Consider the following 52,580-nt stretch of genomic DNA (forward strand, 5'->3'; position numbering starts at 1 on the left):
GCACTGATCAACCTTGGGGGACGCGATGCTCGCAGGCTTGGCACGGGGGTCCGGGTGCGGCATGCCGGGGTTGGTCAGTGGCCGGGGTACGGATCGCCAGGCCATCACAAATGAGGATCGCCGGTCGGCGCAGGCGGGGCCGCTGGCTGGGGCGGCAATTGTGATGGGCTGGGCGTCCGGGCATACGCCGAAGGGTCGCGCCCGCCAGAGGTGGCGAGCGCGGCCCGAGACGGATGGTGCGGTTAGAGCTTGCGGCGGGTTCGGAGGTAGTCGCCGACTACTGCGGCGCCCAGGCCGTCCACGTCTGGCGCGAGCACTCGACCACCGCTTCGGCGAGCAAGCAGATCGACGAAGGCGTTCAGCCGGGGGTCGTCGCCCAGGCGGAATACCGTCAGCGTCGCGCCTAGCTTGGCTAGGCGGTCGACCTCGAAGATGGTCTTGCGGAGCGTGGCCGGCTCCGGCGGGTACGAGAACTCCGCCGTACCGTCCGGCTCCAAGTGCGCGGTCGGCTCGCCGTCGGTGACCATCAGGACGACCGGTTGGGCGTCGGGATGACGACGGAGGTGACGCCCGGCGAGTAGCAACGCATGATGCGCGTTCGTGCCTTGCTCCCACGTACCTTCGAGACCGATCAGCTGCGGCAATTCGACGACTCCGGCGTACCGCCCGAAGGTGATCAGCTGCAGCGCGTCGTTCCGATAACGCGTTGAGATCAGCTGGTGCAACGCGAGCGCCGTCCGCTTCATCGGCAGCCAGCGGTTCTCCTGCACCATCGACCACGACGTGTCGACCAACAGCGCCACCGCGGCCCGCGCCCGGTGCTCGGTCTCGGCGATCTCCACATCCGCGACATCCAGCCGCACGGAACCACGGCCGATTCCAGCAGTCCGCAGTACGGCGTTCCGCACGGTCCGCGACACATCCCACGACTGCGTATCGCCGAACTGCCAAGGCCGCGTCGACCCACTCAGCTCACCAGCAGCACCAGCATTAGCCGCGTCCCGCTCACCCGACCCCCGCGAAGATCGCAGTACGTCGGCCAAGGCCGTCTGACCCAACTGTCGCAACGCCTTCGGCGACAACTGCAGTGAGCCATCCGGCGCCCGCTCCAGCAGCCCCTGGTCGCGCAACTGCCGCTCAAGCTCGCTCAACCGCCGAGCATCAACCGTCGCCTCATCACCGAGTTGCCGAGTCAGCGCCTCCAGGTCGATGTCCTCCAACCGTGCCCCCGGATACGACTGCGCCAACTGCTCAGCCAACGCATCCAGCTCAGCCAGATCCGACATCGCCCGAGCACCCTCGGCCAGACCGAGCGGATCATCACCGCTCATCCGCGCCGACCCAGACCAGTCCTCACCCGGCCGCAACGACTGCAGCTGCGAATCCAACTGCGCAAGCTGCTGCGCCAACTGCGGATTCCCGAACGCCTGTTGCGACAGCTCAGCAAGCTCTGCCCGCTGCTCCGGCGTCATCGAATTCATCATCCGTTGCGCCGCAGCCGCCCGAGCAGCCAGTACGTCGATCAGCTCCTCGACCGTCCGGGGATTCTCCGGAAAGAACTCCCCGTGCTTGGCCATGAACTCTGAGAACAACGAAGGCACATCAGGCCGCCCCTGCGCATGCGCAGCCAGCAACCCGTTCAGATCCCCGAGCATCTCGTTGATCCGCTCAACGTCCTCCGGCGTCGTCTGCTGCAACGCATCCTTCAGACCCTCGAACCGCGAACCGAGCAACTCCCGCCCGAGCAGTTCGCGAATCTCCTCGAACTTCTGCCGGCCCTCCGCGGACTGCCAGTCGTACGACGCCAGCTCCCGTACGGCGGCCGCCGTACCGGAAGGCAGTGCGTCCAACTGCACCTCGCGGAACCGCGCATCGTCAGAAGGGTTCGGGAACAGCTCGCGGCGTTCCGCCTCCAACGCTTCATCCAGCAACCGCTGGACATCGCGCAGAGTCCCATCCAGGTTGTGCCGCCGCTGAATCTCCCGGCGGCGCTCCCACAACCGCCGGGTCAGATCATCGAGGCCCTGCGTCCGCTCGGTACCGCGCCGGAGCAATTCCTCCAGCGCGGACCGCGGCGAGGACCCGTTCATCACATCGCGCCCGATCTCGTCGAGCGCGTCCCGAAGATCCACCGGCGGCGCCAGTGGATCCGGCCCGTCGTGCCAGGGCCCGTAGGACCAGCCTTCCGGGATGGTCATCAGACGCCGTACACCGTGTTGTCGTCGTCGGCGTCCTTGGCCACTCGCTTGGACAAATAGAGAGCCTCCAACGCGAGCTCGACCGCCGCCGCAATCCGGCCCGGCGACTCGTCGGCGTGTACCCCGGCCCGGGCCGCGACATCGTGCAGTACCGGAAGCTCTGGCAACGCAGCGAGCACGTCCTTGCCCGGCACTCGCTCACCGGTGACGACAAGGTTGCCCTCAGCAACAGCATTGGCGAGCGGCGTCAGGTCGAGACCGGCAAACCGCTCCCGCGCCGTGTCGGCGACCGAGCGACGCAGCAGGTACTCGAGCAGCTCGACCTCGCGCCCCTCCTCCCCCGGCTCGAACTCCAGCTTGCCCCGCAGTACGGCGGGCACCGCGTCGAGGTCGACCGGCCGAGCAACCGCCGGCTCCTCGCCGGTGATCGCACTCCGCCGCAACGCAGCCGCCGCAATCGTCTCCGCCGCCGCCACCGCGAACCTGGCAGAAACACCCGAGCGCTGGTCAATCGCGGGCGACTCCCGCAGATGCCGGACGAACCGCGCCAGCACCTCCAGCAGCGGCTCCCCGACCTCGGCCGTGAGGTCGGCCTCCTGCCGGATCACGTCGATCTCGGACTCAATGTCGAGCGGGTAGTGCGTCCGCACCTCCGCGCCGAACCGGTCCTTGAGCGGCGTGATGATCCGGCCGCGGTTGGTGTAGTCCTCCGGGTTGGCCGTTGCCACCAGCAACACGTCCAGCGGCAGCCGCAGCGTGTACCCACGGACCTGGATGTCGCGCTCTTCCATCACATTCAGCAACGCGACCTGGATGCGCTCGGCAAGGTCCGGCAGTTCGTTGATCGCCACGATCCCGCGGTGCGCCCGCGGAACCAGCCCGAAGTGAATGGTCTCCGGGTCGCCGAGACTGCGGCCCTCGGCAACCTTCACCGGGTCCACATCGCCGATCAGGTCCCCGACAGACGTGTCCGGGGTCGCCAGCTTCTCGGCGTACCGGAGACTGCGGTGCAGCCAAGCGACCGGCAGCTCGTCACCGAGCTCGGCCGCGCGGCGGATCGAGGCAGGGGTGATCGGCTCAAGCGGATGTTCGGGGAGCTCGGCGCCCTCGATCACGGGGGTCCACTCGTCGAGGAGCCCCACCATGGTGCGCAGCAGCCGGGTCTTGCCCTGGCCGCGCTCACCCAGCAGGACGACGTCGTGCCCCGCGATCAGAGCACGCTCCAGTTGCGGAATCACCGTCCGGGAGAATCCGACGATGCCGGGCCAGGGATCGCGCCCGGCCCGGAGTTCTTTGAGGAGGTTGTCACGAAGCTCGGCCTTGACTGACCGAGGCAGATAGCCGGCGGCCCGAAGGTCACCAGCCGTACGAGGAAGTTCAGCGGGTGCACTGGTCACGACACGACGTTAGCTCGCTCACCCCAAAAGTCGAGGCGTAATTCGGCCCGAGGTCAGAACGTGAGACTCCTTGAACGTCATCGGCACCCACGGATGCCGCGGGGAGTCACGGAGGACGAAGTGGTTGCCGTCGGCAGGTTCAGTGAGATGCAGCTCGAACTCGGTGACCGGATTCTCGGCAAACGCGAGCCGGTCCCCCGTCGCCTGATACTGCGCCCAGAGCCGACCATCACGCCGTACGACGTCAAGTCGCACTGAGGCGCGTTCGTACCGGCCGACGTGGCGGTCGTCGGAGGGCTGGTCGATCGGTTGCGGTGGGGTCGGGTGCGCAGCGCCGGTGAGCTCGGTGAAGACCTCGGTGGCGAGCGGTTCGAAGAGCGCGTTGCCGTTGCCGGAGTTGGTGAGCAGGCAGACGATGACGTCAGCTTCCGGATCGACCCGGAGGTAGGCGAGCTGCGAGATCGTGGCGCCGTCGTGGCCGAAGAGCTTGTGACCGCCCCAGTCGTACAAACGCCAGGTCAGGCCGACGTCGAACCCACCCGAGCCGCCGGTGTCGATGCCCTGCGGATCGCGCATGGCAACGTAGCGAGCGGCGAGGTGCTCGCGAGCAAAGGTGATCAGGTCGGCGGCAGTGGATGCGATTGTGCCGGCCGGGCCGATGCTGCGCGGAAGCTGCCAGGTATGCACCGGTACGCCGTCGATGTCGCGGTGACCGACGGCGGCCCGGTGCAGGATCGCCTCTTCGGGCAGTGTCACGGTCTTGGTCAGACCGAGCGGGTCGATTAGGCGGGCGCGAAGGGATTCGTCCCAGCCGCGGTCGTCGAGCACCTCGATGAGGCGGCCGAGCAGGACGAAACCGGCGTTGCAGTACGAGTACGCCGTACCGGGTTCGAAGAGGAGTTCCACGCCGGCGAGAAGGGCGACGTACCGCTCGACACAGTCGTCGCCACGGCCGGTGTCGGTGAAGACGTCGCCGTCGATGCCACTGGTGTGGGTGAGCAGGTGCCGGACGGTGATCCGCTGGTCGATCGGTGCTTCCGGCAACAACTTCACGACGGGGTCGTCGAGGCCGAGACGGTTCTCCTCGGCGAGCTGGACGATCATCGTCGCGGTCCACGCCTTGCTGATCGACCCGAGATGGAAGATCGAGTCGGCGGTCGTCTCGACACCGGTCGCGACGTTCAGGACGCCGTACGGCGTGATCGTCAGCTCGCCGTCGGCCCAGATCCCGAGCACCGCGCCAGGCACCGCGGCCGCTTCCGCCAACTCACTCAACCGCATCGACCAGTCAGGCATGCCGCCAATCTACTTCGCGACCTGGTCCAGCAACGTGCGGATGTCCTGAAGCGCAGTGTCCTCGTCGAGGCCCTGCTCGATCAGGATCTTCGTGGCCTTGCCGCCGGTGTCGCGGTAGAACGCGAGCAGCAGGTGCTCAGTGCCGACGTAGTTGTGACCGAGCGTCAACGCCGACGCCACCGCGCCTTGAAGGACATGCGTAGCACTCCGCGTGTACGCCGGGTCTTCCGGAGTGATCGGTTTCGCCGGCGCCTTTCCCGCGCTCGGACTGGCGAGCTCGACCGCCTTGTACAGCTTCTGCTCGGTGAGACCGCGGCCGATCAGCACCTGACTCGCCAGCGCCGAGGGCTGCGTGAAGAACGCGAGCAGGATGTCCTCGGCCCCGACAAAGTGCAGGTTCCGTCCGTTCGCGACATCGACCGCGGCCCGTACGACGTTCGCCGTACGGGGTGTGAAGCGGTCGAAAGTCTTGGCGCCGAAGGCATCCGCGAACCGCTTGTGCGCGGCCTGCTTGCTCACCCCGAGCACTGCACTGATCTCGACCCACGACTTCCCCGCGCCGCGCGCCCGGTCGACGAAGAACCCGAGCGCCGCATCACCGGTGCTGGTCAGTTCACTGATGGTCGAGGCCGCTTCGCCCAGCTGAACGAGCTCGTCGTCGCTACCGGCGTCGTCCTTGATGGTGTTGATGAGTTGCTGCAAATCCGGTCCAGGAGTCATGCGTCAACCTTAGGTTGACGACCCGTGTTGCGTCAACCCTGGGTTGACGATTAGCAGCTATGCCGCACGTACTCCGTCAGCGACCACCCGGTCCGCCCGTCGGGCAACCGCACATGCACCCAGGTCTCCCCGTCCCGCTGCTTGATCGGCGTCAACCGATCCCCCCGATAGACAGTCGCCACCACGGCTTTGCTCCGCGGCGCATCCCGCACCGTCGCATCCTGAGCACAAACCGTCAGCTCCTCAGTCGCCGACCGCTCTTGCATAAGCACCGCGGCTATCCCAATCCCCAACACGGCAACACCAGCCGCCGCCACCCCCACAAGCCGTCCCCGACCCCACGACCGGCGGCGAATTGCGGCGACCCCGTCCTTTGTCACCTCAGCTCCACGCAAGGCGGCAGCGAAGGCAGCGGCGGTTGGGTAGCGGTCGGCCGGATCCTTCGCCATGGCTCGGCGGATGACTTCGTCGTACTGGTCGTTGCCACTCAGCGGCGGCGGGAGCATGGCCACTGCGTAGGCGAGTTCGGGCAGCGTCCGCCGTTCATACGGACGGCGTCCGGTCAGCAAGGCATAGAGCGTTCCACCAAGTGCGTAGACATCGGTGGCCGGCACCACGGGATCGCCGCGCCATTGCTCAGGCGCCATGTAGGCAACGGTTCCTGCCATCGACCCCAGCGACGGACCCGACGGCGTACCGCTGTGCAACCAGGCATCGCCACTCAGATCCAGCCCAGTAGTCGACTCCAGACTCGCCAACTGCCGAGCGACCCCGAAATCAGCGACCATCGGACGACCGTCATCCAGGATGATGTTCGCCGGCTTGAGATCCCGATGGATCACCCCAGCACAGTGAACGGCATCCACCGCGTCGGCGACCTCGGCCAGCAGCTCGACAGCGCGCTCCGGAGTTAACGGACCCTCAGAGTCCAGTAATTGCTGGAGATCCGGCCCGCTGAGCCGGTCCATCACCAGCCAGGCCTGGTCGCGTTCACCGCCGACCTCGTGCACGCGCACAACCCCCGGGTGCACAACGGATTCGGCCAGCCGGGCCTCACGGCGCAGCCGGTCACGGTACTGCGGGTCGACCAGCTCCGGATGCACGACTTTGACCGCGACAGACCCCCCATCGGCCAGCCGGACCCCCGCGTACACCACCCCTGTCGCACCCGCACCCAGCGGCTCCGCCAGGCGGTAGCCAGGTACTTCGACGATCACGGCACGCACACTAACCCGCACTGTCTGCTTCCGGAAGGGATTCTGCTGCCAGGTCGACGAGGGGTTCGAGTTGTGCCACCTCAGCAAGCACTTTCCGCCGAAATCTGTGCAAATTGCCGGGGTCCGGCGCGCGCAACGGCGACAACAGTTGCCGTACGGCGCGCCCCAGCGGATCGTCGGCCGCATCCTCGACGATCGGCAGCAGCTCGCGCGCTTCGGCCAGCGACTGGCTGAGCAGCTTCAGCCGGATCGGCTCCTCGAGCAGCAACGCGGCCACCCGGAGCATCCGCCGACCAGCCTTCAACGCCAACTCGGGACTGATCGGCTGCGCCGGCGAATCCCGCTGCGACCGGACCACGGCGATCCAGGGCTCGATCGTCGTACCCCGCCAGATCGGCCCGGACGACAACTCACCGTCAGGTTCGGGGATCCCGTGACTGCGGCGGCGGCGCCAGGCCGTGACGAGCTGCCGGTTCAGGCCGAGTGCGTCCGCGATCTCGGCGATGCCGTAGAAAGCCTTGCGTTCCGCCCGAGCGCCCATCGGCTCACTGTATCCACTGATGACAGGCATTGCCATCTTGGGCGACACGTTTTACCGTCATCTCAGCTGACAACTCCATGGAGGTTCTGATGACAAGGAAGTCCGCCCCCTTCCTGCTCACCGCAATGGCCGTGACCGGCGCCGTACTGGCTGCCGGCACCCAGGCCGCGGTGGCGGTCGAGGTCCCCGAGCACGCGGTGATCACGTGCCAGGACGCGACGATGTACGAGAACTACAACTTCGCCCTCCCCGGCCCGGTGAACAAGCTGCGCGTTCTCGAGCAGGGCAACAAGGTCGGCCACAGCCGCGGCAAGCACCCGGTCTACAACGGCTGGGCCTCGATCCAGGACTTCGGCCCGAACGACTGGGGCTTCGTCCGCTATGAGTGCCTCGGCGGATGGGGTTCCTGGTGAACGCGCGTCGGGTGTTCCGCGGTACCGCGCTGGCCGGTGCCCTGCTGATCGCCGGTGCCGGACTGACCGCCGTACCGGCAAATGCCGCCAACGGCCGTGTCGGCGTCCGCGAGACCGTCTGCGCCGCCGACCTCGAGTTGCGCACGAAGCCCTTCGGCGCCCGGATGGGCACCCTGCACAAACCGCAGACGTTCCTGGTCAAGCAGATCAGCGGCGAGTGGGTCTTCGGCTTCGCCTACGGCGACATCAACCACGACGGCTGGGTCCAAGACGGCTGGTTCTGCTGATGAGGCGTCTCCTTGCTGCCCTCGTCGTCGCCGGCCTCTGCGTTCTGGCCTCGCCTGCCTATGCCGTCAACCAGTACGTCACCAAAGGGAATGTCACCAAGCCGGCCGCCTGCAACAACTTCGGGATCATGCCCGCCGGTGGCTGGCTGGCCAACAAGTCGTGCGGATACGTCATGGGGACGGCGGTCGCCGGTACCCGCTTCGACGTCCACACGACCACGCCGAACAACTTCCACTTCGGCCGCTGGCGCGCGGGCGACGGCTCGAATTTCTGTGCCTTCCTCGTCCCCGGCGCCCTCAACACCTCGAGCTCGACCCCGGTCGCCGCCAGTTGCAGCGACGACACCAGCGCCCGTCTGTCCCACCGCCGTTCGTTCGGCCGCGACTTCGACGCCGCCCCGCACACCGGCAACGGCGCGATCATCGTCCGCATCAACCCGTCGGCCTGCACCGGCTACTACAACTACTTCGTCGACAGCGACTACGCCTCCGGACGTCTCCACGACCCCGTCGGCTTCGCCCTCCCCACCACCGGCGGCTACCGCTACTCCACCAACGACCGCGGCGCCTCAATGATCCGCGTCGACGCCCTCGGCGAAACCATCTGGCTCTTCGTAGCCCGCTCCTGCATCGCCGCCCAACTCCCCGCCACCCTCAACAACGACAACGACTGACCCTCCGAACGACAGGACGTATACGTCTACTACCCCGCCACCGGGAGCCACCGCCCCGAGCCCCCGCGGCCGGATCAGACCTATACGTCCTGTCCTTGGGAAGCAGTCGGCAACGACATGAGGTAGTCCCTTCCGATCGCCCCGGGCCCACCATGCCCGGCGTGGGGAGTCGGTCGCGGGCGGACCACCTCATGTTCTTGGCTACGGTTTCCCCATGCAGCCGCTTCCTGACATCATCGGCCCCGCACTCAGGGTTCTGTTCTGTGGGATCAATCCCGGGTTGATGTCCGCCGAGACCGGGCATCACTTTGCCCGGCCGGGCAACAGGTTCTGGCCGGCGCTGCACTTGAGCGGCTTCACGCCTCGGCAGCTGAAACCTGCGGAGCAGAGCGAGTTGCTGAGCTGGCGGTTGGGGATCACCAATGTGGTCGAGCGGCCGTCGGCGAAGGCCGGAGAGCTGAGCCGGGCCGAGTTGGTAGCGGGCGGTGAGCGGCTCGTCGAGCGGGTGCTCAAGCACCAGCCCGAGTGGCTGGCGGTCGTCGGGGTGACGGCCTACCGGGATGCATTCGGCGAGCGTCACGCGCAGATGGGGCTTCAGGAGAGACGGATCGGGTCCACTCGGGTCTGGATCCTGCCGAACCCGAGTGGACTCAACGCGCACTACACCTTGCCGAAGCTCGCTGCGGCGTTCGCCGAGCTTGAGCACGTCAGTTGAGGGCCGTTTTCAGCGTGGAGATCGCGTCCCTCCCCCATTGGCTCCGTCATTAGGCAGGATGGCCTTATGCGTGCCAAGGACCTGCTGCGTGCCATCGACAACCTCCCGTACGGCGAACGCCAGCGCCGCGTCATCGCCGACGCGCGCGCCTTGAGCGCGACCGACCTGCAGTCCTTGCTCGGCGAACTCGCGACCGGTACGCCGTTCGAACGCACCCTCGGCCTGACCGTCGCGGAAGCAACCCGCGATGTCGCGTACGTGACGCGCCTCCTCAACGACCCGATCCCGACCGTCCAGTCCCGCGCTCTCGCCGCGGTCGGCAACGGCGTCCCGGTCTCCGACGACGACCTCCGCATCCTGTACGACGACGCTCCCGCGACTCTCCGCGGTCAACTCCTGCAGGTGGTCCGCAAGACCGGCCGTACCCTGCTCGCCACCCGCCTGATCGACGAGCACCGCGAACGCTGGGGCGACCAAGCCGCAGCTTCCCTCCTCATCGCCACCGACGACGAGACGGTCGAACGTCTCCTCCCGGATCTCGCCTACTGCCTCAGCAGCGGCGAATGGCGACGGCTGGGTGCGAAGCGTCCAAAGCCGGTCTACGACTACGCGCTGCGCACGCTTCCGACCGGCCCGGACCGGGACGAGTGGTGGCAAGGCCCAGCCTTCGGTATCACCGGCCTGCTCGACCACGATCCGCAGCGAGCCACGAACCTTCTGATCCGCGCTCTTCCCGACGATCAGTTGCCAACGGCAATCATTGGTGTCCTGGGTCGGCTGATCGACATCGATCCGCTCTTCGTCGAGCTGCTCCTGGAGCCCGAGCGAGCGCCCATCCTCCACCGAGTCCTCACTCCGGCCGTCCGCCGCCGGCTCAACCGGTACGCCGACGACGACCTGATCGCCCTCGGCGAACTGATGTGGCCGGACCCCACCAACCTGCTCGAAGACCTGCCACCAAGCCGCCGCGCAGCCATCTTCACGGGCATCACCAAGTCCGTCGACCTGAGTCAGGTTGTCCTCCCCGTCTGGCTCCTCGACGTCCTCCCACAACAACTGCGGTTCGAGCAGGCACGCCGCATGCTCACCCTCCGCGCCGTCGCCGACAGCGACAGCCAGCGTCGGGAGACGGCCGGCTTCCTCCCATACGACGAGGCGTTCGCCCTGCTCGAGCCCGACATCAACCGGCCAGATGCTAACGACCGCGCCGACGTCTACCGCGCGGTGATCTACGCCGCGGGCAGATCGCGTCAAGCGGCCGCGATCGAGAGTGCGCTCGCGTGGTCGACCCGCGTCCGCAACGACCGCGACTCCGTTCGGCAGAGCGTGGTCCAGGCCATCAACGAACTGCCACCTTCGACGCTGACCGACCAGTTGACCGGCTCCCTTCAGACCCTGCTGACCAGTGCTCTGGAAGCCCGCGACACCGGCTGGTCCACTCGCGACGCGCTTGGCGACATCGCGCTGACCGCGATTACACAAGGGGCCGCACGCAGCCAGCTCGCGCTGCTCGAATGGGGTCTCCAGGCCCACGCCCGCATCACCGAGAACCAAGGCACGTTCATGCTCTACGGCGTGATCGACGGCCTGCCCCGCGGCCAAGAGCTGGCCGTGTACGACGTACTCCGCAAGTACATCGACGACGCCGTAGCCCGCAATGAATTCCGGCTGCCGTTCGCAGTCGCCCGTGCCTTCGACGACCGCGGCTGGACGATCGAGCATCTGCAGGACGCACTGGAGAAGGGCGTCTGGTCCAACCAGGAATACACCGTCGGCGAGGCCTGCGAACTCTGGTTGTGGCGACGCGACACCCGCGCCGAACGAGTCGAACAGATCATCAACCGCGATCTCGGCATGGCCCAATGGCTGCACGTCTGGGGTGCCGTCACCGAACTGCGAACCGACCTCCTCGACGTCGTCCTCGCCGAACCGCAGCGCATCCACCGCTTCGACCGAGACCACCCGAACTGGGAGGTTCCCGACCGAGCCTTCCGTGCCTGGCTTCCCCGCCAGCACGCCCGGTACGCCGAACTGGTGGCGGAGGCAGCCGGCGACGAGCGCATGCCTGAGTCGGCGCGCGCGGCCGCCGTCGCCACACTCGGCTGCATTCCAGAAGCGGGCCGAGCCGCGCTCGAACCGTTCCTCCAGCACGACAACGTCTTGCTCCAAGAGGCCGCGCTGAGCGCGCTCGCCTGGACCGACTCCCCACAAGAAGCCTTGCCGACCCTGCTCTCGCACGCCAACGACGATCGGGCCCGAGTCGCTCTGTACGCCGCCAGCCGGGCGGCACGGTTCGTCCGGCCGAGCATCTTGCCGGGGCTGCTGCATCCGATCCTCGTCGGCGACGGCGCGAAGGTGACCGCGCGCAAGGAGGCCGCGCGCCTGCTCGGCTCACTCCGCGCGCCGGGGGCGAGCGCCGTACTGGCTGATGCTTGGGCTGAGGCACATCGGGATGTCCGAGCCGCGATCACCAGCGCCGCCTCGCTCTACCTGCTGCACGAGCCCGCGAGCTGGGCGTTGCTGCAGGAGGCGGTCCACGACAGCGAGGCCACCGCGATCGCACTCACGCATCGACCGGCGTACGGGCTGGCCACGAAGTACCGGGCGCGGTACGCCGAACTGGTGGTGGCGGTCACCAACCGGCCCGAGACCGAGGCTGTGCGCAGCGCCCTGCTCGCGCTGCCGCGGTGGGCACCGTGGAGTCCTTCGGTGGCGCCCGTCTGCGCCGGCTTCATCTCCGACCTGAACTCCAAGGTCTGGAGTGAGGCGACCACCTCACTGATCGCAGTCGTCGCCGCCGACCCGAGCCTCGGGCTCGACGAACTGCAGGCGGCCGTCCGGCTGCTGGTTCGGGCTGAGAACGACCCGGGCCTGCCGAACGCGCTGCCGCACCGCGATCATCCAGCGCGGCAGCGCCTGACCGCGCTTGGTGCGCGACTGATCCGGGCCCTGCACGGAAAGCCGGTCGAGGTTCGACAGACGCTCAAGGTCATTGCGGCCGAGCTCGACAGCCCAGAGTTGCTCGACCTCCGGCTCGATCTGTTGGTCCAGGGAATCGCCTGGGACCAGCTCGCGACCGAGCTCCCCGATTTGGTCGAGGCGGTCGCCGGGCGGCCGATCGTTGCCTACAACACAGCAACCAGGCTCGGCAGCCGACTCAACCGGTACGACGTTCAATGGACGCCGGACCAACTTGAGTCGACCGCTCGTGCGCTGGCGCAATCGCCGGAGTTGATGGCCGGGCTGCTGGCCTGGGCGATCATTGCGGAGGCCGGGCGGCGGTCGGGGTGGGCGCAGGGATGGCGGGAACTGCTGGTTGCCCTGCGCAACCACCCGCAGGCTGACGTGCGGCAGGCGGCGCTGGAAACGGTGACCGCGAACGAGAGCTGAAGTCAGCTGCCCTCGGCCTCGCGTTGGGCTCGCTTGCGTCGTTTACCTTCGTGCATGGCGACGACGCGCGCGATCGGGATCGCCCGGCCCTCCTCCAGCAGGTCCTCCGGCAACGACTGCGGTTCCGGCAGCTGGCTGGCCCACCGATCGACCCCGCTCAGCAGCTCGACCGCGGTCTTCACGGTGAAGTCGCGCGGACTCACCCGGTCGAGGTCGTCCCACCCGACCGGGAACGAAACCGGCGTACCGGGCCTGATCCGCGGACTGTAGGCGGCAACCAGCGTCGCTCCACCCGCCCTCGTCGAGTCCACGAAGACCTTCCCGTACCGGTCCTCCTTGATGTAGGCCGTCGTCGCTACCTCGGGGTCGATCCGCTCAGCCCGCGCCGCGATCGCCCGCGTCGCGGCGGCCGCATCGTCGACCGCCACCGTGGCGTCGATCGGCACGATGACGTGCACACCCTTGGCGCCGCTCGTCTTGACCGCCCCGTTCAGCCCCGCGTCAGCCAACGCCTGCCGCACCAGGAACGCCCCCTGCACCGCTTTGGCGAACGTGTCATCGCCTTCCGGCGGATCGAGATCCAGCACGAGGTGCGTCATCCGATGGTCCAGCATCAACGCCGGGTGATACTCGACCGCCCGCTGATTCGCGAACCACAGCAACGTCCGCCGGTCGTCGCACAACGCATACGAGATCTCCCGCTTGGACGCCTCCGCCCAAACCTGCGTTCTCCGCACCCATTCCGGCGTGTATTTCGGCAGATTCTTCTGCATGAACGCCGGCTGCCCCGGCCGAATCCGAACCACCGACAACGGCCGCTCCCGCAACCCCGGCAGCATCCACTCCCGCACAGCGTCGAGGTACTCGACCAGATCCCGCTTGGTCGCCTCCGCCCCATCGAACAACGGCTGATCCAGGTTGGTCAGATCAACGCCGTCCCGCGTCTCATCCACCTTGCTCGCCATCCCCCGACCCTAACCCCGCCACCGGCTCGGAAGGTGTACACAAGGACTGTTAGTAGTAGCCGAGCACGGGACAGCCGCCGCTCAGCGGCCGCTCGTATTTCCCCTGAACATGCACCTCTAACAGTCGGTGTGTACGCCCTGGCGTCACGTGAGGAGCTGGAGAAGGGCATCGAGGACGATCTGGTCCTCGCCTGGTTGGAGGGTTTGAGGGTTGAGGGCGATCTCGTCGTCGCCGACGCGGTAGATGCCGACGGCGATTCGGGGGGCGCCGTTCCAGAGGGCGTCAATCACGCGTTGGCGATCCGGCACGCGGACTACGCAGCGGCCGTGGGGTTGGCCGGCCTCGCTTGGGTAACCCCGGTACGCCGTGACGCCGGGGAGACCCTTGAGCCCGTCGACCCAAAGTTCGACCGAGCGTTCGTAGCCGGCGATGATGGCGTCCTCGTCCTGGTCAAGCGTCCACTCGACCGCAGCGAGGATGCCGGCGAGTTCTTCCTTGCCCACCTTCATCCCGCGACCGATCTGCTGATTGGGCGATGCATGCTGGAGGCAACGGTCCACCAACCACCGCCGGCCGAGCACAAGCCCGGTGGTCTGTGGTCCGCGCAGCCCCTTGCCGCCGCTGACGATCACCGCATCCGCACCAACCTCAGCCGTGAAATGCCACAGCGTCGACACCGGCGGAATCTGCGCAGCCGCATCCACAATGACCGGCACGCCGGCCGCTCCCGCGATCTGAACCACGTCCTCGATCGGCAACGCGCCGGCCGCGTAGTGAGCGCCCGCAAACCAGAGCACGCACGCAGGCCGTCGTACCAGCGCGGCCTCCAACTCGTCCGCGCTAGGGCCGATCTCGACCACCCGGGCCCCGATGAGGCGGGCGGAGTAGTCGTAGCCGTTGCGCTGGGAGGCAAACATGACCACCTCAGCCTCAACCGGGAACGACTGCGCCGGCTCACCAATACACGACGCAACGACCAACGTGATGGCGGCCGCGGCGCCGGCAGTCACGCAGGCGGCTTCGTTGCGAGTGAGCACGGCAAGCCGCTCACCGACCTCTTCGTAGAGTGAAGGCAGATCGACAAACCCACCGGCCGCCTCGACCATCGCCGCGATGACCGGCGGCGGCATCAGCGAGCCGCCGAGCACGGTGACCGTCGCGTTCGCGTTGATGATCTTCATCGGACGAACTTCGACATCGCCGGTACGCCGAGCTGTCCGGCCAGCCAGGCGTCGTAGAAGTCAGCGTCCGTCCCGTCGAAATGAGTCACCTCGTAGGACTCGCCGGCCGGCAACGCCTCCATCAGCGGCGCGTACCAATCGACGTCCTCGACACCGATCAGTGTCCGGGCCGCAACGGATCGCGCATGCCGGATGGGGTCGAAGTACGAAAGCGTGTGTTCCAGAGCTTCGGCTGCGGAGCCGGTGCGGAGATGGTCGTTGAGTTCCTCGAGTGGGTAGTGACTGGATCTCAACCGCGCCTCCATCGCCCGATACAGCACCATGTCCGACACCCGCACTGCGCTCACCGACGGTCGCCGCGCCGCGGTCAGGATCGCCAACTCGTTGCCCACGGCAGCGACCCGATCGACCTGGGCCAACCCCGACAAGAACTCGGCCGCCCGTAAACAGTCCGCCACGATTCCCCGGTAGACATAGGTCGCCGGATCGTCGATCCCCAATGTCAGCAACCCCGGATACGCCGCCTGAAAGGACTGATCCGACAACCGCTGGCCACGGTGCATCAACGTCAGAACGACGTACCGCGAACGGTCGTTGAGGTGCGCCATGTTGTTGACGCTGCCATAGCGCGGCACCTGCAGCAGCCCTGGGAACGGGCCCTCCCCAGCCGGGATGCTGAGGGAGCCGAAGATCCGGTGTGGACCGACGCTGGTGAGGCGGACGGTGAAGCTGGTTGCTTCCGCGGTCGTGCGGGCCGGGACCGGTTCGAGCACCGGCCGCGCCGCAACACCGGCCAGCTCGTCATCAACAGCATTCCAATACGAAGCGAAGTCCACGTCAGATCACCGGCTTCAAATGGTCAGCCAAGCTGAGATGTTCTGCAAGGAAGGCCTCAACGACCCGCATCACCCCAGGCAGCCCGGCATGATGCGCGCAGTGCTCGTACGTCCGCAGCGTCTTCGGACACGTCAGCACCCGATGCAGCGCAAACCCGGTCTCCGGCGGACAGACATCATCCTCAAGCCCGAGATAGATGAACGTCGGCGCCTTCACCGCAGGCGCGAAATTCAGCCCGTCGTAGTACGCAACCGTCTCCCGCACCCGATCCACATCCTTCGGATGCAGCCGCAGGTACTCGTTGATCTCCTCATACGGATACGACCGCGTCAGGGTCGGCGCATCCATGATCCCGCACAGGTACGGCGCTCCACACGCGACCGCCTTGATCACGTCCGGCCGCAAAGCCGCCGTACTGATCCCGAGCCCGCCGCCCTGGCTAGACCCCGCCAGCCCAATCCGCGAACCGTCGACCTCAGGGCGTTCCAGCAGTAGGTCAACTGCGCGCACCACATCGAGGTAAAACCCGCGATACCCGTACGTGTGGTGGTCCACGATGTTGTTCGTCAGCAGCCCCGGATACCCCGGGTTGAACACCGCGTTCGACCGCAGCTTCCCGCGCGGCGCGACCGCGAGCGCGGCATACCCGAGCTCGGCCCACTCCTTCGGAATCGTCGGCTCCGAGATATACCCCGGGATCGTCACCAGCCCCGGGTACGGCGCCGTGCCATCCCGCGGAACGGCGTACCAGCCGGCCACCCGCAGCCCACCGAAACTCACATACGAAACGTCATAGACAACAACCGTCGAGGTCGACAACGTCGGCATCTCGGTCAGCACCGGATCCAGCCCGTACGACGCGCAGTCGGCCAACCCCGCCGCCCAGAACTCGTCGAAGTCGGCCGGCCGGTCGACGGTGATCGTCGCGGTCGACGGATCTCTCACGCGACCGCCTCCTGTCGCGGCGCTTGCAGGGCAGCGCCGTCGGAGGCCGCGAACAAGTGCAGCCGCTGCGGATTGAACCCGACGTACACCGGCGCATCATGCCCAAGGCGGAACGGCGTCGGCACCCGAGCCTTGACCAGCTCCCCTTCGATCCGCACCGTGACCAGTACGTCGGGCCCGAGCGGCTCCGAGACGAATACTCGCCCCTGGCGGTATCCGGCAACCGGGGTCGGCGACAACGACACGTCCTCCGGGCGAACCCCGAGCACCACCTCAGCGTCGGCGGGTTGGTCGCCGTACAGGGTGATCTCTTGCGTGAGTGCGTCGCTGCGGAACATCCGCACGCCATCGACATCGGCGAGCCGGCCGCTGACGAAGTTCATCGGCGGTGAGCCCATGAACGACGCGACGAACCGGTTCGCCGGCCGCTCGTAGATCTCCTCCGGTGTCGCGCACTGCTGGATGATGCCGTCGCGCATCACCGCGATCCGGTCGGACATTGTCATCGCCTCGACCTGATCGTGCGTCACGTAAATGAACGTCCGCGCCACATCAACATGCAGCCGCTTGATCTCCGCACGCATCAGTACCCGGAGCTGCGCATCCAAGTTCGACAGCGGCTCATCCAGCAGATAGGCCCCCGCGTCGCGCACGATCGCCCGGCCGAGTGCGACCCGCTGCCGCTGCCCACCGGACAACTCACGCGGCTTCCGATCGAGCAGATCCTCGATATCGAGCGTCCGCGCAGCCTGCAGCACCTGCTCATCGATCGTTGCCTTGGGCACCCGCATCATCTTCAGCGCGAACCCGATGTTCTGCCGCACCGTCTTGTGCGGATAGAGCGCATAGCTCTGGAACACCATCGCGACATCGCGCTTGTTCGCCGGCAACCAGCTGACCGGCTTCCCGTCGAAGTAGACGTTGCCGCTGTTCGCGCGCTCCAGCCCACAGATCATCCGCAGCGTCGTCGACTTCCCACAGCCCGACGGACCGACCAGCGTCAGGAACTCCTGGTCCCGGATCGTCAGGTTCAGATCGTCGACGACCAGCTTGCTGCCGAACGACTTGGTGATGCCTTCGAGTCGTACCTCTGCCATCGTCTCAGCCCTTCACAGATCCGGCGGCCATTCCCTGAACCAGCTTTCGCTGGAAGAGAAGCGCCAGTACGAGTGGTGGGACGACCGCGAGCACTCCGGCTGCGGCCATCACGGTGAACTGCGTGTTGAAGTCGGTGGCGAAGTTCGCCGCCACCACCGGAATCGTCTTCGCGGCCTTGGTACTGGTCAGGAACAGCGCGAACATGAACTCGTTCCACGCCGTCATGAACGCGAACACCGCCGCCGCCACCAGCCCCGGCGCCGCGACCGGCAGGAACACCGACCACATCGTCCGGAACCAGCCGCACCGATCCACCCGAGCCGCTTCCTCGAGCTCCCGCGGTACCGACCGGAAGAAGTCCTTGAGGATCCAGATCGTGATCGGCAACGCGAACGTCGTGTACGACAGGATCAGCGCCAGATACGTATCGAGCAGCCCGAACTGCCGCATCAGCAGGTAGAACGGGATGATGATCGCGATCCCCGGCACCATCCGCGTCAGCAGATACAGCACCAGCAGCACCTGACTGCCCTTGAACTTCAGCCGACTGAACGAGTACGCCGCAAACGTCGCCAGCACCAGATTCAGTACGGCGGTCGCTGACGCCACGACGAGGCTGTTCCGCAGCGAGTACGGCGTCTCCGACACCGCGCGCCCACCGACGAGTTCCTGGGCCGAGTTCGGATTCACGAACCCGAGGTAGTTCTCCAACGTCGGATTCACCGGCACCCAGTGCGGTGGCACCGACAGCGCATCAGCCTCGTGCATGAAGCTCATCGCCACAATCCAGTAGAACGGCAACACCAGATACAACCCGAACGCGATCGCCAGCACATACAGCGCGATCTTCTTCCACGGAATGCGATACCTCAACGGAACCTGCACCACAGTGCTCATACTTCGAAGTTCCCCTTTCGGTACAGCAGGCCGATGTAGCCGACCGAGATGATCAGGGTGATCGCGGTGATGACCCATGCGTAGGCGCTGCCGAGGCCGAAATCGGTGAACGTCAGCACCGTCTGTACGTCGAGGAGGGCGATCGTGGTCGTGGCATCGCCCGGACCGCCACCGGTGAGGACGTAGATCGTGTCGAAGGCGCGGAAGGCGTTCATCGTTTCCAGGATCAGGACGATGAGCAGCGGATGGAGGAGCCACGGGACGGTCACCTGGGTGAACCGTCGGAAGGCGCCGGCGCGGTCGACGGTGGCAGCGTCGTACAGCTCCGAAGGGATGGTCGAGAGACCGGCCAGGAGGATGATCACCGAGAACGGGAGGGTGTTCCAGACCTGCGCCAACGCCGTGAAGAGGAAGGCGCCAGTACTGGAGGTCAGCCAGGCTTGGTAGCTGTCGATCAGGCCTAGCTGAAGCATTAGTCCATTGAGCGCGCCGGTCTTCGCGTCGAAGATCGTGCGCCACATCAGGCCGTTCACCACGCCGGGCATTGCCCAAGGCAACAAAGCGAGACTGAGCAACAGACCACGGCCGCGGAACCGTTCGTTCAGGACCAAGGCCAGGATGAGCGCCAGGACGACGGTCAGGCCGAGGACGACCACCACGAACACCGCGGAGACCTTCAGCGCCGACAGGAATGCATCGTCGCTGAACAGGGCCTTGTAGTTGTCGAGGCCGATGAACCGCTTGGCTTTAGGGCGCTTCAGGTTGTTGCGCTGCAGGCTGACGTAGAACGAGTAGCCGATCGGGTAGGCGACCAGCAGGGTGATCACCGTGATGGCCGGGGCGTTCAGGGCCCAGGCCTTCGCGGTGTCGCCGAGCGGCCGGCGTTCGGTCAGGACACTCACGTCAGGAGTACTTCTTCTTGAGGGTCTCGGCGCTCTGCGCGAGGCTCGCCACCGCGGCGGACGGCTGCACCTGGTTGCTCAGGACGCCCTGGACCACCTTGTGCATCTCGGTCTCGAACTCGGTGTACCAGGCAACGCCGAGCACGTTGCGAGGCCGGGCGATCTCAGCCAGGTGGGCGTAGATCGCCGGGTCGGCGAACTTCTTCAAGGAGGCGAGGACGTCCGCGTCCTTGGCCATTGCCTTGTACGCGAAGCCCAGTCCGCGTTCCTGGAACCAGAACTTCGCCGTGTTCGGCTGCTTGTTCGCGTCGAGCCCACCGAGGTAGGTGAGCAGCTTGAACGCGTCGTCCTTGACCTCGGTGTCCTTGGCCAGGCCGTACATCCGGGTGTTGCTGATGGTCCCGTGCACCTTGCCGTCCAGGCTCGGGACGAGCGCCATCTTCATCTTGCCGGCCGCCTTGGACTTCGAGGCATCGTTGTAGTCGCGCAGCGCATACCGCGCGCCGATCGTGAAGGCGTACCGGTTGGCCTTCATCGCGTTGTCGACCGGCACCGGCAGTAGCTGCAGCGAGGCCGGGTCGAGCACCTTCGACTTGTTCGCCGCGTTCTGCAGCCAGGTGAGGACGTCCTTCGTCACCGTGTCGGTGGTGTTCATGATCGGCGCCTGCTGGTTGTCGAACAGGTCACCGCCGCTGGCAAACACCAGGCCCCACACCCACGCCCACCAGGTGTCGGACAGCTGGGCCGGCAAGCCGATCGGGTGCTCGAGCAGGCCCATGCTCTTGATCTTGGCGGCCTGAGACTCGAGCTCCTCCAGGCTGGCGGGCGGTTTGCTGAAACCGGCCTTGGAGAGGATTTCCGCGTTGTAGATAAGACAGTTCGAGTCGGTGTAGTACGGCAGGCCGTAGCGCTTGCCCTGGTACGTCATCGCCTCCGCGTTACCGGGGAAGATCGACGAATACACCTCGTCCACCCCGGGCAGGCCGTCGATCGGCTGCAGGTACTCGCCTTCGACCCAGGCGGCGAGCGAGTCGTCGTACACGTAGAGGGCGTCCGGGCCGCCGCCACCGGTGAACTCGGCAACGACCTTCTGGACGTACTGCGCGCTGGTGATCGGCGTGTAGTTCACCTTGATGTTGCTGGCCTGTGTGAACTTGTCGAGGTTCTGCTGGACCAGAGTCGCTTCGTAGTCCCAGCCCTCGAACTTCACGCTGCCATCCCCGGCTGCGGGCTTGCCGTTCGAGCAGGCGGCCAGTAGGCCGGGCGTGGCCGTAGCGGTCAGGCCGAGGCCGGCGAGCTTCAGGACCTGGCGGCGGTTGAACTCCATGATGTGGTTCCCTTCGCTAATGCGTGGGCGATGCGAAGCCGATAAAGACGTGTGGGACGTCCTTTGGGATGGTGCTGGGCAGTTCCCTCGTCGCTGACCAGGCCGCCGGCGTCGAGGGTGCGGATCAGGCGGCGACCGCTTTGATCCGTGATACCGAGCCGGTCGGCGAGCTCTCCAGGCGAGATCGCGCGGCCTTCCAGCTCGTGGTCCAGGGCCGCCAGCCGCGACACGGTGGCTGCGCTGAGGCCAACGGACTTTGCGAGCAGTTCGACGTGTTCGCCGTGCTCGCGGTAGGAGAAGCTGAGTGCCTCGCGGTCAGAGGTGGTCAACGGCCCCATCGGCCCGATGATCACTCCGCTGTCCTCGATCAGGTAGGCACACGGCTCGTTCTCCTGCTCGGCCCGCGCCGCGGCCTGCTCGGCGAGCAGCACACAACTACGGGCGGAGACGCCGACCCCGAAACCGGCCGAGACCTGCGCACCGAGCGCCGTACCGGCTTCGGCGAGAGCCGGTACGGCGACCCAGTTGCGGGTCACGCGCTCGAACAAGGCCTTGTGGGCAAAGACAACGACGCCGCGGCGACCGCGGTCCTCGATCCAGGCCCCGGCGAATTCGGGGGTGTTGAGCAACAAGTTCATCAGCCCGACCCGGGCGCGTTCTTCGTCGGCCGACTGCGAGATCAGGAAGACGCCGGCGGCGAAGCGTTGCGCGCTTGCCCGGTCCGACTCGATGCGCAAGGCAAGCTCATGCAGCTCGGTGCGGATCGTCGCCGGGACCGGCATCCCGCTCATGATCCCGATGGCGGCGTCGGCCAGTTGCTCACGCACCGCGGCGCGCACGCTGATCACGTAACCACGATCACCGAAGCTCCGGTACGCCGTACGGTGGAAGTCGAGGATGTCTTCGACGGACTGGGTCGGCGAGTACGGCAGCGACGCGATCTGGTCCCGGTCGAGCTCCAGGGCACTCGCCACCGCGTCGACGGCCTCGGCCGGGAAGGTGTCGATGCTGACCGGCAGCCGGCCCCAACCGCGCTGTTGTGCGCGGTAGAGGGCGAGCGTCAGGTCAAGGGCAGACGGCCGGACCACGCCTACTGGCAGGCCTGGCGGGAGCAGTTCGCGACTAGCCGTATACGGGACCGGGCCAGCTAGGAAGCCGTCGAGCCGAGTCGTGCTGAGGAACTCGGCGACCTTGTCGCGGACGTTCTCCTCGTGGTCGTAGCTGACCCACTCCAGGTCGACGCCGCGCAACGTACTGGCCGCCTCGCGGAACAGCACGCCGTGCGTCTCGTGGGTCACGACGCCGATCACGATGGACAACTGCACTCCTTTACGCTCTATGTTCGACAGCATCTATTTACGAACTACGTTCGGAAGTGACTCGTAAGTCCGATGCGGACCAACGTCCACCCTCGGGCTATGTCAGGTCAAGGGATGGGAGCAAAGAAAATCTGCTGGTAACACGGGTTGGGGTTAAACGAGTCGCGTGGGTGGCGAGCGCCGGATACGGTCGCCGGGTGGATGTCGAACCGGCGGTAGCAGTGGCCAAGGCGATCGCGTCGGCGGCGGACGCGATCGTGCTCAACGCATCGAACAAGGTGATCCTGCGGCTGCTGCCGAACGACGTCGTCGCGCGGGTGGCGTTGGCGGATGAGCACGGGTTCGAGCAGGAACTGGAGCTCGGTCGGCATTTGGCTGAAGGTGGGTATCCGGCGGTCGCGCCGGCCGATCCGAAGGTCTACGAGCAGGACGGCATCTCGGTCAGCTTCTGGCGGTACTACGAACCACAGGCGCCGATCCCGCCGGCCGAGTTCGCTGCGGCGCTGCAGCGACTCCACGAGGGGATGCGGGAGGTCGACGTACCGACCCCGCATTTCATGGATCGGGTGGTGGAAGCCACGTATGTGCTGGCGAATCCGGCCCTCTCACCAGAGGCGACCGAGGCCGATCGGGACCTTGTGGTCACGACGCTGACCAGGGCCAGCCGAGCAGTCTTGGATGCGGGTGCCCCCGAGCAACTGCTGCACGGTGAACCGCACCCGGGGAACCTGCTGAGTACGACGGATGGACCGCTGTTCATCGACTGGGAGACGGTGTGCCGCGGGCCGGTCGAGTTCGACATCGCGCATGCGCCGGAAGAGATCGCCGCGCACTATCCGGGCATCGATCCGGAACTGGTGCGGCAATGCCGACTGCTCATGCTGGCGATCGTCATCGCCTGGCGCTGGGAGCTTGGCGATCAACTCCCCAACGGCAACGCCCAGCGTGCCGAATTCACCGCGAAACTGCGCGCTGAGCTCAGCGGGAATTAGGGCGTGTCTCTTAAGTCCGCGCCGTAGCGAGCATGTGCTCGGTGCGGTGCATCGGTGCGCTGGAGGGAAGGCCTCGATGCTTTTCCATCGTGGCCTTCCCTCCAGTGCGGCGAGGTGCCGTGCCGGGTGCAGCGCAGTAGGCGGGGGCTTAAGAGACGCGCCCTAGCCGCCGGAGACGCCGATTTCGGCGTCGGCGAGGTCCTCGGTGAGACCGTCGGTGTTGTCCAGCCAGCCGTGCGGGAGGATGACGCGCTCGCGGGGACTGCCTTGGCGGCCGCGCGGAGCACCCAGCTCACCGGTCGGGAAGGGGACGGTCGGGTCGAGCTGGCTGAGGAGCTCTTCCAGGCTGGCCAGGTTTTCGACCATGCCGAGGGCGGCGCGGAGCTCGCCGCCGGCCGGGAAACCCTTCAGGTACCAGGTGACGTGCTTGCGGAAGTCGCGGAGACCGCGCTGCTCCCCCATCAGCTCGGCCAGCAACTGACCGTGCCGGCGCATGACGGCCGCGACCTCACCGAGCGTCGGCAGGTTGAGCGCGTCACCGCCGTCGAAGGCCACCGCGAGATCGCGGAACAACCACGGCCGTCCGAGGCAGCCGCGGCCGACGATCACACCGGCGCAGCCCGTCTCAGCGACCATGCGGAGCGCGTCACCGGCCTCCCAGATGTCACCGTTGCCGAGGATCGGAATGTTCACGTGCTCGACCAGTTCGGCGATCTTCGTCCAGTCCGCCTGGCCCGAGTACGCCTGCGCGACCGTCCGCCCGTGCAGCCCGATCGCGGCCACGCCCGACTCCTCCGCGATCCGGCCGGCGTCGAGATAGGTCTGGTGCTCGAGGTCGATCCCGATCCGGGTCTTCATCGTGACCGGAATCCCGTACGGCGCAGCCGCCTGCACGGCCGACTTCAGGATCGCGCCGAGCAGATTGCGCTTCCACGGCAGCGCCCCGCCGCCACCCTTGCGGGTCACCTTCGGGACCGGACACCCGAAATTCAGGTCCACGTGAGCGACGCCGTACTGGTCGCAGAGCAGCTGGACGGCCTTGCCGATGTAGACCGGATCGACGCCGTACAGCTGGACCGAGCGGACCGTCTCGCGGTCGTCGAACGTGAGCATGTCGAGCGACTTCTGGTCGCCCTCGACGATGCCGCGCGAGGTGATCATCTCGCAGACGTACAGCCCGGCGCCCTGCTCAGCACACAACCGCCGGTACGCCGCATTGGTGATGCCGGCCATAGGCGCGAGCACCACTGGGGTATCGATGGTCAGATTGCCGAGCTTGAGCATTTATCAGGCCTTTGCGACGAGGATCTTGCCGTCGCCGGAGATTCGAGCGTTATGGGGAACGACCGCGTTGGCGGTTGTGGTGACATCACAGCGGATGCCGTCACCTGTCGATGGTACGACGGCGACCAAGTCCATGGTGCAGGTGATCTTCGAAGCGTCCGGCACCGCGCGGACAACCGCGTCGACGACCTTTTCCTTGACCACGGCAACTTGTTCGGACGTGAACTTGTACGACGCGTTGTACGGCTGGGCGTCGACCGTCAACGTGCCGGTGAGCGACTTCCCGGCGTACGTGACTGTGCACTTCAGGGTGTGCTTGCCGGGCTTGTCGGCGTCGTTGAGGCCCGGGCAGTTGACCGTCGTCTTGGCGGCCTTGCCTGCCGTGACCTGGGTCTGCTTGGCGATCGCGAAGCGGATCCGGTTGGCCAGCGGCGCGTCGTCGGCGGGTGCGCCCGTGACGACCGGGGTCGGGAACGGCTTGGCCGGCTGCGGGATCGGCTTCAGCGTCGGGGTCGACGCGGTGGGGATCGGCGCGGTGGACGGGCCGGAGCTAGTGCTGTTGTTCGGTGCTGACGGGCCCGACTGGGGGTCCGTGTCCGAGCACGCGGTCAGCAAGAAGACAGCCAGCGCCGAGACTCCGAAGACGGCCAGGCCGAAACGTACTCGTTCACCCGTCAGCAATTTCATGTCAGAACTCTCGCATGTCAGCAGCCCACCAACGCCTGGGCGAGATAGCCGGTGACCTCGCTGAGCGCGACGCGCTCCTGCTTCATCGAGTCGCGCTCACGGATGGTGACCGCGTGATCCTCGAGCGTGTCGAAGTCCACAGTGATGCAGTACGGCGTACCGATCTCGTCCTGACGGCGGTAGCGGCGGCCGATCGCACCGGCGTCGTCGAAGTCGACGTTCCAGTTCTTCCGCAGCTCCTGGGCCAGGTCCTTCGCCTTGGGCGACAGGTCGGTGTTGCGCGACAGTGGCAGCACGGCGGCCTTGACCGGCGCGATCCGCGGGTCGAAGCGCAGGACTGTCCGCTTGTCGACACCGCCCTTCGCGTTCGGGGCCTCGTCCTCGGTGTAGGCGTCGAGCAGGAAGGCCAGCACGTTGCGGGTCAGGCCGGCCGCGGGCTCGATCACGTACGGCGTCCAGCGCTCGCCCTTCTCCTGGTCGAAGTACGACAGGTCGGCGCCGGAGTGCTTGGAGTGCGTGGACAGGTCGAAGTCGGTCCGGTTCGCGATGCCCTCGAGCTCGTCGAACTCCTTGCCGCCGAAGTTGAACTTGTACTCGATGTCGACGGTGCGCTTCGAGTAGTGGCTCAGCTTCTCCTTCGGGTGCTCGTAGAACCGCATGTTGTCCGGGTTCAGACCGAGGCCGGTGTACCAGTCCCAGCGCGCCTTCAGCCAGTACTCGTGCCACTCCTCGTCGGCGCCCGGCGCGACGAAGAACTCCATCTCCATCTGCTCGAACTCGCGGGTCCGGAAGATGAAGTTGCCCGGGGTGATCTCGTTGCGGAAGCTCTTGCCGACCTGGGCGATCCCGAACGGCGGCTTCTTGCGGGCGGTACCCATCACGTTCGCGAAGTTCACGAAGATGCCCTGCGCGGTCTCCGGGCGGAGGTAGTGCAGGCCCTCCTCGGACTCGACCGGGCCGAGGTACGTCTTCAGCAGGCCGTTGAACATCCGCGGCGGCGTGAAGGTGCCCTTGTTCCCGCAGTTCGGGCAGGCGATCTCGGACAGCTCGACGGTGTCGGCGTCCTTGTTCTTGCGGCGGGCGTAGTCCTCGCGCAGGTGGTCGTCGCGGAACCGCTTGTGGCACGACTGGCACTCGGTCAGCGGGTCGACGAACTCCTGCAGGTGACCGGAGGCCTGCCAGACCTTGGTCGGCAGGATCACCGACGAGTCCAGCCCGACCACGTCGTCGCGGCTCGTCACCATCGAGCGCCACCACTGGGTCCGGATGTTGTTCTTCAGCTCCACCCCGAGCGGGCCGTAGTCCCAGGCCGACTTGGTTCCGCCGTAGATCTCGCCGCAGGGGTACACGAAGCCTCTGCGCTTACTGAGGCTGACGACGGCATCGACGGTTTCCACGGGCACTTTTGAACTCCAGAAACGGGCACAGGTCGGGTACGGAAAACACCAGGCTATCGGTCCGGGGCGGCTGAAGTCGCATTCAGCACAGCATCACTGCTGCGGCAGCAACTCGGTCCGATCCGTGGCCAGGTCTTCGTAGGCGGTGGGCTCGTCGATTGCCAGCGACAGCAGCGGTACGGCGGTCAGTTTCACCTCGTACGGCGACAACGCGCGCCGGTAACTTCCGACGTTCACGAACTCGAGGGTGAGCGCGAGCAGTTCCGGGTCGTCGACGTTCCGCCCGGTCTGCGCTTTGACGAACCCCTTTTGCCGGCCCAGCACCTCGACCGCCGCGGCCAACCGGACCGCGAACTCCACCTGCTCGGTCTCCGGCACCCGGAACCTGATCACGACGAACACCCGCGTCACCCTACGGCGTCGCGGTCGAAGCTGGTTCGGTGACCTGGAACAATGGGTCCATGAGTTCCCCCAGCAGTCAGCCGGTGAGTCCGTTGCGGCAGCGGATCACCAAGATCAGTTACCCGTACGTCGCGCGGCTGCACGGGATGCCGAAGCTAACCCTTCCGATCATCACCGGGGTCCTGGCGCTGATCGGAGTCTTCGCTCCGGTCGCGGTCGCCGTACCGGCCCTGATCCTGCTCGCCCTGGTGCTGGGCTGGCTCGCGTTCCTCTCCTGGCCGGCCGTGACGACCGGCCCGAAGTTCCTGCGGGTCTTCTCGATCCTGGTGATCCTGCTCTTCGGCGTCTCCCGGATCGCCGGGGCCTGATTTACCAGTCGTGGACGGTGCCGTCGGCTAGGCGGTTCACCGGGAGGTAGGCCGGTGCGTACGGGTGCGCGGCGGCCAGTTCGTCGTCGAGTTCGACGCCGATGCCCGGTGCCTCGCCCGGGTGCAGGTGACCGTCGGTGAAGGTAAACGCGTGCCGGAAGACCTCTTCGGTGGCGGGCGTGTAGCCGGCGTACTCCTGGATGCCGAAGTTGTGGACCGCCAGATCCATATGGATCGCCGCGGCCATGCCGACCGGCGAGATGTCTTCCGGTCCGTGGATCGCGGTCTTGATCTGCTGCTGGGCTGCGAAGTCGAAGAGCTTCTTCAGCGGTGAAACCCCGCCGAAGTGGGTGACGGCCGCGCGCACGTAGTCAATCAGCTGCTCGTTCACGAGCGTGCGGAAGTCGTGAATGGTGTTGAAGACCTCGCCGATCGCCAGCGGGGTCGTGGTCTTACTGCGGACCAGCCGCAGGCCCTCCTGGTTCTCGGCCGGCGTGCAGTCCTCCAGCCAGAACAGGTCGTACGGCTCGAGGTCCTTACCCAGCCTCGCAGCCTGAATCGGTGACAACCGGTGGTGCGAGTCGTGCAGCAGCGGCAGATCCGGACCGAACTCGTTCCGCACCGCCTCGAACACCGACGGCGTGTGCCGCAGATAGGCGCCCGTATCCCAGTCCTCGACGAGCGGGCGCGGGTGCCCGTCCGCCCGCTCCAAACCTTGCAGTACTTCCGGCTCGCCATGTACGCCGTACACGCGCTTCAGACCCGGTACGCCGGTCTGGATCCGGATCGACTGGTATCCCTGCGCCATCCGCTCCCGCACCGAGTCGAACAGCTCGGGCAGGTCGCGACCGTTCGCGTGCCCATACGTGCGGACGCGATCGCGGCTCGCACCACCGAGGAGCTGGTAGAGCGGCAGATTCGCAACCTTCGCCTTGATATCCCAGAGCGCCACGTCCACGGCCGCGATCGCCGCCATCGTGACCGGGCCACGCCGCCAGTACGCGCCGCGGTACAGCGACTGCCACGTGTCCTCGATCTTGTGCGGGTCGAGGCCGATCAGCAGCGGCGCCACGTGATCGCGCAGGTAGCTGACCACCGCGAGCTCGCGACCGTTGAGCGTCGCATCCCCCAGACCGGTCACGCCGTCGTCCGTGGTGATCCGCAACGTGACGAAGTTGCGGCCCGGGCTGGTGACGACGACAGACGCGTCGACGATCTTCATATGCTTAGCCTTTCGTGGCGCCGGCAGTGAGGCCGGCAACGAGATGTTTCTGCGCCAGGACGGCAACCACGACGACCGGAATCGTCATCACGGTCGAGGCTGCCATCAGGCCGCCCCAGTCAGTACCGGCGTACGAGATGAACGAGAACAGCGCGACCGGCACGGTCATCGTGTGCTCATCGGACAGGATCAACGCGAACATGAAGTTGTTCCAGCTCGCGACGAACGCCAGTACGGCGGCGGTCGCCGTACCGGGGGCTGCGAGCGGCAACGCGATCCGGCGGAAGGCTCCGAACGCGGTCAGGCCGTCGACCCGGGCGGCCTCTTCGAGCTCGATCGGGAGTCCTTCGAAGAAGCCGATCATGATCCACAGGATCAACGGCACCGAGACGAACATGTGGCTCAGGATCAGCACGGTGTAGCTGCCGACCAGGCCGGCCTGCGCGAACAGGTAGTACCAGGGCACGAGCAGCGAGATGGCCGGCACGATCCGCGCGACCAGCACCAGTGAACCGGCGCGGTGCATGCGGAATCTGCCGACCGCCCAAGCCGCCGGTACGGCGATGATCGCCGAAAGCGCTGTCGAGGTGACACCGACGATGAGCGAGTTGACCATCGACGGGAGGATGCGGTCGTCGGCAATCACTGCTTTGAAGTTGTCCAGCGTGGGCTTGAAGATCAGCCCGATCGACGGGTCGGTGACCTGCACGTTGGTCTTGAACGCGGCCGCGAACATCCAGACGATCGGCAGGCTGAAGAACAGCGCGACGACCGTGATCGCGAGACCTCGCAGGGCCTTCATGCTGGGGGTTCTCATGCTGACCTCCGGCGGAGTAGTACGACCACGCCGATGATGAAAAGGGTGAAGATGACGAGCACTGCCGCGGCGAGGCCGTACTCCTGGTAGTCGAAGGTGAGTCCGTAGGCATAGACATTGAGCGTCTCCGCCTCGAACGACGAACCACCGCCGGCACCCTTGGTGGCGTAGATGATGTCGAACGTCTTCAGCCCGTCGACTGCTCGCAGGACAAGCGCAGTCGTGAGGGTCGGGCCGAGCATCGGCAGGACGACGTACCGGAATCTTTGCCAGGCGTTGGCGCCGTCCATACTCGCTGCCTCTTCCGGCTCTTCGGAGAGCGTCGACAGGCCGGCGAGCAGGAGCAGCGTCATCATCGGCGTCCACTGCCAGACGTCGATCAACACCAGCGTGGGAAGGGATCCGGAGACCGAGCCGAGGAATTCTTGCGGCGGGATGCCGAGGGTGCCGAGGAGGTGGTTCGCGATGCCGTTGGTCGGGTCGAGGATGAGCAGCCAGAGGATGCCGATCGCCACCGGGGTCGCCAGCAGCGGGATGATCAGCACGGTCCGCACCCAGCGGATGCCGCGAAATGCTCTGCGCATCAGCATGGCCAACGCGAGCCCGAAGACCGTCTCGAGGGCAACCGCTCCGACGGTGAAGCCGATGGTTCGCCAGACGGCCGGCCAGAAGCGTCGGCTGTCGCTGAACGCGTCGGCGAAGTTCTGCAGGCCGATGTGTTTGGCGCCGGCGTTCACTGCGCCGAAGGCGTCGGTGGTGCTCAGGTTCAGCGTAAACAGCAACGGGAAGATGATCATCGCGCCGACGAACAGCAGCGCGGGCGTCAGCATCGCCCACTTGAGGCGGCGGTTGGACTGCTCGATCGTGAGGGCCATCAGGACTCCCGGTGGCGGTTGTCGCGAACCAGGAACTCGGCGAACCCCTTGTCGGCATCGCGCGCGACCGCTGCGACGTCTTGCTGCAGGATCGCCGACACCAGCGGGCGGCCGACAATGTCGCGGGCCCGGCCGACCTGCAGCACCTCGGGGCGATCGTGGCCGACACCGTTGCGCGCGTTGACCTGCATCGCCTGCGCAAGCTCCTTTGGAAAGCCACTATTCGCTGCTGGGTTTGCCCAAACGGACTCACGGGCGCCGGGGATACCAGCCGTCTGCAGCGCGGTCACCGTCTCGCTTCCGGCAGCCCAGCGGATGAACTCCCACGCGTGGTCCTGCAGTAGCGAGAACCGGTTGATGCCCAGGCTCCAGCTCGGGATGTTGTACGGCTTGGAACCGGCGGGACCAGCTGGGAACGGCGCGTAGCCAATCGTCTCGCCGACCGCCGAAACCTTCGGGTCGATCAGGCCGGTGTAGATCGCGTCAGCGTCGACGTAGAACGCCGCCTTGCCCTGCGCGAAGATCGGCATCGCCTGTTCAAGGCTCATGTTGGTCGCGCCGGGCGGACCGGACTTCCCGAGCAGGTCGCCGTAATACTGGTACGCCGCAATCGCCTCGGGGGTCGCGATCGCCGACTGACCCTCGCGCGTGAAATCGCCGCCGTACGAGTAAAGGAAGCTCGACCATTGGGTCACGGCACCACTGCGTTGACCGCGACCGACGTACCCGAAGCGGCCCTTGGTGGTGAGGCGCGCGGCCGCCTGCTGCAGCTCGTCGAGCGTGCGCGGCGGCGTCGGGACGAGATCCTTGCGGTAGTAGAGAACCGGCCGCTCGGTCACGACCGGGACAGTGAGCACCTTGCCCGCTGTGGTGGACGCTTCTTTGGGTGCTGCCTGGAAATCGCTCCAGTTGAACTCTGCGTCTTGCGCCCGATCCGAGAGGTCGGCGAGCCAGTTGTTGTGTGCGAACAGCAGCTGTTCCTGGAGCGGGCGGACCATCATCACGTCGATGTCGGTGGCGGACGCGTTCAGCTTCACGTTGTAGCTGCTGGAGAGCTGGTCGCCAGTCAGCAGCGACATCGAGACGCGTCGCCCGATTCGCTCCTCGAACTCCGGCAAGCGTTTCTGCAGCGCGCGAGTCCAGACATGGTTGACCGCCGCCACGCGCAAACGGGTGTCCGCCGTCGGTTTGCCTGAAGAGCACGCGCCAACAGTCACAGCACCTGCGGCCGCCGCTGTGAGCCCGACAAAGCTTCGGCGACTGATTCCCCGACTCATCACACCTCCCGGTCCAACTGGTCCTACCAGTTGGACCGTAACAGAGCAGCTGCGCGCAGGTCCACCCCTGGCCGAGGCGGTGGGTTGCCGGGTGCACTTGCCTGGAGCAGGTGCGGAAGGCGAACCGCCCCACTGACCAAGCGCCCAGAACCGAACTTCCCGACCCTCGCCTGAGCGTGCGGGACCGGCTGCCGCGCAAGTTAGTCAGTGCCAGCGGTCCGCCCCTCACCCCCGCTCAAGACGCGACACCACTTGAGCACCCACCAGTCATCCGCCACCCGTTGCTCAAGCCGCACGCCCGACCCACTTTGAGCACCCACCAGTCATTTTCCGGCCGGATCCGTGACTGACCCGTGCTCAAAGTCGTACCGGGGCTCGCGCGGAGGCCCGGCTGGTCACCAGTAGCCTGCGGCGGCTTCGCTCCGATGCACGCGTTTGGACTGAGCTCACCGCTGAGCCCACCAGCCGCCGTACCGACTTCGCCCACTGAACCCACTCGCCGCCGCACTGCCCGCCCACTGAACCCACTGGGCGCGGAAAGCATCGACTGTGCGGTCCGTGCTGCCAGCAAACCTTTGCCATCGACAATCTCCTGCCACTCGACGCACTGGGTTCACTCGCCGACGCCTCCGCGTCGAGTGAACCCACTGGGCACGACAGCCACGAGTGTGCGGAGTGTGTTGCCAGTAAGGGCTTTCCGGCAGCACGGACAGGACACTCAGCCCAGTGGGTTCAGTGGGCACCACCCATACGACGCCCAGTGGGTTCAGTGGGCTAGGCGGTATGGCGGGCGGGGGCGGCGCGTGTACGGGGTTAGCTCGGGGGGTGGTCCAGCAGGGAGGCGATGTGTTTGGCGGCCATGGCGTCGAGGGTTAGATCCAGGTCGGCGCCGTAGGTGCGGAGGGCCAGGGAGAGGTGTTCGCGCATGTGGTTGCGGGCGCGCGCGGCGTCTCGGGCGGTGATGGCTTCGAGGATTTCGGGGTGGTGCGGGACGCCGGGCTGGGCGATGGAGGGGTCCGAGTTGGAGCGGAGCATCATCTCGAACATCATGCCGCTGATCGACGACAGCATCGTCCAGAGGATGGGGTTGCCGGCGGCGGCGGCGATGGTGTCGTGGAACTCGAGGTCGGCGCGGGCTTTGATGATCGGGTCGGTGGCGGCGATCATCACGTCGTTGGCAGCGCGCATGGCGACGACCTGTTCGTCGGTTGCGCGTTCGGTGGCGAGGCCGACGATCTCAACCTCGAGCGGGATGCGCGCTTCGATCAGTTGACGGACGGTAGGCCGGCCGGCGCGGTAGAGGGCGTCGTAGCTGCGGGCGTCGGCCGTGGACTGGTCGATCACGAAGGAGCCGCGACCGGGTGCGACCTCGATCAGGTGCTGGGCTTCGAGGCGGCGCAGGACTTCACGCAGCACGTTGCGACTGGCTCCGAACTGTACGGCGAGCTCACGCTCCGACGGCAGTTTTGCGCCGACCGGGATCGCGCCGGAGCGGATCTCGTTCTGCAGCCGCCGGGCGATGCTCTCGGTGAGCAGGCCGCGGTGGGCAGGCGGTTCGAAGGCATCGGCTGGCACAGCACGAAGCTACCCCAGCCGAGCGGCCTGCGCCGTCCGATCCTTCTCGATCACGGTCGCGAGCTTCTTCACACCGGGCTCCTGGCCAGCGGCCTTCACGCTGCGGCTGACGAGCGCCGACTGGGCGAGGTGGTCTTTCACCTCGGCCCGCAGCACCTTGTCGAACGCGGGGCCGCGCAGCTTCTGCAGCGCGGCCACCTCCTCGTCGGTCATCATGCCGGGCATGTTGTGCCCGGCATGTGCGTTCGTCGCCGGGATCCGAGCCCGGTCGCGCAACACGATCAGCTGCTTGAGCTCCGCCTGATGACCAGCGGTCAGGTTCGCCGCCAATCGCCGTACGGCGGGGTCTGTGGAGTTGGTCTGCGCGAAGCCGAGGATCCGGAGGAACTGTTCGTCCATCGGGATCATCAGCCCGAGCCAGGCGGCATCCGTCGGGTTGAACGCCGCGTCGACCGCGGCAACGGTGGCGACGGAGGCCGCCGGAGCAGGGGGCTGGGGCTGCGAGCCACAACCTGCGAGCACTCCGGCGACCAACGCCAGTACTAGAACCTTCTTCACGGACGGCCGTCCGCCCCGCACTTGATGATCGGGCGGATGCAGTCGTTGACCCGGCGAGCCATCTCGTCCACCGGCCACGCGTTGAAGAAGTCGCCGTGCATGGTGAACCCGCCACCACTCGCCAACCGGAAGCCGGCGGTGGAGCCGTTCACCGGATAGCGCAGCACCTGCCGCAGCTTCGGCACCGGGACCGGGTGGGTCGCCGGGCAGTCGCCGTTCACCGGATACGCCATGTGGCTCTTGTGATCCGCTGAGTCGAGATCACGACCGTTCCAGCACTGCGGGAAGTCCAGGTACGACTCCAGCATCGACCCGGCCGGGCAGGTGATGAAGTCGTGCCCAGCACCGGCATCACCGGCATGCAGACACGACCACCGCGAGATGGTGTTGTCGCTCGGCCCGGTCGCCTTTGCGTTGCCTGCAACGATCCGCAGTCCGTAAGGCAGCGGCTGAGTCCGAGCGATCACATCGTCCCGGACACCTTCGCCCAGGTAGTAGAACGTCGTACCGGTCGGCTCCACCGGCTGGTTGTTGGAGTAGAAAGTAGGCACCCAGTACGACGACCTGTCGACCGCCGGGTTGCAGCTCGTCGGCGAATTGGCCAGGTCGTCAACCGTCGTGTTGGCGTTGGTCACGGTCGCACCGAAGAAGCTGTGCATGTGCGATGCACCCGGCATGTTCGGGAACACGATCGGGTCGTCCGGCAGCCGGTGCGTGTACGCGCAGTCCGCCAGGAATTCCGCGACTCGAACGATCGGCCCGCCAGTACCGCCGTACACCTGGAACTCCCAGAGCGACGCTCCCCATTGGGTTGCCCGCTCGGTGACCAGCACGCGAACGTAGCGGCCCGAGCCGGAGACGGCGAGGTTCTGATCACCGCCGGCGCTCGTCGTGGTCGAGTAGGCGGAGATCCATTCGTTGCCGGTGTTCGACGTCTCGATCCGGAAACCCTTCGCGTACGCCGCCTCCCAGCGCAACTGCACGCGGTTGAACGACTGGGTCGAACCGAGGTCGATCCGCAACCACTGGTTGTCGGCGAAGGTGCTCGCCCAGCGGGTGCCGTTGTTGCCATCGACGGCCGCGGCGGCCGGCGTACCGGCGTTCTCAGTCGACGAGGCGAGGGCGGGGCGGTTCTGCGACAGCAGAGTTTCGGCGGCTTGCGCGTTGCCCGAGGTCACCAGGAAGGCACCAAGTACGGCAAGCACGGTCAACAGAGCTTTTCTCATGGTCGGTCACCTCTCAGTGGTAGACGCGGACATAGTCGACGAGCATGCGGGACGGGAACGGGGTCTGGGCGTCCGGCGGGCCAGGGAAGTCGCCGCCCACGGCCAAGTTCAGGATCAGGTAGAACGGGTGGTCGAAGATCCACGGCCCGCGTGTCGCCTCGAGCTGGGCCTTGTCAACAGTGAAGACCGTGGTCCCGTCGACCTGGTAGGTGATGCCGGTGGAGTTCCACAGCATCGTCCAGGTGTGGAAGTCTCCTGCGAAGTCCGCGCCACCCGGCAGACCGTAGGTCCCGCCGTACCCGCCGGCGCCGTTGTAGGCCGGGGCGTGCAGCGTCGAGTACCCCTTGGTGGTCTCGCGACCGAGGATCTCCATGATGTCGATCTCGCCGTTGTACGGCCACGGCCGGCCGGTGAGGAAGTCGCTCCCCATCATCCAGAACGCCGGCCAGAGACCATTGCCCTTCGGCACCTTGATCCGGGCCTCGACCTTCCCGTACGTCGTGTCGAACTTCGTCCCGGTGTTGATCCGGCCGGACGTGTACTGGCAGACGCCCTTACCGCTGACCGGGTCGATGGGGCACGCCGTACCGGGGGTTTCCTGGCGGCGGGCCTCGATCACCAGGTTGCCCTGGCCGTCGGTCTGGACGTTGTCGTTGTTGGTGTAAACCTGCAGCTCGTTGTTCTGGCCGATGCCAGGGTCAGCGCGCCACTTGGCAGCGTTGGGCTTGGCGCCGGCCGGGGTGTCGAAGTTGTCTTCGAAGATCAGCTGCGGCGGATTCGCCGGGTCGGCGGGCGGGGTCGGGGGGGTGTTGGGCGCGCCGCCGGTGCCGTAGACCTGGAACTCCCACAGCGAATACCCGTACGGCGTATTGCGTTGCGTGCCGTACATCCGCACGTACCGGCCGGTGCCGGAGACGGTCAAGGTCTCCTTGAAACCGGGGCCGTTCGTGGTGGAGTAGATGGTCGTCCAGTTGTTCGCGTCGTTCGAAACCTGCACCTGGTAGGACTTCGCCGAGGCCGGATCCCATTGCAGGACGACCTTGTCGATCTGTGCGGTCGCACCGAGGTCGACGTAGATCCAGCCCGGATCGACCCAGCCGGAGTCGGTCGCGGTCGCCCAGCGGCTGGCCGGGTCGAGGTCGAACGCGCGGGCCGGGGTGCACTCGAAGCAGTTGCCGTCGCTCTGCTGCGTGGAGGCGACGCCAGGTTTGTTGTAGGACAGCAGACCTGAGCTCGGGCCGGGGCCGCTCGCGCTGCCGAGGACCTTGAACTCCCAGAGCGAATAGCCCCACTGCGTGGCTCGCTGCGTGCCCACCAGGCGGACGTAGCGACCAGTACCGCTGACATTGAGAGTTTGGTTGCCTCCAGCACCATTCGTGGTGGAGTTGATCGTCGTCCAGCTGTTCGCGTCGTTGGACACCTGGATCTGGAAAGCGCTCGCGTACGCCGTCTCCCAGGCCAGCTGCACCTGGTTGATCGTGGCCGAAGCGCCGAGGTCGACCTGGATCCACTGCGGGTCGCCGAACGCACTCGACCAGCGGGTACCGGGATCGCCGTCGACAGCCGAGGCGGCGCCGAAGACGGCGTTCTCGGAGGAGGAAGCAGTGGCGGTCTTGCCTTGGGACAGCAGTACGTCGGCGGCGCGCGCGGGGAGCGCGACCACGAAGCCGAGGAAGAGCAAGAGGGCTGCGAGGGCGGCCGCAGCGCGGTATCGGATTCTGGGGCGGGTGAGATGTGGCATGGGCGTCTCCGGGGCAGTCGGATGCACATCGATCAAGCGGTCAGGGAACGTTCCCTGAGGCAGAGACTGTGCCCGCCAGGGAACGGTGTCAAGAGTTGACAGGTTCCGGAACCGTGGCATCCTCAAGCTTGGGAGGGGTGACTATGCGAAGGCCGACCTTGCATGCGGTGGCGGCCCGGGCCGGGGTGTCGAAGTCGAGCGTGTCCCGGGTGATCAACGGGGAGCCGACGGTCGCGCCCGCGATCCGGGAGATCGTGATGGCCGCGGTGGCCGAGCTCGGCTACGTTCCGAACGGCGCCGCCCGTAACCTGGTCACCCAGCGGACGAACACGATCGCGATCATCGTCTCCGATCCCCCGGCCGGCCTGGTCTCCGACGACCCGATGTTCGCCATGGTCGTCCGCGCCGCCAGCCGCGAGCTGGAGAGCGCCGGCAAACAGGTTTCCCTGATGCTGGCCGGCTCCGACGAGAGCCGCCTCCGGGTGGAGAAATCACTAGCGGCCGGTGACGTCGACGGCGCAATCCTCGTCTCGATGGACGGCGCCGACCCACTCCCCGCCATACTGTCGCGGACCGGGCTGCCCATCGTCTCCCACGGCCGCCTCGCCACCCCCGGCCTGATGCCCTGGGTCGACAACGACAACCACGGCGGCGCCACTGCCGCAGTCCAGCATCTCCTCGCCCAAGGCCGCCGCCGCATCGCCACCATCTCCGGCCCCCTCGACATGACCGCTGCCCAAGAACGCCTCACGGCGTACCGCGAAACCCTCAAAGACACCGGCCGCCGCTCGATAGTTGCCCTAGGCGACTTCACCCGCATCTCCGGCGCCGACTCCATGCGCCAGCTCCTGGAAGACGACCCTGACCTCGACGCCGTCTTCGCCGCCAACGACCTGATGGCCATCGGCGCCCTCCGCACCCTGCGCCAAGCCGGCCGCCGAGTCCCCGACGACGTAGCCGTCATCGGCTTCGACGACATCGAAGCCGCCCTCTACGCAGCCCCCGCCCTCACCACCATCCGCTCCCCCATGACCGCCCAAGCAGTCCAAACCACCCAACTCCTCCTCAACCTCCTGACCCACGGCTCCGCCGACCCCGTAGTCCTCCCCACCGAACTGATCATCCGCGAATCAGCCTGACCAACCTGAACCTCGCGCATCCGAGGTCGTGACGTCTCGGTGGAAACTCCTTGTCGCTCCGCGCACATTTAGTTCCACCTAGATGGCCGGTGAGGCGCGAGTCGGGGTTATCCACAGGGGCTCCGACGCGGGGGCGCCCAATCCGTCAGGCTTGGGGGATGGATTGGTGGTGGGCGCGACAACTCGCGGACGACGGGATCGACGCGCTGATCCACCATCAGGGCCGGGTCGTTTCTCGGGCGCAGTTGCAGGCTGCGGGCTGGTCCGAATCACAACTCACTCGCGGGTTGCGTAACCACCGCTGGCAAGCCGTGCACCCCGGCGTCTACGCGACTCACACTGGACCGATCGGGTACGACGAAGGTCGCCTTGCCGCGCTCTTGTACGCCGGCCCCGAAGCCGCGTGGAGCCACTACACCGCGGCGGAGCAACTCGGCCTGCTCAAGCCCGACAGCAGCCGGCCGATCTACATCGCCATCCCGAAACGGCGCAGGGTGCGACCGCAGCCGGGAATTCTCATCCACCGCGATGAATACTGGGCCAGGCGCCGAGGCACGGTCCTCCCACCTCGACGCAAGCCCGCGGATGCAGTACTGGACATTGTTGGTATTTCGCAGTCGTCGGACGACGCTGCCGCGGTGGTCGCTCAGGCGTGCCAGAGCGGACGGGTGAGTCCCGCGCAGATCCTCAAGGCACTGGCCGATCGTTCCCGGCTACGGCACCGACATGCGCTGCTGCCGATCTTGAGCGACGTCGCGGCCGGCTCACACTCCTTGCTCGAACTGCGCTATGCGCGCGATGTCGAACGTCGGCACGGGTTACCCAGGGGCCTGCGGCAACGCTCGGTGGACAACGAGTTCACTGATGTCTTCTACGACGGGTTCACGCTGGTGGTGGAGCTCGACGGCCGGTTCCACCTCGTCCCGCACCGGCGCTGGCGGGACCTCGATCGGGACAACCGGGCGACGCTCCGGGCCGAAGCCACGCTGCGCTACGGCTGGTTCGACATCACCAACCGGCCGTGCGAGGCCGCCGTACAGGCTCTTCAGATCCTTCGCCGCACCAAGCCTGACCTCACCGCCAAGCCCTGCAGCCCGTCCTGCCCGGTTCGCTGAGGCATGGGTGGAAACTCCTTGTCGCTGGGGGCACATTTTGTTCCACCTAGCTATCTGGACCTTTAGGCAGCGGCGATCAGTCCGCGCTCGGTGAAGACCTTCTTCGCGGCGAGGGTCGCATTGAGGGCTCGGGGCATGCCGCAGTAAACGGACGCGTGCAGGAGCGCCTCGGTGATCTCTTCGCGAGTGAGGCCGACATTCAACGACGCGTTGACGTGTACGTCGAGCTGCGGCTCGCAGCCGCCGAGCGCGGTGAGGATGCCTAGGGTGACGAGTTGGCGGTCGCGGGGGGTGAGTTCGGTGCGGGTGTACATCTGGCCGAAGGCCCAGGCGACGACCTGGTGGCCGAGTTCGGGTGAGACGTCGGCGAGGGCGTCGATGACGCGTTGGCCGCCTTCGCCGTCGACGGCGTCGAGGACAGTCATGCCGTGCTCGAACTGCTCCTTGCGGATGCTCTCATTCTTGGTCATGTGACGATCCTTGCTGCGGATGAGCTAGCCTTCAAGGCACTCTTAGGCTCGTCGAACATGCCCGGAAGGCATAGATGGAACTGCGCTTGCTCTCGTACGTCGTTGCCGTGGCGGAGGCCGGCTCGGTCGCTCAGGCTGCTGAGTCGTTGCACATCACCCAACCCACGTTGAGCCGGCAACTGCGGGATCTCGAACGCCGGCTCGGCACCAAACTCTTCACCCAAGAGAACCGCCGTACCGTCCCGACACTTGCAGGCGCGGCCCTTGTCGAGCGGTCCCGCGTTCTGCTGGCCGATGCGGCCGCGGCCGAGCAGCAGGTCCGCGATATCGCCGCCGGTCGCCGCGGGCGGCTCACGCTGACGTTCGCCGGTTCGGGCATCAATGGCCCGCTGGCCGGAACGCTCGCGACCTTCCGCAACGAGTTCCCCGACGTCACGCTCAACCTGGTCGAGAGTTTCAACGACGCTGCCATGTCGGCCGCCGTACTGACCGGTGCGGCCGACATCGCCGTCCAGCGCCTACCCGCCGCCGACGTACAGCTCGTCACGCAGTTGTGGTGGCAGGAGCCGATGACCGCTTTCCTGCCGGCCGATCACCCGTTGGCCCAGTCCGGCAAGGAAATCAAGCCTGCCGAGCTCGGTCAGGTACCGCTCGTTATCTGGCCCCGCGAGGAATCGTCGCAGTCCTACGACGAGATCATGGCGATCTTCCGGCTCGCCGATGTGACGCCGGTGATCGGGGCCGAGGCTCGCACTGTCCAGACATTGCTCGCATTGACCGCGGCCGGATTCGGCGCCGCCGTCTTGCCGGACTCCTTCCGCGCGCTCGGTCGTCACGGCGTCACATCTCGCCCGATCCAGGGCACGGCGACACGGATGTTCTTGGTCTGGCGCCGCGACACGCCAAACCCGCTCGTCCACCGCTTCGTCGCGACAGTTAGTCCAAAATCTCCTGCAAACCCAAGCCAGTAAGGCGGTCCCGAAGCCACTGCAGTTCCTTGACGATGCGCTTGGCGAGCTGAACGCGGGTGCGCGGCTGGCGGGTCCAGGTGTACGTCTCCGACTCCAGGTGGTGCGTCATCGGATGCCCACCGCCGACCAGGCGGTTCAAACACTCATCCAGTACGGCGGTAGTCGCGGTGAGCGGCGCAGGCGGCGGCTCATGCGCCGCGATGTGCGCATGCATCCGCCAGCAGGCGTGACCGGACAGCTGGTAGGCCAGGTCGATGTCGTCGACACCAGGACCGCACCACTCGCGCACCTGACGCAGGAACTTCGGATCGCTGAGGTCTTTCAGCGCCTGCTGACCAGCTCCGTCAGACGGGTCGACCAGCTGCGGCGCTACCGACAGCTGCGCCTTCACCACGTCCACACCGGCACGCCACAGCGTTTCGAACGCTGCACCGGGCTCCTCGAACTGCACTGCGAGATGACAGGTATCCAGCCCGAGCCCGATCCGCGACTTGCCTGCGTCCGCGCTGACGTAGGTGCTCAGCCAGCCAGCTGCCTGCCCCACCATCTCCAGCACGCACCCCGGCTCCGGCTCGACCGCAATCCGGATCCGTCGACCAGTACGGCGCTCTGTCCGGTCCAGGTGGAATTCCAGCCGGTCGAACGCCACCCTGGTCGCTTCGTTGCGCTGTTTGGACCATGGCTCCCGCCAGGCCAGTGGCAGCGTCGAGATCGACCCGTACGGTGCATCCGGCGGCAGCAGCTCCGCCAAAATGTCCACCAGGTCGACCGTGTACCGGAGTCGCTCGGTGTCGGTCCAGTCCGGGCAGTAGACCTTGGAGCCGACCACCTTGTCGACGAACGCCGAGTGGGCGACGCCGTTCAGTGAAACGACTTCCAGCTGCTGCCGAGCCAGCGCCCGCTGCAGCTTGCGCAGTGCGACCGGCGAGTTGGCCAGCCGGTCAGCGAGTGGGCTGACCAGCCACAGTCCGATACCGAGCTTCGGTACGCCGAGCTCGGCCCGAGCGACGCCCGCACAGCCGTCCAGCCACTTGATCAGGTCATCCAGGTCGGTGGCAGGCAGAACTGTCGCGGAGTACCCCAGGTGGACGGTCGAGCCGTCCCGATGGCGGAATCTCATCAGTGCTCCTCACCCCGTACTGGCCACAGAAGGTAGTCATTGGCGGACTCTCTGTGACCTAATTGCACTGTAGGAGCATGTGCACTCCGGGGGAAGGGCTGATTTTCAGTTGTTGTCAATGGGTTGCGCGACGCTGACCAGATCCCGGTTGCGGTCGGCCACGGCGAGGGCCGCGAGCGTGGTGGTGAGCGGTACGGCGGCAATGATTCCGAGGCTGCCGACCAGACCGCGAACGACCTCCATCGCGACCAATTCGGTCGAGAGAACGTACTGCCCCGGCAGCCCCTGGATCGCGAACGTGATGAGCACCGGCAGCGAAGCACCGGCGTACGCGAGGACCAGCGTGTTCACGACCGAGGCGACGTGCGTGCGGCCGATCCGGAGACCGGCGCTGATCAGTTCCGCGCGCGACGCGGACGGATTGGCGGCGGACAGCTCCCACACCGCGGCCGCCTGCGTGACTGTGACGTCGTCGAGCACACCTAGCGCGCCGATCACCATTCCGGCGACCAGCAGGCCGGTCAGACTGAGATTCGGCGCGAACTGCTGGGCCGCCGACGCGCCGTCCGACGCCAGGCCGGTCAGCTGACAGAACTTGGTGAAGAACCACCCCAGTACGACGGTCATCCCGAGCGCGGCAATGGTTCCGGACAACGCGATCGAGCTCTCGGCGTTGATCCCGTGAGTCAGGAAGAGCGCTATCGCCATGATGACCGTGCCGCCGACAACCGCGACCAGCAGCGGATTCGAGCCCTTCAGAATCGCCGGCAGGATGAACTGCGTCAGCATCAGCGCGGTCACGGCGAGCGCGATCAGCGCGGCGAAACCCCGCCAGCGCGACAACGCGACGACGGCGAGCGCGAAGATCGCGGCCAGGATCAGCAACGGCTTGGAACGATCATGGTCGACGTACTCGTACCGGTCGGCGATGTCCTTGGCGTCGGACTGGACGCCGAGCATGATCGACTGGCCGACCTCGATCGGGATCGGAACCTTGCCCGCCTGCGGCACCTGGACCGGCGCGATCTGGCCCTTGTCCTTGCCGGTGCTCAGTTTGATCGAGGCGACATCGCACTGATCACGCTTGTCCGGGCAGGGCGCGAGCTTGGTGATCTCGCCGCGCGCCGTCTCGGTCTGGTACGACGCCACCTGCACGCCGCCGCCCGGCCACATGACGATCATCGCGATCACCGCGGCCGTGATCAGCGGCGCCAGAACGGCCGCGACCACGATCCGGACCCGCCGGGCGACGATCGCGTCCTGGTTCACCACCGAGGTATCCACGACGTGATCGCCATGGCCGTGACCATGGCCGTGACCATGGCCTGCTGGCGTTTCTAAGGTGCGTCGACGGGTTCCGCGGCGCTCGGCGCGGCGGCGCCCCACGGGTCGGCTGCTCATCGGTTGAACTCCCTGTTTTGACAATCATCTCCAGTTAAATGAAAATGATTGTCATGAGATCTAGTGCTCGCGCTGTCGTCGCCGGTGCCGCCGTCCTGGCGGCCGTCGCTCTCGCCGGATGTGGCGGCTCACCCTCCGCCGGTGGCTCCGGCGGCAAGCTCGACGTTGTTGCTTCGTTCTACCCGCTCGAGTTCATCGCCCGCACAGTGGGGGGTGACGCGGTCAATGTCACCACACTGACCGCACCCGGCGTGGAACCGCACGACCTCGAACTGACACCGAAGCAGGTCGGCCAGATCGCCGCAGCGAAACTGGTCGTCTACGAGAAGAGCCTGCAGCCGGCCGTCGACGAGGCCGTCGAGCAGAACGCGAAGGACGCCGGGTTCGACGTCGCCCCGGCCGGTCAGCTCGAGGCCACCGGCGCCGACTTCGAGGAGCACGAGGAGGGCGAGGTCAAGCCCGCCGCGCACAACGAGAAGGCCCTCGACCCGCACTTCTGGCTGGACCCGATCCGGTACGCCGCGGTCGTGAACGCGGTCACCGACAAGCTGGCCACGGCCGACAGTGCCAACGCGGACGGTTACAAGGCCCGCGCCAAGACGCTGCTCGACGAGGTCGGCAAGCTGGACGGTGAATACAAGACCGGGCTGGCGAACTGCAAATTGAAGACGTTCGTGACGAGCCACGAGGCGTTTGCCTACCTCGCGAAGCGGTACGGTCTGACGATGGTCGGCATCGCCGGGTTCACCCCGGATGCCGAGCCGACCCCGACCCGCATCGAGGAGGTGCAGAAGATCGTGAAGAACCAGCACGTCACCACGATCTTCTACGAGGAGCTGGTCAGCCCGAAGGTGGCCGAGACGATCGCCCGCGACGTCGGCGTCAAGACCGCCGTCCTGAGCCCGATCGAGGGCCTTTCGGACGCCAACTCGCAAGAGACCTACCTGAGCCTGATGCGGGAGAACCTCCAAGAACTCCGGAAGGCGAACTCCTGCGCGTGACACCCACAGTGTCTACCCCCATTGGCGCGGAACCAGACACCGCCGCGAAAGCCGTCCAGGTCACCGATCTCTCGGTCGACCTGGGCGGTCGTCTCGTCTTGCGGGGCGTCGATCTCCAGATCCGCCAGGGCGAGGTGGTCGCCGTACTGGGGACCAACGGTTCTGGCAAGTCCACGCTGATCAAGACCATCGTCGGGCTGCTTCCGGCGGCTCGGGGTGAGGTCCAGCTGTTCGGTACGCCGGTCCCTCGCTTCCGAGCGTGGAAGCGGATCGGTTACGTACCGCAGCGGATCACCGCAGCGGGCGGCGTACCGGCGACTGTGTATGAGGTGGTGTCGTCCGGGCTGTTGTCGCGGCGGCGTCTTTTCGCGCCACTCGGTGCAGCCGGCAAGGCGGCGATCGAGGACGCGCTGCGAGTCGTGGACATGGCCGACCGGCGCAAGGACGCGGTTGCCGAGCTCTCCGGTGGTCAGCAGCAACGGGTGCTCATTGCGCGTGCTCTGGTCTCGGATCCGGAGTTGCTGATCCTCGACGAGCCGACGGCCGGGGTCGACCTGGCCAGTCAGCAGATCTTCGCCGACGCGATCCGGGAGCGGGTCCAGCGCGGTACCACCGTGGTCATGGTCAGCCACGACCTCGGTCCGATGGACGCCCTGATCGACCGCTCGGTCATCCTGCGCCGCGGCCGGATCGTGTACGACGGTCCCCCGCACGCCTCGCAGACCAACGCGCACGTCCACCATTCCCACGACGCTCGCAACGACTCGGGGTGGCTCACCTCATGACGATGTTCCAGTTGGAGTTCATGCAGCGCGCGCTGATCGCGGGCCTGCTGACCGGTCTGTCCGCACCGGCCATCGGGACCTACCTCGTGCAGCGACGGCTGTCGCTGATGGGTGATGGCATCGGCCACATCGCGATCACTGGTGTCGCCCTCGGTCTCCTCACCGGTACTGAGCCCGTCTTCACCGCGATCATCGTGTCGATCGCCGGAGCGACCGCTATCGAGTTCGTCCGCGCCCGCGGCAAGGCAAGTGGTGATGTAGCGCTCGCACTGCTCTTCTACGGCGGTATCGCCGGCGGTGTGCTGCTGATCGGCCTAGCGGGTCAAGGCGCGGCCACACTGAACACCTATCTGTTCGGCTCACTCACCACCGTCTCCTCCAGCGACCTGTACGTCGTAGTCGGGCTGGCCGTAACTGTCCTGGTGATCGCGATCGGCCTAGGCCCGCAGCTGTTCGCGGTGTGTCAGGACGAGGAGTTCGCCCGCGTGACCGGGCTGCGGGTTCAGCTGCTCAACCTGCTCATCGCAGTGATGGCCGCGGTGACTGTGACCGTCGCAATGCGGACTGTCGGTCTGCTGCTGGTCAGTGCGTTGATGGTGGTTCCGGTGGCGACTGCACAGCAGGTCACTCGGTCCTTCCGCAGTACTTTCGTTACTGCGTGTGCGATTGGTGTGACCGCGTGTCTGGCGGGCATCATCACGTCGTACAACGCGAACGTCGCTCCGGGCGCAACCATCGTCGTGCTGGCACTGGCCGGGTTCGTGGTGGCCGCGACTGTCGGGACGCTGCTGCGGCGGCGGGCCGGCCGGAGCGCTCCACTCGACGACGAGGAGCCGGAGGTCGGCGTACCGGGTCCGGCGCCGCATGTGGTCAGCGCCGGGCACCCGCACGCGCACGGCGAGGAATGCAGTCACAAGAAGGTCGACCACGGCGATCACGTCGACTACGTGCACGACGGACATCTGCACGCACGACATGGGGATCACTGGGATGAACACTGATTTGCTGGGTTCTGAGACAATTGCTGGCGTTGCCGCGGAAAAGCCGGTGAGGACAGGAGGAACGGTGGCTATCGGAACACGCTCGACCCGTCAGCGCGCAGCGGTCGCATTGGCGCTGGACACGCTGGACGACTTCCGGACTGCGCAGGAGATCCACGCACAGCTCCGCACGTCCGGGGAGGCCGTCGGGCTCACCACCGTCTACCGGACACTGCAGGCACTGGCCGATTCCCGCGAGGTCGACGTGCTGCGCACGGCCGACGGCGAGACGGCGTACCGGCGTTGTTCGAAGGGGCACCACCACCACCTGGTCTGCCGCAACTGCGGGCGGACGGTGGAGGTCGAGGGGCCGGCCGTCGAACGCTGGGCGGACAAGGTCGCGGCCGAGCACGGGTACGCCGACATCAGCCACACGCTGGAGATCTTCGGTACCTGCTCGGACTGCCAGAAGCTCAGCTAGGTATACTGATCGTAGTAAGCCTTCCGTACCGGATCATTCCGGCGGGAGGCTTTTCTGCGTTCCGATCCTTCTGAGGAGAGCAATGACTGACCTGGTAGTGCGTCGATTCGACGCGGACGATCGCGTGGTGATGGAGCGGCTGTATCTGATGTTCCGGCACGACCTGTCGGAGTTCCAGGGACAGTTGCCGCAGGCGGACGGCAGCTATCGGAGTGACTGGCTGGAGTCGGCGCTGACCGGGGATCCGGAGTGGGCGGGGTACATCTTCCACAGCGGTGAGCATCCGGTGGGGTACTGCTTGATGCGGGCGCTGCAGCAGCCGGTGCGGGTGCTGAACAGCTTCTTCATCGTGCGGCCGATGCGCCGCGGCGGGCACGGACTACGCGCGGTCCAGGAGGTGCTTTCGCACCATCCTGGTCCGTGTGAGGTTGCGTTCCAGGACAACAACTCGACTGCCGTGAGCTTCTGGAAACGGGTCGGGGCCGCGATGTCCGGCGACGACTGGACGCTTGAGCACCGGCCCATCAAGGGTCGGCCCGACGCACCGCCGGACACCTGGATCTCTTTTACCGTCTAAAAAACGACGACCGATCGCAGTACGTCGCCGTGGTGCATCTTGGTGAACGCGGCCTCCACGTCCTCCAGTGCGATCGTCTCGGAGACGAAACGGTCGAGCGGTAGGCGACCCTGCAGGTGGAGGTCGATCAGCAGCGGGAAATCGCGGCTCGGCAGACAGTCGCCGTACCAGCTGGACTTGAGGGAACCGCCGCGGCCGAAGACGTCGAGCAGGGGGATGTCGAGGGTCAGGTCCGGAGTCGGTACGCCGACCAGGACGACCGTGCCGGCCAGATCGCGACCGTAGAAGGCCTGCTTCCAGGTCTCGGGGCGGCCGACCGCGTCGATCACGACGTCGGCGCCGAATCCGCCGGTCAGCTCCTGGATCGCCTCGACGACACCGTCGTGATCGAGTCCCTTGGAGTTGATCGTGTGGGTCGCCCCGAGCTCCTGGGCGGTGGTCAATTTGCGCTCGTCGAGGTCGATCGCGATCACCTTCGCTGCCCCGGCCAAGCGCGCACCGACGACGGCCGCCGTACCGACGCCGCCGGAACCGATCACGGCAACGGTGTCACCGCGGCCGACGTTCCCAGTGTTGATGGCGGCACCGAGGCCGGCCATCACGCCGCAGCCGAGCAAGCCGGCGACCTCGGCCTTGGCAGCCGGGTCCACCTTGGTGCATTGACCGGCCGCGACCAGGGTCTTCTCGGCGAACGCGCCGATGCCAAGCGCGGGGCTCAGCTCGGTGCCGTCCTGCAGCGTCATCTTCTGCTTGGCGTTGTGGGTGTTGAAGCAGTACCAGGGGCGACCTCGCAGGCAGGCACGGCAGTTGCCACAGACCGCCCGCCAGTTCAGTACGACGAAGTCGCCCGGCTGCACGTCGGTGACGCCGTCGCCGACGCTCTCCACGATCCCCGCCGCTTCATGCCCAAGCAGGAAGGGAAAATCGTCGTTGATGCCACCCTCGCGGTAGTGCAGGTCGGTATGGCAGACCCCGCACGCCTGGATCTGCACCACGGCCTCGCCCGGACCGGGATCCGGGATGTTGATCTGCTCGATCGTCACCGGAGCACCCTTGGCCGTCGCCACCACACCACGCACTGTCTGTCCCATGACCCCGACGCTAACCGTCCGACCCCGCTCCCGTCAGCACCTGCGGGCGTGGCGGATTTTCCCCGCGGTGTCCACCGGTCGGGGGACAGGGAGTCCGCCGGGTGACGCTCCCTGGGGAGGTGTGCTGGGCGCGAAAGTTGAGGCATGGAGACAGACAAGGCTGTGAGGGTCCGGGGCCTGGTGAAGCGGTACCCGGACAAGGTGGCGGTGGCGGGTGTCGATCTGGACATCAACCGGGGCGAGGTGTTCGCGCTGCTGGGGCCGAACGGGGCCGGCAAGACGACGACCGTGGAGATCCTGGAGGGGTATCGCCACGCCGACGAGGGCCAGATCGACGTACTGGGCAGTGACCCGGCTCGCGGGGACCGCCAGTGGCGGGCGCGGATCGGGATCGTGGCGCAGTCGTCGCGGGACGAGGCCGAGCTGACCGTGGCCGAGTTGGTCCACCACTTCGCCGGGTACTACCCGTCGCCGCGTGACCCGGAGGAGGTGATCGCTGCGGTCGGACTGGAGGAGAAGCGCAAGACGCGGACCCGGAAGCTGTCCGGCGGTCAGCGCCGCCGGCTCGACGTCGCGCTCGGCGTGATCGGGAACCCGGAACTGCTGTTCCTGGACGAGCCGACCACCGGCTTCGACCCCGAGGCGCGGCGGCAGTTCTGGACGCTGATCCGGAACCTGCGCACCGAGGGCACCACGATCCTGCTGACCACTCACTACCTGGACGAGGCCGAAGAACTGGCCGACCGGGTCGGTGTCATCGCCGACGGGAAGATGATCGAGGTCGCGACGCCGGACACGCTCGGCGGCCGTGGCGCCCGAACCGCCCGCGTCTCCTGGCTGGCCGCAGACGGCCTGCAGGAGATTCGCACCGACACCCCGACCGCCGAGGTCACGCGACTACTCGCGCAGTACGGCGGTGAAGTACCGGAGCTGCAGGTCCGCCGACCCAGCCTGGAAGACGTCTACCTCGAACTGATCGGCAAGGCTTCCGTAGCCGGAGCCGAGCTGGAAGGAGCAGTCCGATGAGCACACTCCACGTTTTGCCCTCGACCTTCAAGGTCGGGCTGTCCCGGACCAAGCTCGAGGTCAAGGAGTTCTTCCGCGAGCGCGAGCAGCTGATCTTCACCTTCTTCTTCCCGATCGTCTTCCTGGCCATCTTCTCGGCCGTCTTCGGCGGTACGACGTTCGGCGGTGGGGTCACCGCAGCCACCTACTTCACCCCTGGAATGATTGCCTCCGGCATCTTCTTGTCCAGCTTCCAGTCGCTGTCCATCTCGATCGCGATCGAGCGTGACCAGGACGTCCTGAAGCGGCTCCGCGGTACGCCGATGTCGCCGCAGTCGTACTTCGCCGGGAAGATCGGGCTGGTCCTGACGACCTCGATCATGCAGTTCGCGCTGCTGTTGCTGGTGGCCGGTCTACTGCTCGACGTCACCATCCCGACCGAGCCGGAGAAGTGGCTGCGGTTCGTGTGGATCTTCATCCTCGGTACGGCGTCCGGCTCCGTGCTCGGGATCGCGTTCTCCGTCGTACCGAAGTCCGGCAAGGCAGCGTCCGCGGTCGTCACGCCGGTAGTCCTGCTACTGCAGTTCATGTCCGGGGTGTACTTCGTCTACAGCGACCTGCCGGGCTGGATGCAATCGATCGCATCGGTCTTCCCGCTGAAGTGGCTGGCCCAGGGCATGCGGTCGGTGTTCCTGCCCGACGACTTCCGGTTCACCGAGCCGGGCGGCACCTGGCAGCTCGGGACCGGGGCGATCGTGCTGAGCCTCTGGCTCGTCGTCGGACTCGTCATCGCCCAGCGGGTGTTCCGCTGGACCCGCCGGGACGCCGGCTGATCCCCATGCCCACCGATCAGGCCCGCTCCGATAAAGCACTGCCCGGTACGGCGCCGGCCCGCGCGGCTGAGCGCCGTACCGGAGGTGTTTCTCGCACCTGGGTCCTGGTGTGGAGGAAGATGGTCGCCATGGAGGCGACACGCACACGGGCGGACCGAGTGGTCGGTGACCGGATCCTGCTCGGATGGAACATCGTGTTCTGGGTCATCCTCGCGATGAGCGTGGCGGTTTCGTTCACCGAGCCGTTGAGCCTCCTGCAGCGCGGGCTTGCAGTTGGCGCGGCGGCCCTGCTCGGTACGACGTACCTGTTCGTGGGAATGCCGGCCATCCAGTCCCGCCGGTGGATTCCGTCGGTGGTGTTCCGGGTGGTGCTGATCGGGTGCCTGATGGTACTCGTCGGGCTGAGTCCGGCGTCGGTGTTCATGATGTTCATCGCCTCGGCGCAGGTCTGGTTGCTGGCGCGGGATCTGCGGGACGGCATCGGGTTCAGCCTGGCGCTGGTGATCGGGTGCGGGACCGCGCAACTGTGGGGTGCCGGCTGGGGCTGGGACCCGTTCTGGTCGATCCTGCCGTGGATGGTCGTCAGCCTGATCGTGAGCCTGCTGTTCGGGATCTGGATCGAGCGAGTGATCGCGCAGAGCCAGCAGCGGGCGGAGCTGATCGAGGAGCTGCACGCGGCCCGCGACGAGCTCGCCGAGGCACACCACAGCGCCGGTGTGATGGCTGAGCGGGAGCGGATGGCGCGGGAGATCCACGACACGCTCGCGCAAGGGATGACGAGCATCGTGATGCTGTCGCAGACCGGTGCCGCCGAGTTGGCCCGTGGTAGTGACAGCGTGGCGGACCGATTCGCGCAGATCGAGGCCACGGCTCGGGAGAACCTTGCCGAGGCCCGTGCGCTGGTTGCTGCGTTCACTCCGGTGGCGTTGTCAGAGGCAACCTTGACCGAGGTACTGCGGCGGCAGGGCGAGCGCTTTGCCGCCGAGACCGGTATTGACGTTCAGGTGTCGTTGGATCTGGACGAGTCGGAGGTTGTTGCGCTTCCGCAGTCCCAGCAGGTCGTGCTGCTACGGGCGGCGCAGGAGGCGTTGGCCAATGTGCGGAAGCACGCACGCGCCACGTCTGTACTGATCACGCTCGGGTTGTCGGCCGGGCGGGTGTTGATCGAGATCCGCGATGACGGGTCCGGGTTTGCGCCGGATACTCCGTCGGCCGGGTTCGGACTGGCCGCGATGCGCGGGCGGGTCGAGGAATCCGGTGGCAGCGTGCAGGTCGACAGTGCGCCGGGGCGGGGCACCGTCGTACAGGTACTTATTCCTACTCAGGAGAGCATGTGACTATTCGCGTCCTAGTCGTCGACGACCACCCGGTGGTGCGATCGGGGCTGATCGGCATGCTCTCGGTGACCGATGACATCTCGGTCGTCGGCGAAGCCGGGGACGGGTCCGAGGCGCTCGCGCTGGTCGAGTCGACGCGACCGGACGTCGTACTGATGGATCTGCGGATGCCGCGGACGGACGGGGTCACCGCGACCGGGGCAATCGCGTCTGGGTATCCCGACACGAAGGTGCTCGTGTTGACGACGTACGACACGGATACCGACATCCTGCATGCTGTTGAGGCGGGCGCTACCGGGTATCTGCTGAAGGACACGCCGCATGCCGAGCTGCTGGATGGGATCCGCGCGGCGGCGCGCGGTGAGACCGTGCTCGCGCCGCCCGTTGCCGCTCGGCTGATGTCGCGGCTGCGGACGCCGGCTGCGTCGCCCGCCGCGCAACCCTCGCCGCGTGAGCTTCAAGTGCTTGCCGCTGTTGCTCGCGGGCTCAGCAACGCCGAGATCGGCCGCGAGCTGTATATCGGCGAGGCGACCGTGAAGACACATCTCCAGCGCCTGTTCACGAAACTCGACGTCGACGACCGCACCCGCGCGGTGACGGTCGCGATGGAGCTCGGGCTGCTGCCTAACCCTCGGTCTTGACTTCGCTCATGGGTACCTCGTTCTTGGGGACTTCGTTCGGTACGGCGCCGCCGTACCGGCGGTCGCGCTGCGCGTAGATCTCGATCGCGCGCCAGAGATCCCGGCGGTCGAAGTCCGGCCAGAGCGTGTCGAGGAAGACCATCTCGGCGTACGCGAGTTGCCAGACCAGGAAGTTCGACGTCCGCTGCTCCCCCGACGACCGCACGAACAGGTCCACCGGCGGCACCTGCGGGTTGTACAGGTGCTTCGCGATCGTCTTCTCGGTGATCCGATCCGGATTGAGCTTGCCCGCGGCAACCTCGTTGGCGATCGCCTTCGCCGCGTCCGCGATCTCCGCCTGCCCGCCGTAGTTCACACAGAACTGCAGCGTGATCGCGGTGTTGTTCACCGTCTGCGCCTGCGCCGACTCCAGTTCGTCGATCACGCTCTTCCACAACCGCGGCCGGCGCCCCGACCACACCACCCGCACGCCCATCGCGTCCAGCTCATCACGCCGCCGATGGATCACGTCCCGGTTGAACCCCATCAGGAACCGAACCTCGTCCGGCGACCGCGCCCAGTTCTCCGTCGAGAACGCGTACGCCGAGATGTTCTTCACCCCGATCTCGATCCCGCCCTTGATCACATCCAGCAGACTCGCCTCGCCCGCCTTGTGCCCCTCGGTCCGCGGCAACCCCCGCTGCTTGGCCCACCGCCCGTTCCCATCCATCACGATCGCCACGTGCTCAGGCACCAGTTCCTTAGGCAGAACCGGCGGCACCGCCCCACTCGGATGCCTCTCGGGAGCGACCACCACCTTCTCCCCAACGCGCTCCGACCCACGACTCCGGCGACGACCCAATGGCGACATACCCAAATCCTCTCCCATCCCCTTCCCCTATCCTCACAGCTG

51 protein-coding genes are annotated in these 52,580 nt (G+C 66.6%); 19 read left to right on the top strand and 32 right to left on the bottom strand.

Going from position 1 to position 52,580, the window contains the following annotated elements:
- Positions 1-242: 242 nt before the first annotated feature.
- The 6 genes from E1263_RS17915 to E1263_RS42770 are packed head-to-tail and all read right to left on the bottom strand — an operon-like array spanning position 243 to position 7,369.
- Entirely contained in the window at positions 243-2,198 is a 1,956-nt protein-coding gene (locus tag E1263_RS17915) for a vWA domain-containing protein (RefSeq protein WP_132168750.1), read from the bottom strand.
- The gene (locus E1263_RS17920) at positions 2,198-3,595 is read right to left on the bottom strand and encodes an ATP-binding protein (RefSeq protein WP_132168752.1); all 1,398 of its coding nucleotides are present in this window, start codon (positions 3,593-3,595) and stop codon (positions 2,198-2,200) included. The genes E1263_RS17915 and E1263_RS17920 overlap by 1 nt, the downstream gene beginning before the upstream one ends.
- An 18-nt stretch (positions 3,596-3,613) precedes the next feature.
- Complete coding sequence (locus E1263_RS17925) at positions 3,614-4,891, bottom strand: serine hydrolase domain-containing protein (RefSeq protein WP_132168754.1); 1,278 nt, start codon at positions 4,889-4,891, stop codon at positions 3,614-3,616.
- Between the two features lie 9 nt (positions 4,892-4,900).
- A complete protein-coding gene (locus tag E1263_RS17930) occupies positions 4,901-5,611 on the bottom strand; it encodes a Clp protease N-terminal domain-containing protein (protein ID WP_132168756.1) in 711 nt (236 codons plus the stop codon).
- Positions 5,612-5,661: 50 nt separating this feature from the next.
- Positions 5,662-6,828 carry a serine/threonine protein kinase gene (locus tag E1263_RS17935; protein WP_165956662.1) on the bottom strand — a complete coding sequence of 389 codons (1,167 nt, stop codon included), beginning with the start codon at positions 6,826-6,828 and terminating at the stop codon, positions 5,662-5,664.
- Positions 6,829-6,838: 10 nt separating this feature from the next.
- On the bottom strand, positions 6,839-7,369 hold the full coding sequence (locus tag E1263_RS42770) for a hypothetical protein (RefSeq protein ID WP_165956663.1): 531 nt from the start codon (positions 7,367-7,369) through the stop codon (positions 6,839-6,841).
- Between the two features lie 89 nt (positions 7,370-7,458).
- Here E1263_RS42770 and E1263_RS17940 point away from each other — a divergent pair, with 89 nt between their 5' ends.
- The 5 genes from E1263_RS17940 (at position 7,459) to E1263_RS17960 (ending at position 12,848) form a co-directional block, all read left to right on the top strand.
- The gene (locus E1263_RS17940) at positions 7,459-7,782 is read left to right on the top strand and encodes a hypothetical protein (protein WP_132168760.1); all 324 of its coding nucleotides are present in this window, start codon (positions 7,459-7,461) and stop codon (positions 7,780-7,782) included.
- Entirely contained in the window at positions 7,779-8,069 is a 291-nt protein-coding gene (locus E1263_RS17945) for a hypothetical protein (protein ID WP_132168762.1), read from the top strand. The genes E1263_RS17940 and E1263_RS17945 overlap by 4 nt, the downstream gene beginning before the upstream one ends.
- A complete protein-coding gene (locus E1263_RS17950; RefSeq protein ID WP_132168764.1) occupies positions 8,069-8,743 on the top strand; it encodes a hypothetical protein in 675 nt (224 codons plus the stop codon). The genes E1263_RS17945 and E1263_RS17950 overlap by 1 nt, the downstream gene beginning before the upstream one ends.
- Positions 8,744-8,957: 214 nt before the next feature.
- On the top strand, positions 8,958-9,458 hold the full coding sequence (gene mug / locus E1263_RS17955) for a G/U mismatch-specific DNA glycosylase (protein WP_132168766.1): 501 nt from the start codon (positions 8,958-8,960) through the stop codon (positions 9,456-9,458).
- 66 nt (positions 9,459-9,524) lie between these two features.
- The gene (locus tag E1263_RS17960; protein ID WP_132168768.1) at positions 9,525-12,848 is read left to right on the top strand and encodes a HEAT repeat domain-containing protein; all 3,324 of its coding nucleotides are present in this window, start codon (positions 9,525-9,527) and stop codon (positions 12,846-12,848) included.
- Positions 12,849-12,850: 2 nt separating this feature from the next.
- On the opposite strand, the gene E1263_RS17965 is transcribed toward E1263_RS17960, so the two are convergent.
- The 9 genes from E1263_RS17965 to E1263_RS18005 all read right to left on the bottom strand — a co-directional run bounded on the left by E1263_RS17965 (position 12,851) and on the right by E1263_RS18005 (position 22,320).
- Entirely contained in the window at positions 12,851-13,813 is a 963-nt protein-coding gene (locus tag E1263_RS17965) for a DNA polymerase domain-containing protein (RefSeq protein ID WP_132168770.1), read from the bottom strand.
- 144 nt (positions 13,814-13,957) lie between these two features.
- Positions 13,958-14,995 carry a hypothetical protein gene (locus tag E1263_RS17970; protein WP_132168772.1) on the bottom strand — a complete coding sequence of 346 codons (1,038 nt, stop codon included), beginning with the start codon at positions 14,993-14,995 and terminating at the stop codon, positions 13,958-13,960.
- A complete protein-coding gene (locus tag E1263_RS17975; RefSeq protein WP_132168774.1) occupies positions 14,992-15,831 on the bottom strand; it encodes an acetylxylan esterase in 840 nt (279 codons plus the stop codon). The genes E1263_RS17970 and E1263_RS17975 overlap by 4 nt, the downstream gene beginning before the upstream one ends.
- 1 nt (position 15,832) lies before the next feature.
- Positions 15,833-16,777 carry an acetylxylan esterase gene (locus E1263_RS17980; RefSeq protein WP_132168776.1) on the bottom strand — a complete coding sequence of 315 codons (945 nt, stop codon included), beginning with the start codon at positions 16,775-16,777 and terminating at the stop codon, positions 15,833-15,835.
- Positions 16,774-17,874: an ABC transporter ATP-binding protein gene (locus E1263_RS17985; RefSeq protein ID WP_132168778.1), complete on the bottom strand. Its 1,101-nt coding sequence runs from the start codon at positions 17,872-17,874 to the stop codon at positions 16,774-16,776. Before E1263_RS17985 ends, E1263_RS17980 begins: the two co-directional genes overlap by 4 nt.
- A gap of 4 nt (positions 17,875-17,878) precedes the next feature.
- Positions 17,879-18,772 (bottom strand): carbohydrate ABC transporter permease, encoded by an 894-nt coding sequence (locus tag E1263_RS17990; RefSeq protein WP_132168780.1) that lies wholly within the window; start codon positions 18,770-18,772, stop codon positions 17,879-17,881.
- The gene (locus E1263_RS17995) at positions 18,769-19,674 is read right to left on the bottom strand and encodes a carbohydrate ABC transporter permease (RefSeq protein WP_132168782.1); all 906 of its coding nucleotides are present in this window, start codon (positions 19,672-19,674) and stop codon (positions 18,769-18,771) included. The genes E1263_RS17990 and E1263_RS17995 overlap by 4 nt, the downstream gene beginning before the upstream one ends.
- A 1-nt stretch (position 19,675) precedes the next feature.
- Positions 19,676-21,001, bottom strand: coding sequence for an extracellular solute-binding protein (locus tag E1263_RS18000; RefSeq protein ID WP_132168784.1), 1,326 nt, complete (start codon positions 20,999-21,001; stop codon positions 19,676-19,678).
- Complete coding sequence (locus E1263_RS18005) at positions 20,974-22,320, bottom strand: helix-turn-helix domain-containing protein (protein ID WP_202868940.1); 1,347 nt, start codon at positions 22,318-22,320, stop codon at positions 20,974-20,976. Before E1263_RS18005 ends, E1263_RS18000 begins: the two co-directional genes overlap by 28 nt.
- A gap of 197 nt (positions 22,321-22,517) precedes the next feature.
- On the opposite strand from E1263_RS18005, the gene E1263_RS18010 reads away from it, so the two are divergent.
- Positions 22,518-23,312, top strand: coding sequence for a phosphotransferase family protein (locus E1263_RS18010; protein WP_132168786.1), 795 nt, complete (start codon positions 22,518-22,520; stop codon positions 23,310-23,312).
- Between the two features lie 162 nt (positions 23,313-23,474).
- Here the strand turns inward: E1263_RS18010 and dusB are convergent, their stop codons facing one another.
- The 4 genes from dusB to E1263_RS18030 form a co-directional block, all read right to left on the bottom strand.
- Positions 23,475-24,596 (bottom strand): tRNA dihydrouridine synthase DusB, encoded by a 1,122-nt coding sequence (gene dusB, locus E1263_RS18015; protein WP_132168788.1) that lies wholly within the window; start codon positions 24,594-24,596, stop codon positions 23,475-23,477.
- Between the two features lie 3 nt (positions 24,597-24,599).
- Entirely contained in the window at positions 24,600-25,283 is a 684-nt protein-coding gene (locus tag E1263_RS18020; RefSeq protein WP_132168790.1) for a hypothetical protein, read from the bottom strand.
- Positions 25,284-25,300: 17 nt separating this feature from the next.
- The gene (locus E1263_RS18025; protein ID WP_132168792.1) at positions 25,301-26,686 is read right to left on the bottom strand and encodes a glycine--tRNA ligase; all 1,386 of its coding nucleotides are present in this window, start codon (positions 26,684-26,686) and stop codon (positions 25,301-25,303) included.
- A gap of 87 nt (positions 26,687-26,773) precedes the next feature.
- Positions 26,774-27,082: an antibiotic biosynthesis monooxygenase family protein gene (locus E1263_RS18030; RefSeq protein ID WP_132168794.1), complete on the bottom strand. Its 309-nt coding sequence runs from the start codon at positions 27,080-27,082 to the stop codon at positions 26,774-26,776.
- A 59-nt stretch (positions 27,083-27,141) separates the two neighbouring features.
- Here E1263_RS18030 and E1263_RS18035 point away from each other — a divergent pair, with 59 nt between their 5' ends.
- Entirely contained in the window at positions 27,142-27,450 is a 309-nt protein-coding gene (locus E1263_RS18035; RefSeq protein ID WP_132168796.1) for a DUF6703 family protein, read from the top strand.
- 1 nt (position 27,451) lies between these two features.
- On the opposite strand, the gene manD is transcribed toward E1263_RS18035, so the two are convergent.
- From manD to E1263_RS18075, 8 genes are all read right to left on the bottom strand, one after another.
- Positions 27,452-28,672 (bottom strand): D-mannonate dehydratase ManD, encoded by a 1,221-nt coding sequence (gene manD, locus E1263_RS18040; protein WP_132168798.1) that lies wholly within the window; start codon positions 28,670-28,672, stop codon positions 27,452-27,454.
- 4 nt (positions 28,673-28,676) lie between these two features.
- Positions 28,677-29,489, bottom strand: coding sequence for a carbohydrate ABC transporter permease (locus E1263_RS18045; RefSeq protein WP_132168800.1), 813 nt, complete (start codon positions 29,487-29,489; stop codon positions 28,677-28,679).
- Positions 29,486-30,364, bottom strand: a complete 879-nt coding sequence (locus E1263_RS18050; protein ID WP_132168802.1) for a carbohydrate ABC transporter permease — start codon at positions 30,362-30,364, stop codon at positions 29,486-29,488. The genes E1263_RS18045 and E1263_RS18050 overlap by 4 nt, the downstream gene beginning before the upstream one ends.
- Positions 30,364-31,641, bottom strand: a complete 1,278-nt coding sequence (locus E1263_RS18055; protein ID WP_132168804.1) for an ABC transporter substrate-binding protein — start codon at positions 31,639-31,641, stop codon at positions 30,364-30,366. The genes E1263_RS18050 and E1263_RS18055 overlap by 1 nt, the downstream gene beginning before the upstream one ends.
- A gap of 813 nt (positions 31,642-32,454) precedes the next feature.
- On the bottom strand, positions 32,455-33,216 hold the full coding sequence (locus E1263_RS18060; RefSeq protein ID WP_132168806.1) for a FadR/GntR family transcriptional regulator: 762 nt from the start codon (positions 33,214-33,216) through the stop codon (positions 32,455-32,457).
- 9 nt (positions 33,217-33,225) lie between these two features.
- Entirely contained in the window at positions 33,226-33,774 is a 549-nt protein-coding gene (locus E1263_RS18065) for a DUF305 domain-containing protein (protein WP_132168808.1), read from the bottom strand.
- A complete protein-coding gene (locus E1263_RS18070) occupies positions 33,771-35,000 on the bottom strand; it encodes a DUF1996 domain-containing protein (RefSeq protein ID WP_132168810.1) in 1,230 nt (409 codons plus the stop codon). Before E1263_RS18070 ends, E1263_RS18065 begins: the two co-directional genes overlap by 4 nt.
- Before the next feature lie 13 nt (positions 35,001-35,013).
- The gene (locus E1263_RS18075; protein WP_132168812.1) at positions 35,014-36,741 is read right to left on the bottom strand and encodes a discoidin domain-containing protein; all 1,728 of its coding nucleotides are present in this window, start codon (positions 36,739-36,741) and stop codon (positions 35,014-35,016) included.
- Positions 36,742-36,884: 143 nt separating this feature from the next.
- Between E1263_RS18075 and E1263_RS18080 the strand changes: the two genes are divergently transcribed.
- Together E1263_RS18080 and E1263_RS18085 are read left to right on the top strand one after the other, a co-directional pair.
- Positions 36,885-37,880, top strand: coding sequence for a LacI family DNA-binding transcriptional regulator (locus E1263_RS18080; RefSeq protein ID WP_132168814.1), 996 nt, complete (start codon positions 36,885-36,887; stop codon positions 37,878-37,880).
- Between the two features lie 158 nt (positions 37,881-38,038).
- Positions 38,039-38,995: a type IV toxin-antitoxin system AbiEi family antitoxin domain-containing protein gene (locus E1263_RS18085; protein WP_132168816.1), complete on the top strand. Its 957-nt coding sequence runs from the start codon at positions 38,039-38,041 to the stop codon at positions 38,993-38,995.
- 62 nt (positions 38,996-39,057) lie between these two features.
- Here E1263_RS18085 and E1263_RS18090 read toward each other — a convergent pair whose 3' ends face one another.
- Positions 39,058-39,465 (bottom strand): carboxymuconolactone decarboxylase family protein, encoded by a 408-nt coding sequence (locus E1263_RS18090; protein ID WP_132168818.1) that lies wholly within the window; start codon positions 39,463-39,465, stop codon positions 39,058-39,060.
- A 74-nt stretch (positions 39,466-39,539) separates the two neighbouring features.
- Between E1263_RS18090 and E1263_RS18095 the strand changes: the two genes are divergently transcribed.
- Positions 39,540-40,436, top strand: a complete 897-nt coding sequence (locus E1263_RS18095; protein WP_132168820.1) for a LysR family transcriptional regulator — start codon at positions 39,540-39,542, stop codon at positions 40,434-40,436.
- Here E1263_RS18095 and eboE read toward each other — a convergent pair.
- Both eboE and E1263_RS18105 read right to left on the bottom strand, forming a co-directional pair.
- A complete protein-coding gene (gene eboE / locus E1263_RS18100) occupies positions 40,402-41,556 on the bottom strand; it encodes a metabolite traffic protein EboE (RefSeq protein ID WP_132168821.1) in 1,155 nt (384 codons plus the stop codon). The genes E1263_RS18095 and eboE overlap by 35 nt on opposite strands.
- A gap of 105 nt (positions 41,557-41,661) precedes the next feature.
- Positions 41,662-42,840, bottom strand: a complete 1,179-nt coding sequence (locus E1263_RS18105; protein ID WP_238161307.1) for a YibE/F family protein — start codon at positions 42,838-42,840, stop codon at positions 41,662-41,664.
- Positions 42,841-43,010: 170 nt separating this feature from the next.
- Here E1263_RS18105 and E1263_RS18110 point away from each other — a divergent pair, with 170 nt between their 5' ends.
- From E1263_RS18110 to E1263_RS18130, 5 genes are all read left to right on the top strand, one after another.
- Positions 43,011-43,958, top strand: coding sequence for a metal ABC transporter substrate-binding protein (locus E1263_RS18110; RefSeq protein WP_132168825.1), 948 nt, complete (start codon positions 43,011-43,013; stop codon positions 43,956-43,958).
- Positions 43,959-43,966: 8 nt separating this feature from the next.
- Positions 43,967-44,743 (top strand): metal ABC transporter ATP-binding protein, encoded by a 777-nt coding sequence (locus E1263_RS18115; RefSeq protein WP_238161308.1) that lies wholly within the window; start codon positions 43,967-43,969, stop codon positions 44,741-44,743.
- Positions 44,740-45,744: a metal ABC transporter permease gene (locus E1263_RS18120; RefSeq protein WP_132168827.1), complete on the top strand. Its 1,005-nt coding sequence runs from the start codon at positions 44,740-44,742 to the stop codon at positions 45,742-45,744. The genes E1263_RS18115 and E1263_RS18120 overlap by 4 nt, the downstream gene beginning before the upstream one ends.
- 64 nt (positions 45,745-45,808) lie before the next feature.
- On the top strand, positions 45,809-46,204 hold the full coding sequence (locus E1263_RS18125; protein WP_132168829.1) for a Fur family transcriptional regulator: 396 nt from the start codon (positions 45,809-45,811) through the stop codon (positions 46,202-46,204).
- Positions 46,205-46,286: 82 nt separating this feature from the next.
- A complete protein-coding gene (locus E1263_RS18130; protein ID WP_202868941.1) occupies positions 46,287-46,781 on the top strand; it encodes a GNAT family N-acetyltransferase in 495 nt (164 codons plus the stop codon).
- Here the strand turns inward: E1263_RS18130 and E1263_RS18135 are convergent.
- Positions 46,778-47,872: an S-(hydroxymethyl)mycothiol dehydrogenase gene (locus E1263_RS18135; RefSeq protein WP_132168833.1), complete on the bottom strand. Its 1,095-nt coding sequence runs from the start codon at positions 47,870-47,872 to the stop codon at positions 46,778-46,780. The two genes, E1263_RS18130 and E1263_RS18135, sit on opposite strands and share 4 nt — an antisense overlap.
- 144 nt (positions 47,873-48,016) lie before the next feature.
- On the opposite strand from E1263_RS18135, the gene E1263_RS18140 reads away from it, so the two are divergent.
- From E1263_RS18140 to E1263_RS18155, 4 genes are read left to right on the top strand one after another with little or no spacing between them, the layout of a single operon-like run.
- A complete protein-coding gene (locus E1263_RS18140; protein ID WP_132168835.1) occupies positions 48,017-48,898 on the top strand; it encodes an ABC transporter ATP-binding protein in 882 nt (293 codons plus the stop codon).
- Positions 48,895-49,710, top strand: a complete 816-nt coding sequence (locus E1263_RS18145; protein ID WP_132168837.1) for an ABC transporter permease — start codon at positions 48,895-48,897, stop codon at positions 49,708-49,710. Before E1263_RS18140 ends, E1263_RS18145 begins: the two co-directional genes overlap by 4 nt.
- Positions 49,711-49,715: 5 nt before the next feature.
- Positions 49,716-51,047: a sensor histidine kinase gene (locus E1263_RS18150; RefSeq protein ID WP_238161309.1), complete on the top strand. Its 1,332-nt coding sequence runs from the start codon at positions 49,716-49,718 to the stop codon at positions 51,045-51,047.
- A complete protein-coding gene (locus tag E1263_RS18155) occupies positions 51,044-51,688 on the top strand; it encodes a response regulator (RefSeq protein WP_132168839.1) in 645 nt (214 codons plus the stop codon). The genes E1263_RS18150 and E1263_RS18155 overlap by 4 nt, the downstream gene beginning before the upstream one ends.
- On the opposite strand, the gene E1263_RS18160 is transcribed toward E1263_RS18155, so the two are convergent.
- Complete coding sequence (locus E1263_RS18160; RefSeq protein WP_132168841.1) at positions 51,672-52,538, bottom strand: isoprenyl transferase; 867 nt, start codon at positions 52,536-52,538, stop codon at positions 51,672-51,674. The two genes, E1263_RS18155 and E1263_RS18160, sit on opposite strands and share 17 nt — an antisense overlap.
- Between the last annotated feature and the right edge of the window lie 42 nt (positions 52,539-52,580).

This window comes from Kribbella antibiotica, assembly GCF_004349055.1.
In the GTDB taxonomy this organism is placed as follows: Bacteria; Actinomycetota; Actinomycetes; order Propionibacteriales; family Kribbellaceae; genus Kribbella; species Kribbella antibiotica.

Bases quoted from the DNA above. Each gene is read 5' to 3' on its own strand.
- E1263_RS17915 (WP_132168750.1), bottom strand. From the start codon at position 2,198: ATGACCATCCCGGAAGGCTGGTCCTACGGGCCCTGGCACGACGGGCCG.
- E1263_RS17925 (WP_132168754.1), bottom strand. From the start codon at position 4,891: ATGCCTGACTGGTCGATGCGGTTGAGTGAGTTGGCGGAAGCGGCCGCG.
- E1263_RS17930 (WP_132168756.1), bottom strand. From the start codon at position 5,611: ATGACTCCTGGACCGGATTTGCAGCAACTCATCAACACCATCAAGGAC.
- E1263_RS42770 (WP_165956663.1), bottom strand. From the start codon at position 7,369: ATGGGCGCTCGGGCGGAACGCAAGGCTTTCTACGGCATCGCCGAGATC.
- E1263_RS17940 (WP_132168760.1), top strand. From the start codon at position 7,459: ATGACAAGGAAGTCCGCCCCCTTCCTGCTCACCGCAATGGCCGTGACC.
- E1263_RS17950 (WP_132168764.1), top strand. From the start codon at position 8,069: ATGAGGCGTCTCCTTGCTGCCCTCGTCGTCGCCGGCCTCTGCGTTCTG.
- mug (WP_132168766.1), top strand. From the start codon at position 8,958: ATGCAGCCGCTTCCTGACATCATCGGCCCCGCACTCAGGGTTCTGTTC.
- E1263_RS17960 (WP_132168768.1), top strand. From the start codon at position 9,525: ATGCGTGCCAAGGACCTGCTGCGTGCCATCGACAACCTCCCGTACGGC.
- E1263_RS17965 (WP_132168770.1), bottom strand. From the start codon at position 13,813: ATGGCGAGCAAGGTGGATGAGACGCGGGACGGCGTTGATCTGACCAAC.
- E1263_RS17970 (WP_132168772.1), bottom strand. From the start codon at position 14,995: ATGAAGATCATCAACGCGAACGCGACGGTCACCGTGCTCGGCGGCTCG.
- E1263_RS17985 (WP_132168778.1), bottom strand. From the start codon at position 17,874: ATGGCAGAGGTACGACTCGAAGGCATCACCAAGTCGTTCGGCAGCAAG.
- E1263_RS17990 (WP_132168780.1), bottom strand. From the start codon at position 18,772: ATGAGCACTGTGGTGCAGGTTCCGTTGAGGTATCGCATTCCGTGGAAG.
- E1263_RS18000 (WP_132168784.1), bottom strand. From the start codon at position 21,001: ATGGAGTTCAACCGCCGCCAGGTCCTGAAGCTCGCCGGCCTCGGCCTG.
- dusB (WP_132168788.1), bottom strand. From the start codon at position 24,596: ATGCTCAAGCTCGGCAATCTGACCATCGATACCCCAGTGGTGCTCGCG.
- E1263_RS18020 (WP_132168790.1), bottom strand. From the start codon at position 25,283: ATGAAATTGCTGACGGGTGAACGAGTACGTTTCGGCCTGGCCGTCTTC.
- E1263_RS18035 (WP_132168796.1), top strand. From the start codon at position 27,142: ATGAGTTCCCCCAGCAGTCAGCCGGTGAGTCCGTTGCGGCAGCGGATC.
- manD (WP_132168798.1), bottom strand. From the start codon at position 28,672: ATGAAGATCGTCGACGCGTCTGTCGTCGTCACCAGCCCGGGCCGCAAC.
- E1263_RS18045 (WP_132168800.1), bottom strand. From the start codon at position 29,489: ATGAGAACCCCCAGCATGAAGGCCCTGCGAGGTCTCGCGATCACGGTC.
- E1263_RS18050 (WP_132168802.1), bottom strand. From the start codon at position 30,364: ATGGCCCTCACGATCGAGCAGTCCAACCGCCGCCTCAAGTGGGCGATG.
- E1263_RS18055 (WP_132168804.1), bottom strand. From the start codon at position 31,641: ATGAGTCGGGGAATCAGTCGCCGAAGCTTTGTCGGGCTCACAGCGGCG.
- E1263_RS18070 (WP_132168810.1), bottom strand. From the start codon at position 35,000: ATGAGAAAAGCTCTGTTGACCGTGCTTGCCGTACTTGGTGCCTTCCTG.
- E1263_RS18075 (WP_132168812.1), bottom strand. From the start codon at position 36,741: ATGCCACATCTCACCCGCCCCAGAATCCGATACCGCGCTGCGGCCGCC.
- E1263_RS18080 (WP_132168814.1), top strand. From the start codon at position 36,885: ATGCGAAGGCCGACCTTGCATGCGGTGGCGGCCCGGGCCGGGGTGTCG.
- E1263_RS18085 (WP_132168816.1), top strand. From the start codon at position 38,039: ATGGATTGGTGGTGGGCGCGACAACTCGCGGACGACGGGATCGACGCG.
- E1263_RS18090 (WP_132168818.1), bottom strand. From the start codon at position 39,465: ATGACCAAGAATGAGAGCATCCGCAAGGAGCAGTTCGAGCACGGCATG.
- E1263_RS18095 (WP_132168820.1), top strand. From the start codon at position 39,540: ATGGAACTGCGCTTGCTCTCGTACGTCGTTGCCGTGGCGGAGGCCGGC.
- eboE (WP_132168821.1), bottom strand. From the start codon at position 41,556: ATGAGATTCCGCCATCGGGACGGCTCGACCGTCCACCTGGGGTACTCC.
- E1263_RS18110 (WP_132168825.1), top strand. From the start codon at position 43,011: ATGAGATCTAGTGCTCGCGCTGTCGTCGCCGGTGCCGCCGTCCTGGCG.
- E1263_RS18120 (WP_132168827.1), top strand. From the start codon at position 44,740: ATGACGATGTTCCAGTTGGAGTTCATGCAGCGCGCGCTGATCGCGGGC.
- E1263_RS18130 (WP_202868941.1), top strand. From the start codon at position 46,287: ATGACTGACCTGGTAGTGCGTCGATTCGACGCGGACGATCGCGTGGTG.
- E1263_RS18135 (WP_132168833.1), bottom strand. From the start codon at position 47,872: ATGGGACAGACAGTGCGTGGTGTGGTGGCGACGGCCAAGGGTGCTCCG.
- E1263_RS18140 (WP_132168835.1), top strand. From the start codon at position 48,017: ATGGAGACAGACAAGGCTGTGAGGGTCCGGGGCCTGGTGAAGCGGTAC.
- E1263_RS18145 (WP_132168837.1), top strand. From the start codon at position 48,895: ATGAGCACACTCCACGTTTTGCCCTCGACCTTCAAGGTCGGGCTGTCC.
- E1263_RS18150 (WP_238161309.1), top strand. From the start codon at position 49,716: ATGCCCACCGATCAGGCCCGCTCCGATAAAGCACTGCCCGGTACGGCG.
- E1263_RS18160 (WP_132168841.1), bottom strand. From the start codon at position 52,538: ATGTCGCCATTGGGTCGTCGCCGGAGTCGTGGGTCGGAGCGCGTTGGG.